Origin of the sequence: Salipiger bermudensis (assembly GCF_019801965.1) — a bacterium.
GTDB lineage: Bacteria > Pseudomonadota > Alphaproteobacteria > Rhodobacterales > Rhodobacteraceae > Salipiger > Salipiger bermudensis_A.
Genome location: NZ_JAHVIA010000011.1, coordinates 56028 through 110883, shown reverse-complemented (window position 1 = coordinate 110883; position 54856 = coordinate 56028). Strand labels below are relative to the sequence as shown.

The 54856-nt window shown below is 66.4% G+C and carries 58 protein-coding genes (2 of these 58 only partly in view); 29 read left to right on the top strand and 29 right to left on the bottom strand.

The window, feature by feature from the left end:
• The 6 genes in view from flhA to flgB are tightly spaced (at most 17 nt apart) and all read right to left on the bottom strand, a layout consistent with a single transcriptional unit that may run on beyond the window.
• A protein-coding gene (gene flhA, locus KUV62_RS21365; RefSeq protein WP_222605782.1) for a flagellar biosynthesis protein FlhA crosses the window boundary here: on the bottom strand, window positions 1-1305 show its 5' portion. Its footprint begins 789 nt before the window's first position; 1305 of the gene's 2094 nt are visible here — the first part of the coding sequence; its start codon is at window positions 1303-1305; the stop codon falls past the left edge of the window.
• Window positions 1305-2129, bottom strand: a complete 825-nt coding sequence (locus tag KUV62_RS21360) for a lytic transglycosylase domain-containing protein (RefSeq protein WP_222605781.1) — start codon at window positions 2127-2129, stop codon at window positions 1305-1307. The genes flhA and KUV62_RS21360 overlap by 1 nt, the downstream gene beginning before the upstream one ends.
• Window positions 2129-2398: a flagellar biosynthetic protein FliQ gene (locus tag KUV62_RS21355; protein WP_222605780.1), complete on the bottom strand. Its 270-nt coding sequence runs from the start codon at window positions 2396-2398 to the stop codon at window positions 2129-2131. Before KUV62_RS21355 ends, KUV62_RS21360 begins: the two co-directional genes overlap by 1 nt.
• Before the next feature lie 17 nt (window positions 2399-2415).
• A complete protein-coding gene (locus KUV62_RS21350; RefSeq protein WP_222605779.1) occupies window positions 2416-2745 on the bottom strand; it encodes a flagellar hook-basal body complex protein FliE in 330 nt (109 codons plus the stop codon).
• A 12-nt stretch (window positions 2746-2757) separates the two neighbouring features.
• Complete coding sequence (gene flgC / locus KUV62_RS21345) at window positions 2758-3168, bottom strand: flagellar basal body rod protein FlgC (protein WP_222605778.1); 411 nt, start codon at window positions 3166-3168, stop codon at window positions 2758-2760.
• Window positions 3169-3179: 11 nt separating this feature from the next.
• A complete protein-coding gene (gene flgB / locus KUV62_RS21340; RefSeq protein WP_261395817.1) occupies window positions 3180-3566 on the bottom strand; it encodes a flagellar basal body rod protein FlgB in 387 nt (128 codons plus the stop codon).
• An 81-nt stretch (window positions 3567-3647) separates the two neighbouring features.
• On the opposite strand from flgB, the gene fliI reads away from it, so the two are divergent.
• On the top strand, window positions 3648-4994 hold the full coding sequence (fliI, locus tag KUV62_RS21335; protein WP_222605776.1) for a flagellar protein export ATPase FliI: 1347 nt from the start codon (window positions 3648-3650) through the stop codon (window positions 4992-4994).
• A 56-nt stretch (window positions 4995-5050) separates the two neighbouring features.
• Here the strand turns inward: fliI and repC are convergent, their stop codons facing one another.
• From repC to motA, 6 genes are all read right to left on the bottom strand, one after another.
• On the bottom strand, window positions 5051-6208 hold the full coding sequence (gene repC, locus KUV62_RS21330; RefSeq protein WP_222605775.1) for a plasmid replication protein RepC: 1158 nt from the start codon (window positions 6206-6208) through the stop codon (window positions 5051-5053).
• A 201-nt stretch (window positions 6209-6409) separates the two neighbouring features.
• Window positions 6410-7357: a plasmid partitioning protein RepB gene (gene repB / locus KUV62_RS21325; RefSeq protein ID WP_222605774.1), complete on the bottom strand. Its 948-nt coding sequence runs from the start codon at window positions 7355-7357 to the stop codon at window positions 6410-6412.
• On the bottom strand, window positions 7357-8532 hold the full coding sequence (repA, locus tag KUV62_RS21320) for a plasmid partitioning protein RepA (RefSeq protein ID WP_222605773.1): 1176 nt from the start codon (window positions 8530-8532) through the stop codon (window positions 7357-7359). The genes repB and repA overlap by 1 nt, the downstream gene beginning before the upstream one ends.
• Window positions 8533-8687: 155 nt before the next feature.
• Entirely contained in the window at window positions 8688-9116 is a 429-nt protein-coding gene (locus tag KUV62_RS21315) for a flagellar FliJ family protein (RefSeq protein WP_222605772.1), read from the bottom strand.
• Window positions 9106-9375 carry a hypothetical protein gene (locus KUV62_RS21310; protein WP_222605771.1) on the bottom strand — a complete coding sequence of 90 codons (270 nt, stop codon included), beginning with the start codon at window positions 9373-9375 and terminating at the stop codon, window positions 9106-9108. Before KUV62_RS21310 ends, KUV62_RS21315 begins: the two co-directional genes overlap by 11 nt.
• Window positions 9372-10238 (bottom strand): flagellar motor stator protein MotA, encoded by an 867-nt coding sequence (motA, locus tag KUV62_RS21305; protein WP_222605770.1) that lies wholly within the window; start codon window positions 10236-10238, stop codon window positions 9372-9374. The genes KUV62_RS21310 and motA overlap by 4 nt, the downstream gene beginning before the upstream one ends.
• Window positions 10239-10358: 120 nt before the next feature.
• Between motA and KUV62_RS21300 the strand changes: the two genes are divergently transcribed.
• Window positions 10359-11414 carry a hypothetical protein gene (locus KUV62_RS21300; protein ID WP_222605769.1) on the top strand — a complete coding sequence of 352 codons (1056 nt, stop codon included), beginning with the start codon at window positions 10359-10361 and terminating at the stop codon, window positions 11412-11414.
• 9 nt (window positions 11415-11423) lie between these two features.
• Here the strand turns inward: KUV62_RS21300 and KUV62_RS21295 are convergent, their stop codons facing one another.
• Window positions 11424-11966, bottom strand: coding sequence for a helix-turn-helix domain-containing protein (locus KUV62_RS21295; RefSeq protein WP_222605768.1), 543 nt, complete (start codon window positions 11964-11966; stop codon window positions 11424-11426).
• 281 nt (window positions 11967-12247) lie between these two features.
• Between KUV62_RS21295 and KUV62_RS21290 the strand changes: the two genes are divergently transcribed.
• From KUV62_RS21290 to KUV62_RS22845, 7 genes are all read left to right on the top strand, one after another.
• Complete coding sequence (locus KUV62_RS21290; protein WP_222605767.1) at window positions 12248-12523, top strand: MucR family transcriptional regulator; 276 nt, start codon at window positions 12248-12250, stop codon at window positions 12521-12523.
• A 125-nt stretch (window positions 12524-12648) separates the two neighbouring features.
• Window positions 12649-13083, top strand: coding sequence for a MucR family transcriptional regulator (locus tag KUV62_RS21285; RefSeq protein ID WP_222605766.1), 435 nt, complete (start codon window positions 12649-12651; stop codon window positions 13081-13083).
• Window positions 13084-13093: 10 nt separating this feature from the next.
• Window positions 13094-14083: a flagellar motor protein MotB gene (locus KUV62_RS21280; protein WP_222605765.1), complete on the top strand. Its 990-nt coding sequence runs from the start codon at window positions 13094-13096 to the stop codon at window positions 14081-14083.
• 331 nt (window positions 14084-14414) lie between these two features.
• Window positions 14415-15182, top strand: a complete 768-nt coding sequence (locus tag KUV62_RS21275) for a hypothetical protein (RefSeq protein WP_222605764.1) — start codon at window positions 14415-14417, stop codon at window positions 15180-15182.
• An 85-nt stretch (window positions 15183-15267) separates the two neighbouring features.
• On the top strand, window positions 15268-16008 hold the full coding sequence (locus KUV62_RS21270) for a sigma-70 family RNA polymerase sigma factor (RefSeq protein ID WP_261395816.1): 741 nt from the start codon (window positions 15268-15270) through the stop codon (window positions 16006-16008).
• Complete coding sequence (locus tag KUV62_RS21265; protein WP_222605762.1) at window positions 16005-17360, top strand: flagellar hook-length control protein FliK; 1356 nt, start codon at window positions 16005-16007, stop codon at window positions 17358-17360. Before KUV62_RS21270 ends, KUV62_RS21265 begins: the two co-directional genes overlap by 4 nt.
• 17 nt (window positions 17361-17377) lie before the next feature.
• Window positions 17378-18049 carry a flagellar hook assembly protein FlgD gene (locus KUV62_RS22845; protein ID WP_222605761.1) on the top strand — a complete coding sequence of 224 codons (672 nt, stop codon included), beginning with the start codon at window positions 17378-17380 and terminating at the stop codon, window positions 18047-18049.
• A 41-nt stretch (window positions 18050-18090) separates the two neighbouring features.
• Here the strand turns inward: KUV62_RS22845 and KUV62_RS21255 are convergent, their stop codons facing one another.
• The 5 genes from KUV62_RS21255 to KUV62_RS21235 all read right to left on the bottom strand — a co-directional run bounded on the left by KUV62_RS21255 (window position 18091) and on the right by KUV62_RS21235 (window position 21821).
• A complete protein-coding gene (locus KUV62_RS21255; RefSeq protein ID WP_222605760.1) occupies window positions 18091-18759 on the bottom strand; it encodes a hypothetical protein in 669 nt (222 codons plus the stop codon).
• A gap of 86 nt (window positions 18760-18845) precedes the next feature.
• Complete coding sequence (flgH, locus tag KUV62_RS21250) at window positions 18846-19607, bottom strand: flagellar basal body L-ring protein FlgH (RefSeq protein WP_222605759.1); 762 nt, start codon at window positions 19605-19607, stop codon at window positions 18846-18848.
• Window positions 19604-20266 (bottom strand): flagellar basal body P-ring formation chaperone FlgA, encoded by a 663-nt coding sequence (flgA, locus tag KUV62_RS21245; protein WP_222605758.1) that lies wholly within the window; start codon window positions 20264-20266, stop codon window positions 19604-19606. The genes flgH and flgA overlap by 4 nt, the downstream gene beginning before the upstream one ends.
• Before the next feature lie 4 nt (window positions 20267-20270).
• On the bottom strand, window positions 20271-21056 hold the full coding sequence (gene flgG / locus KUV62_RS21240; protein ID WP_222605757.1) for a flagellar basal-body rod protein FlgG: 786 nt from the start codon (window positions 21054-21056) through the stop codon (window positions 20271-20273).
• A 15-nt stretch (window positions 21057-21071) separates the two neighbouring features.
• The gene (locus tag KUV62_RS21235) at window positions 21072-21821 is read right to left on the bottom strand and encodes a flagellar hook basal-body protein (protein ID WP_222605756.1); all 750 of its coding nucleotides are present in this window, start codon (window positions 21819-21821) and stop codon (window positions 21072-21074) included.
• Between the two features lie 141 nt (window positions 21822-21962).
• Between KUV62_RS21235 and KUV62_RS21230 the strand changes: the two genes are divergently transcribed.
• The 4 genes from KUV62_RS21230 (at window position 21963) to KUV62_RS21215 (ending at window position 27741) form a co-directional block, all read left to right on the top strand.
• Complete coding sequence (locus tag KUV62_RS21230) at window positions 21963-23780, top strand: hypothetical protein (protein WP_222605755.1); 1818 nt, start codon at window positions 21963-21965, stop codon at window positions 23778-23780.
• A 141-nt stretch (window positions 23781-23921) separates the two neighbouring features.
• On the top strand, window positions 23922-25223 hold the full coding sequence (locus KUV62_RS21225) for a flagellar hook protein FlgE (protein WP_222605754.1): 1302 nt from the start codon (window positions 23922-23924) through the stop codon (window positions 25221-25223).
• 29 nt (window positions 25224-25252) lie between these two features.
• A complete protein-coding gene (flgK, locus tag KUV62_RS21220) occupies window positions 25253-26665 on the top strand; it encodes a flagellar hook-associated protein FlgK (protein ID WP_222605753.1) in 1413 nt (470 codons plus the stop codon).
• Between the two features lie 14 nt (window positions 26666-26679).
• Entirely contained in the window at window positions 26680-27741 is a 1062-nt protein-coding gene (locus tag KUV62_RS21215) for a flagellin (RefSeq protein WP_222605752.1), read from the top strand.
• Here the strand turns inward: KUV62_RS21215 and KUV62_RS21210 are convergent.
• Window positions 27709-28482, bottom strand: coding sequence for a response regulator transcription factor (locus KUV62_RS21210; protein ID WP_315901606.1), 774 nt, complete (start codon window positions 28480-28482; stop codon window positions 27709-27711). The genes KUV62_RS21215 and KUV62_RS21210 overlap by 33 nt on opposite strands.
• A gap of 187 nt (window positions 28483-28669) precedes the next feature.
• On the opposite strand from KUV62_RS21210, the gene KUV62_RS21205 reads away from it, so the two are divergent.
• The 8 genes from KUV62_RS21205 (at window position 28670) to KUV62_RS21170 (ending at window position 34355) form a co-directional block, all read left to right on the top strand.
• Window positions 28670-29782: a flagellar basal body P-ring protein FlgI gene (locus tag KUV62_RS21205; protein WP_222605750.1), complete on the top strand. Its 1113-nt coding sequence runs from the start codon at window positions 28670-28672 to the stop codon at window positions 29780-29782.
• Window positions 29783-29793: 11 nt separating this feature from the next.
• Complete coding sequence (locus tag KUV62_RS21200; RefSeq protein ID WP_222605749.1) at window positions 29794-30105, top strand: hypothetical protein; 312 nt, start codon at window positions 29794-29796, stop codon at window positions 30103-30105.
• A gap of 5 nt (window positions 30106-30110) precedes the next feature.
• Window positions 30111-30533 (top strand): hypothetical protein, encoded by a 423-nt coding sequence (locus tag KUV62_RS21195; RefSeq protein WP_222605748.1) that lies wholly within the window; start codon window positions 30111-30113, stop codon window positions 30531-30533.
• A 115-nt stretch (window positions 30534-30648) separates the two neighbouring features.
• Window positions 30649-31539 (top strand): flagellin, encoded by an 891-nt coding sequence (locus tag KUV62_RS21190; protein WP_222605747.1) that lies wholly within the window; start codon window positions 30649-30651, stop codon window positions 31537-31539.
• 113 nt (window positions 31540-31652) lie between these two features.
• The gene (locus KUV62_RS21185; protein ID WP_222605746.1) at window positions 31653-32567 is read left to right on the top strand and encodes a flagellin; all 915 of its coding nucleotides are present in this window, start codon (window positions 31653-31655) and stop codon (window positions 32565-32567) included.
• Between the two features lie 147 nt (window positions 32568-32714).
• On the top strand, window positions 32715-33152 hold the full coding sequence (locus tag KUV62_RS21180) for a flagellar biosynthesis regulator FlaF (protein WP_222605745.1): 438 nt from the start codon (window positions 32715-32717) through the stop codon (window positions 33150-33152).
• On the top strand, window positions 33121-33534 hold the full coding sequence (locus tag KUV62_RS21175) for a flagellar biosynthesis repressor FlbT (protein WP_222605744.1): 414 nt from the start codon (window positions 33121-33123) through the stop codon (window positions 33532-33534). Before KUV62_RS21180 ends, KUV62_RS21175 begins: the two co-directional genes overlap by 32 nt.
• Window positions 33531-34355, top strand: a complete 825-nt coding sequence (locus KUV62_RS21170; RefSeq protein WP_222605743.1) for a DUF1217 domain-containing protein — start codon at window positions 33531-33533, stop codon at window positions 34353-34355. Before KUV62_RS21175 ends, KUV62_RS21170 begins: the two co-directional genes overlap by 4 nt.
• 21 nt (window positions 34356-34376) lie before the next feature.
• Here KUV62_RS21170 and KUV62_RS21165 read toward each other — a convergent pair whose 3' ends face one another.
• From KUV62_RS21165 to fliF, 5 genes are read right to left on the bottom strand one after another with little or no spacing between them, the layout of a single operon-like run.
• On the bottom strand, window positions 34377-35435 hold the full coding sequence (locus tag KUV62_RS21165; RefSeq protein ID WP_222605742.1) for a flagellar motor switch protein FliG: 1059 nt from the start codon (window positions 35433-35435) through the stop codon (window positions 34377-34379).
• Window positions 35436-35455: 20 nt separating this feature from the next.
• Window positions 35456-36304 carry a flagellar type III secretion system pore protein FliP gene (fliP, locus tag KUV62_RS21160; RefSeq protein WP_222605741.1) on the bottom strand — a complete coding sequence of 283 codons (849 nt, stop codon included), beginning with the start codon at window positions 36302-36304 and terminating at the stop codon, window positions 35456-35458.
• On the bottom strand, window positions 36301-36645 hold the full coding sequence (locus KUV62_RS21155; protein ID WP_222605740.1) for a FliM/FliN family flagellar motor switch protein: 345 nt from the start codon (window positions 36643-36645) through the stop codon (window positions 36301-36303). Before KUV62_RS21155 ends, fliP begins: the two co-directional genes overlap by 4 nt.
• Complete coding sequence (locus KUV62_RS21150) at window positions 36642-37316, bottom strand: hypothetical protein (RefSeq protein ID WP_222605739.1); 675 nt, start codon at window positions 37314-37316, stop codon at window positions 36642-36644. The genes KUV62_RS21155 and KUV62_RS21150 overlap by 4 nt, the downstream gene beginning before the upstream one ends.
• Window positions 37313-38995 (bottom strand): flagellar basal-body MS-ring/collar protein FliF, encoded by a 1683-nt coding sequence (gene fliF, locus KUV62_RS21145; protein WP_222605738.1) that lies wholly within the window; start codon window positions 38993-38995, stop codon window positions 37313-37315. Before fliF ends, KUV62_RS21150 begins: the two co-directional genes overlap by 4 nt.
• Before the next feature lie 148 nt (window positions 38996-39143).
• Here fliF and fliL point away from each other — a divergent pair, with 148 nt between their 5' ends.
• The 7 genes from fliL (at window position 39144) to KUV62_RS21110 (ending at window position 46751) form a co-directional block, all read left to right on the top strand.
• The gene (fliL, locus tag KUV62_RS21140; protein WP_222605737.1) at window positions 39144-39743 is read left to right on the top strand and encodes a flagellar basal body-associated protein FliL; all 600 of its coding nucleotides are present in this window, start codon (window positions 39144-39146) and stop codon (window positions 39741-39743) included.
• Window positions 39740-40681 carry a flagellar motor switch protein FliM gene (locus KUV62_RS21135; protein WP_222605736.1) on the top strand — a complete coding sequence of 314 codons (942 nt, stop codon included), beginning with the start codon at window positions 39740-39742 and terminating at the stop codon, window positions 40679-40681. Before fliL ends, KUV62_RS21135 begins: the two co-directional genes overlap by 4 nt.
• Window positions 40665-41036, top strand: coding sequence for a flagellar motor switch protein (locus KUV62_RS21130; RefSeq protein WP_222605735.1), 372 nt, complete (start codon window positions 40665-40667; stop codon window positions 41034-41036). The genes KUV62_RS21135 and KUV62_RS21130 overlap by 17 nt, the downstream gene beginning before the upstream one ends.
• Before the next feature lie 6 nt (window positions 41037-41042).
• Window positions 41043-41660: a MotE family protein gene (locus tag KUV62_RS21125; protein WP_222605734.1), complete on the top strand. Its 618-nt coding sequence runs from the start codon at window positions 41043-41045 to the stop codon at window positions 41658-41660.
• Window positions 41661-42137: 477 nt separating this feature from the next.
• Complete coding sequence (locus tag KUV62_RS22840; RefSeq protein ID WP_222605733.1) at window positions 42138-42623, top strand: MarR family winged helix-turn-helix transcriptional regulator; 486 nt, start codon at window positions 42138-42140, stop codon at window positions 42621-42623.
• Window positions 42620-43687, top strand: a complete 1068-nt coding sequence (locus tag KUV62_RS21115) for an efflux RND transporter periplasmic adaptor subunit (protein ID WP_222605732.1) — start codon at window positions 42620-42622, stop codon at window positions 43685-43687. Before KUV62_RS22840 ends, KUV62_RS21115 begins: the two co-directional genes overlap by 4 nt.
• A gap of 10 nt (window positions 43688-43697) precedes the next feature.
• On the top strand, window positions 43698-46751 hold the full coding sequence (locus KUV62_RS21110) for an efflux RND transporter permease subunit (RefSeq protein WP_222605731.1): 3054 nt from the start codon (window positions 43698-43700) through the stop codon (window positions 46749-46751).
• Window positions 46752-46814: 63 nt separating this feature from the next.
• On the opposite strand, the gene KUV62_RS21105 is transcribed toward KUV62_RS21110, so the two are convergent.
• Entirely contained in the window at window positions 46815-48425 is a 1611-nt protein-coding gene (locus KUV62_RS21105) for a hypothetical protein (RefSeq protein ID WP_222605730.1), read from the bottom strand.
• 92 nt (window positions 48426-48517) lie between these two features.
• Window positions 48518-49708: an MFS transporter gene (locus tag KUV62_RS21100; RefSeq protein WP_261395815.1), complete on the bottom strand. Its 1191-nt coding sequence runs from the start codon at window positions 49706-49708 to the stop codon at window positions 48518-48520.
• 195 nt (window positions 49709-49903) lie between these two features.
• On the opposite strand from KUV62_RS21100, the gene KUV62_RS21095 reads away from it, so the two are divergent.
• Entirely contained in the window at window positions 49904-50494 is a 591-nt protein-coding gene (locus KUV62_RS21095) for a TetR/AcrR family transcriptional regulator (protein WP_222605729.1), read from the top strand.
• Here KUV62_RS21095 and KUV62_RS21090 read toward each other — a convergent pair.
• The 3 genes in view from KUV62_RS21090 to fhuB are tightly spaced (at most 8 nt apart) and all read right to left on the bottom strand, a layout consistent with a single transcriptional unit that may run on beyond the window.
• Window positions 50491-52191, bottom strand: coding sequence for an ABC transporter ATP-binding protein (locus KUV62_RS21090; protein ID WP_222605728.1), 1701 nt, complete (start codon window positions 52189-52191; stop codon window positions 50491-50493). The genes KUV62_RS21095 and KUV62_RS21090 overlap by 4 nt on opposite strands.
• Before the next feature lie 8 nt (window positions 52192-52199).
• Window positions 52200-52973: an ABC transporter ATP-binding protein gene (locus KUV62_RS21085; protein WP_222605727.1), complete on the bottom strand. Its 774-nt coding sequence runs from the start codon at window positions 52971-52973 to the stop codon at window positions 52200-52202.
• On the bottom strand, window positions 52970-54856 hold the 3' portion of the coding sequence (gene fhuB / locus KUV62_RS21080; protein ID WP_222605726.1) for a Fe(3+)-hydroxamate ABC transporter permease FhuB. It continues 51 nt past the right edge of the window; only the last 1887 of its 1938 coding nucleotides appear in the window; its start codon lies off the right edge, out of view — the gene reads right to left on this strand; the stop codon is at window positions 52970-52972. The genes KUV62_RS21085 and fhuB overlap by 4 nt, the downstream gene beginning before the upstream one ends.

Below are 54856 nucleotides of genomic sequence, written 5' to 3'. Positions count from 1 at the left end.
CTCGCCGCGCGCGACCTCGACGCCCTGCACCATGATTGCGTAGGTCTGGCCCGGCAGCATCGGCTCGTCCTTGATCCGCACCGAGGGCAGGACGAAGCCGAACTCGCGGGCGAAGAGGTTGCGCAGGCTCTTGATCTTGCCGGCCAGCGCCGCGTCGCTGTTGGAGATCAGCGGCACCAGCGTCTGCCCCAGCTCGAGGCGCAGACCATCGAGCTTGAGCGTGTCCTTGATGTTGTCCTCGGGGGCGGCGGCCTCGGCACGCTGCTTGGCGGCCTCGGCGCGCTCGGCGCTGGCCTGCGCGGCGTCCGCCTGCCGCATCACCATCAGGCCGAGGAAGGTCATCAGCACCGCCAGCGCGGTGAAGATCAGGCTCGGGAAGCCGGGCAGAAGGCCGATGCCGAAGAGCAGCACGGAGGCCATGAACAGCGCCTTGGGGAATTTCGAGAGCTGCCCCAGCACCGCTTCGTTGGCCGCGCCCTCGGTGCCGCCCTTGGTCACGATGAGGCCCGCCGCAAGCGACACGATCAGCGCCGGAACCTGCGTCACCAGCCCGTCGCCGATGGTCAGAACGGTGTAGAAATCCGCCGCCTCCGAGAGCGACAGCCCGTGCTGCGCCACGCCGATCAGGATGCCGCCGATGACGTTGATCAGGGTGATGATGATCCCCGCCACCGCATCGCCGCGGACGAATTTCGAGGCACCGTCCATGGCGCCGAAGAAGCCGCTCTCGTCCTCGATCTCCTTGCGGCGGGTGCGGGCCTGTTCCTCGTCGATGATGCCGGCGCCGAGATCGGCGTCGATGGCCATCTGCTTGCCGGGCATCGAGTCGAGCGAGAAGCGGGCCGAGACCTCGGCGATCCGGGTCGAGCCCTTGGTGATGACCACGAAGTTGATCACCACGAGGATCGCGAAGACCACGATCCCGATGATGAAATTGCCCGACACGATGAAGCGCGAGAAGCCCTCGATCACCCCGCCCGCGGCGCTGGGGCCGGTATGGCCCTCGGAGAGAATGAGCCGCGTCGAGGCAACGTTGAGCGACAGGCGCAGCATGGTGACGACGAGAAGGAGTGTCGGAAAGCTGTTGAATTCCAGTGGCTTCGGAATCCACAGAGCCACCATGAGCACCAAAACGGAGACCGAGAGCGAGACCGCCAGCCCGAAATCGAGCACCGCGGCCGGCAGTGGCACGAAGAGCACCGCGAGGATCAGCGTCACCGCGATGGCGAAGCCGATGTCGCGGTTGCCCTGGCCCTTGCCGAGCCAGCCCGGGAGGGAAGTGGTTGAGGAATCGGACATCGACATCAGAACATCTTTCGGAAGGCTGGCAGCACGGGCGAGAGCGTCTCGCGCCCGAACAGGCTGCGGGCGCCACTGTCAGCGGCGCCGGAACGGAGGGTCATGTCGGAGGTCCAGAAATGGCCGGAGGGCAGCGGCGTGCTGGTGACCGAGGCAACGGCAGCGAGGCCGAGCCCCCCTGCCCCGCCTCCACCGCCCGAGGCCGCGAGCTGACGGAAGATTTCGAGCCGCTCGTTGGCGATCGAGACGTTCTGCTCGAGCCGCTCGAGATAGACGCCCTGATGCGCCTCGGTGGCGGAATGGTAATGCCCCGCCGCCTTGATCCAGTCGCCGGTCTTCTCATAGAGCTGTACCAGGAAGCGCGCCGCGTATTCGACATTGCGCGCCGGGTCGAACCCGTCTTCGAGCTGCAGGAAGGCATCGGGATGCCAGCGCAGGTTCACCTGCATGCAGCCCACATCGATCGACTCCACCCCAGCAGATTGCCGCGCCCGAACCCAGCTGGCGGCGGATTCGGGATTTGCGAAGAAGCGGCCGTCGCCATCGGCATTGGCGACCCAGGGCCAGATCGTCAGCTCGCCCTCGTGCATCATGCCGCTTTCCTGCAGGCCGATGCCCAGCAGCAGGTTGCCGGGGATCTGGTGACGCAGCTGCGCCCGCAGGATCTCGTGGATGCAGATGCCAGCCGGATCCCCGGTCGTGCGCGGGCCCGTGGCCTGCGGCGCCTGCGCGGCGCGCTCAGAAGGGCGGTAGAAATTGCTCCAGTCGGCCAGGGCCCCCTGCCCCACCACCAGCGCCAAAACCGTCAGGAGGATCTGCAGCGCCCGCATCACAGGCCGCCGCTCACGATGAGGTCGAAGGCCCGATCCGAGAGCCGCTTCACGATGCTGTACATCAGCGGCGTGAAGACCAGCAGGCCGATGAAGATCGCGACGATCTTGGGCACGAAGGTCAGGGTCATTTCCTGCACCTGGGTCAGGGCCTGGAAGAAGGCGATGATCAGGCCCACCACTAGCGCGATGGCCATGATCGGGCCGGAGCCGTAGAGCACGGCAAGGAAGGCGTCGGACAGGATCGTGTAGGTATCGCTTTCGGTCACGACCGCCTTCCCTCAGATCAGATCGGCATGCGGATGATTTCCTGGTAGGCCTCGACCAGCTTGTCGCGCACCGCCACCGCGGTCTTGACCGTGGAGTCGAGCTCGAGCGTGGCCTCGACCACCGCCTGGGTGTCGGCATTGCCGCGCAGGCCGGTCTGCGCCGTCACCTCGGCCTGGCGGATGGTCTGCACCGCGTCCGAGCCGGCCTGCGCCACCATGTCGGCAAAGCTCGGCTTGCTCTCATCGGGCGCGACGGCGGGAACGGACTCTGCCGTCATGTCCTGCGAGGCGCGATAGGCCCCGGAGGCGGCGTTGATCGAGAGGAAGGAGTTGGTTTCGGTCGCCATGGATCTTCAGTCTTATTTCAGCAGGTCGAGAAGCTGCGAGCGCATGCTGCGCCCGGTCTCGAACATGTTCAGGTTGGCCTGGTAGCTGCGCGAGGCTTCACGCATGTTGCTCATCTCGAGGATGGTGTTGACGTTCGACACCTTGACGAAGCCATCCTGATCTGCGGCCGGGTGCGACGGGTCGTAGGACAGCTGGAAATCGGCATCGTCGCGCCGGATGCCCTCGACCTCGACCATCGAGGCGCCGCTGTCGCGGTCGACCATTTCCTGGAACGAGATGATCTTGCGGCGATACGGATCCTCGCCATCGGTATTGCCCGTCGAGCTGGCGTTGGCGACGTTTTCCGACACCACCTTGAGGCGCTCGCCCTGCGCGCGCATGCCGCTCGCGGCCACGGAAAGAACTGTCTTGAGCGTGTCCATGCCCTGCCCTCTTATCTGACGCCGGTGACCGCGATGGTCAGCAGGTTGTGACCGCGGCGATAGAGTTCGGCGGCCAGCCTGTAGCTGCCGGCAACCTCGGCCGCGTCGATGGTCTGCTGTTCGAGCGCCACGGTGTTGCCGTCGATGCTGCCTTCCCAGGCCTCTTCATCCGCGGTGACCCGCACGCCGTTCGGCGTCTCGCCACTGCTGGTGATGTGGCGACTGTCGGTGACCTTGAGGCCTTGCATCGCGTCCGCGTTCTCGAGCATGGCATCGAACCCGCTCACCTTCTTCGCCTTGTAGTTCGGCGTATCGGCATTCGCGACGTTTTCAGAGATCACAGCCTGACGGGCTCCCAGCCATGTCATGCGCTGCGAGGCCAGCTGAAAAAAGGACATTCCACCAAGCTTCATGAACAGTTTCCTTTTGTCTTAATCAAAGATAGCATGAATAAATCTTGGTTAGCAATGGATAGAACCATGCATACAGCCTTTTCAGAGCTTTCTAGCCTTACCCGGACTATAGAACGGGCAAGTATAACCGGACAGGTGACCTCTGCACTGGGGCTGGTGCTGACCGTGTCAGGCCTCGAGCGCGCCGTGGGCATCGGCGCGCATTGCGTCGTGCAGGGTGCCAACGGTCCGGTTCTGGCCGAGGTGGTCGGCATCGATGAGAACGGGACGAAGCTTCTTCCCTTCGGAAGCTGGGACGGCGTGCGCACCGGCGATCCGGTGGCGGTCACCCAGTCCGGCGCGGATCTCCGCCCCGACGATGCCTGGATTGGCCGCGTGGTGAATGCGCTCGGGCAACCGCTCGACGGCAAGGGGCGCCTGCCCGAGGGTCAGACGCCGCGCCCGCTGCGCGCCTCCCCGCCCCCGGCCTTCACCCGCCGCCGTGTCGGCGAACGGTTGGCAACCCGGCTCAAGGTGATGGATGTCTTCGCGCCGCTCTGCCGGGGCCAGCGCATGGGCGTGTTCTCCGGCTCGGGTGTCGGCAAGTCGACGATGATGGCGATGCTGGCCCGCAATGCGCAGGCCGATGTCATTGTCGTGGGCCTCGTCGGCGAGCGCGGCCGCGAGGTGCAGGATTTCCTCCAGGAAGATCTCGGCGAAGAGGGCCTGGCCCGCGCCGTCGTCGTGGTCTCGACCGGCGACGAGCCGCCGTTGATGCGCCGCCAGGCCGCCTGGACCGCCACCACCGTGGCCGAGCATTTCCGCGACCAGGGCAAGCAGGTTCTGCTGCTGCTCGACAGCGTCACCCGCTTCGCGATGGCGCAGCGCGAGATCGGCCTTGCCGGTGGCGAGCCGCCCACCGCCAAGGGCTACCCGCCGACCACCTTCGCCGAGCTGCCGCGGATGATGGAACGCGCGGGACCGGGCAGCGGCGAGGCCGGTGACATCACCGCGCTCTACACAGTTCTGGTCGATGGCGATGACATGGACGATCCCATCGCCGACGCGGTGCGCGGCATCATGGACGGCCACATCGTGCTCGACCGGCGCATCGCCGAGACCGGCCGCTTCCCGGCGGTGAACCTGCTGCGCTCGATTTCGCGGATGCTGCCCGATTGCCACGGCCCCGAGGAATACGCGATCTACCGCGCCGCCCGCCGGGCGATGGCGCGCTACGCCGATATGGAAGAGCTGATCCGCATCGGTGCCTACCGTCCCGGCAGCGATGCCGAGGTCGATGCGGCGATCAAGCTGTTCCAGCCGCTCGAAGACCTGCTGCGCCAGAGCAAGCGCGAGGCGATGGAGCCCAACGAGACCTTCGCTCGCATCCATGCCTGTCTGACCGAGGCCGGCATCAAGGTCCCGACCGACTGAGTTCTGGCTGGGGGCCGTCAAGTTGACAGCTGTCAACACGGCCCCTGCCCGCCCGGTCACGCCGCCTTCCTCTGAAGGCTTGAGATCATCGCATCCGGCGTGAAACCACCCTCCCGCGCTTTCCGAGACAGGCTCCGCAGATAGGCCCCCGGTGAGCGGATCGTCCCGACTTTCTGAACGATCCCGGCGAGCGTTGTCGCCGCATCTTCCGGCCCCATTGCCCGGCAGGCTTCCTGCCACGTGGCTGCGTCGATCCCGGCCATCGGCGCGACCCGTGCCATGAGATGCACGAAGCTGGCCCAATCCGAGACGCCTTTCTCAGCATATGGCAGAACATCCGGGCAGGCGCTGAGAATGGGGCTGAGGGCCTTTTTCTCGAGCTGCGCGTTTGGCCGTTGGAAGCTGTGTTCTTTCAGTTCAATAAGAGTCTTATCTGAATCCTGTGTGTGCCGCTCATTTTGGCTGTCCGAGCCGATCATTTCTGGCGTGACAGGGACGGTCTCTTCCACCTCGGGTGTGAGCTTGTCCACAAGCGCCGAGACGAGCGGCTGCAAACGGTCGCGGATGGCAGCGAGATCATCGAGGCCGAGCTTGCGGCGCAGGTGGCGCTTGGCGAGGATCACCGCGTCTTCAATGGCATCGAGCCCGTTGTCGTAGCCGGCGCCATGGCCGAGCTGGGCGAGTTCGGTGGCGTCGCGGACCAGCAGGACAACTTCTTCGCGTAGAAGGGCGATTTCGTTGCGGCGGATATCGGCTGCGCGGGCGTGATGGGAGATCTCCCCGGCGCGCAGCAACAGAGGGCGCAGGTCGAACCCGTAGGCGCGGACGACGCTGCCGAAGGCATCCCGGCGCTGGTAGCGCTTGCCGTTCGGGCTGTCGTGGCGTGCGATGAGGCCGCTGGCAACCAGAGCCGCCAGGTGCCGACGCAGGGTGCTTTCCGGCATTCCGTGGGCGCGCTCGCAAAGCGTCGCGTTGGAGGCGTAGACGATCAGGGAAGTGCCGTCGATCAGCTCGCGCTCGCGATGCACGCCAAGCAACACCGCCAGAACCCGCAGGGTCCGGTCGGAGAGCTCGTAGGCCTCGCGCGCAGACGTGAGCATCGTCAGAAGCTCCCACTTATCGACGGAAGCCACCGGGGCAGGGCGCTCGAGACGGGCCACCGCCTCCAACTGGGCAGCCGTCACCGGCCGCCGCCCGAAGGACGTCGTTGTCAATCTCTGCATATCGTTTCACTGGGCAAAACTTTTCTGCCCGCCGGACTCACACGGCGTTGACAGCTGTCAACAAAAGGGGCTAGATTCGAGGTGCGAAAACGAGATCAGGCCTCTCGGGATGTTATGTCCTGGGGGGCTTTTTCTTTGGTCCTGCCGTGTCGTGCCTCCTTGTTGCTGCTCGATACCTTGGGGCTTTCGCCCTTATTCGCCGGTCTGGCTGCGCCAGTTGCGGTGAATTTCTTCGATGTTGTCGATGAGCCAGTCCTCGAAGCCTTGGGCTTCGGCGGCGTCAAAGGTCAGCACCGTTTTCCTGCCGGATTTCTTCGCCCGTCCGATGCGGCCGCTCTCGCTCCGCAGCTCGCGATCCGGCGCCGGGGCAGGGGCCTTCCTTGCGGGTTGTCGGGTGACGATGCGCAGGGCATCCTCGAAGCGGGCGTCAGAGCTGTCGCCGGTCAGGGCGCCTGCGACGCGTTCGGGGGAGAAGCCGCCGCCGGTCAGCTGGTCAGCCAGCTTGCGCCAGCGGTCGCGCCCGGCGGACGGGGCCGGGCCGATGGCCTCGATCAGCACCTGCGGCACCGCATCGGCAACGCTCAGCATCCGGCTGATCACGGTCTTGTCGATGTGCAGCGCGTCGCAGATGATCTTGCGCTCGAAGCCCTCGTCGCGCATCTGGCGCGCGAAATTGGCCTTCTCGATGAAGCTAAGATCGCGCCGGGCGGCGTTTTCCTGGCCCTGCGCGATGATCAGGTCACGATCTGAGAGCGCGCGGACCATCGCCTTGACCGGCAGACCGAGATCGCGGAGCGCGGCGACGCGGCGGCGGCCATAGACCACTTGGAAACGGTCATCGCTGCCCTCAACATGGCGCAAGAGCACCGGGACCTGCTGACCGTATTCCGCCAGCGAGGCCTTGAGGCGCTCATGCTCGGCCGGATCCTCGCCAAGACGGTCCTTCAGGCCGCCATCCTCGATCTGGCTGGCCGAAACCTCGATCATCGCCCGGCTCTTGAGCTGCGCGATCGACTGGCTGACCGCCCCGATGGCGCCTTTCTGGTAGCGGGTCTGGCGCGGCGCGGCGGGGTCGGACCCCTCCGGTGACGCTGCGGGCGCGTCGCCCATCAGGCTCTTGAGAAGGTCCTTGCGTGCCATCAGCGCCCCCAGCTTTTCTGCACGAGATCGAGGATCTCGCCATTCGCGGCATCGAGGCTCTCCATCGCCCGCTCGTAGGTCGAGCGGGTGAACTGGCTCTTTTCCACCTCGTAGAGTGTCTGCTTTGTGATGCCGGCGTCGGAAATCGCGGTCGATTTCAGCACCGGATGATTGAGGACATACTCCCCGAACATCGAGCGCATGAAGCTGACCATCTGGTTCTGCGGCCCGTCGCCCGGCTCGTAGCGGGTCACGACGTAGCGCATCCAGTCATAGCTCATGTCGCCGCCGGCTTCGCTGACCACGCCGAGGAGGTTCGAGGTCATCAGCAGGAACTGGCACATCGACATGACGTCGAGCATTTGCGGGTGCACAGTGACCAGTACCGCCGTCGCCGCCGAAAGTGCCGACATCGTCAGGAAGCCGAGCTGCGGCGGGCAATCCATGATGACGAGGTCATAATCATCCTGTACCTCGGCGAGCTTGTCGCCGACGCGGGTGAAGAACATCTCGCCGGAGCGCTCCGCCAGCGCGCGGGGCGTTTCGTGCTCGAATTCCATCAGGTCGAGATTGCCCGGGACGATGTCGAGATCGTGGAAATAGGTCTTCTGGATCACGTCGCGCATGGCGACCGGATCCTCGTAGCGGATCGCGTCGTAGAGCGTGCCGCCGTCGAGCATGTCGAACTCGGGCTGGTAGCCGTGCAGGGCAGAGAGCGAGGCCTGCGGGTCGAGATCGATGGCCAGCACGCGGTAACCGTCGAGCGCGGCCTTTTGCGCCAGGTGCGCGGCGGTCGTGGTCTTGCCCGAGCCGCCCTTGAAGTTGATCACAGTGATGACCTGGAGATGGTCGCCCTCGCGCCGCCCAGGCAGGTAGGTGCCCGGCGCTTTTGCGCCTTTCTCGAGAAACCTGCGCAGCTCGGCGATGTCGGATGGCGCATAGAAACGGCGGCCATTGCCGCGGATCTCGACCTCGGGGCCCTTGCCGTCGAGATGCAGCTTGCGCAGGTAGGCATCCTTGACGCCCAGGAGCGACGCAACCTCGCCCGAGGTGAACTTGCGCAGTTCCTTGCGCGCGTGCGGAGGAAAGAGCTGGGCGCGGTGCGCCTGCAGCCTTTCGGACAATCTGGCCGCGTGATCGCCTACAAGAAGGTCGATCCGGTCCTGTCGTGTCATCAATTCTGCCCTCGTGCCATAAGCGTTTGTTACGCTTATTTTAGTATTGTTGGCGTTTCTCCGTAATTGAATGCCTTCGTTTACGGATTCGGGCAAGAATTTTCTGCAATATCTAGTGTCTCAGAAACCCGTAGACACTAAGCGATATTAGAGCGTCAGCGCTTCCAGCGCAGCAGGGAGAGCTCGTCCTGATCCTTGGCTTCGCGCTTCTTCTGCGCATTGCGCTCTTCAGAAAGACGTTTAAGCCTCAGAATCTCATAGGTTTTCTGCTCGGCCAGCGCGGCCCGCAGGCGCTCTTCCGCGGCCGCCACGTCAGGCGCGAGCCTGGCGCTTTCATGCGAAATGCGGTCGACCTCGGCACGGATCGAGCGGATGAAGCGGCCCAGATAGGGCGCACCTTCGAGGCCTTCGATGCGCGATTCACCCGAAAGACGGTGCAATAGAGACTGTTTTTCCGAATCGAGCTGGTTCATCCGGTCGCGCAGCTGAGCGGTGCTGCGGGCCTCGCGCTCGGTATCGAGCCGCTTGAGCCGCTCCATCACCTCGAGCGCGCGCAACCGGCGCCGGCTCGCGTCAGTGGCCATTGGACGGCTCGGGCTCGGGGACGTCTTCGACCATCGGCTCGACTGCGGGGGGCTCACCGCCGAGGCGGATGCGCATCTGGCCGAGGATTTCGAGGGGGAAGCCGTATTCCGAGGGCGGCAGCGCGCCGAATCTTCCGCCGATCGCCGCCGAGGTGAAGCTGGTCTCTTCGTCCTCCTCGAGGGCGGCGGGCGCCGGCCCGGCGGCCTGGGCCACGCCGGCGGCGAGCAGCAGGACGGGCAGGGCGGCCCAGCGGATCATGCCGCGGGCAGCTCTTTCTGCGCGGCCTCGACCTCGTAGAAATCGGGCTGCATGCGGGTCGGGATGTTGCCCCGGCCGATCTCGACGCAGATGCTCGGCGGATGGTCCGAAACCATCGCGACGAAGATGTCGCGTATGATGAGGTAGAAGGCGCCGTCCTCGTCCTCGATCTGCTTGAGGCGGCCGGAGATCGGCTGCACCATGCAATAGGCGAGGAACACGCCGAGGAAGGTCCCGACGAGCGCACCGCCGATCATGCTGCCGAGGATCTCGGGCGGCTGGTCGATCGACGACATTGTCTTGATCACACCGAGAACCGCCGCGACGATGCCGATGGCAGGCAGGCCGTCGGCGACCTGCTGGATCGCGTGCACCGATGCCAGCGACTCGTGGTGGTGCTTCTTGATCTTGCGGTTGATGACATCCTCGGTCGCGTACTTGTCGTCGAACTGCATCGACAGCATGCGGAAGCTGTCGCGGATCAGGTCGATGGCGAAATGATCCGCGGCGATGCGTGGGTAGCGGTTGAAGATGTCGCTGTCGGCTGGGGACTCGATATGGCTGTCGAGGGCGAGGATGCCCTTGGCCTTATAGATGCGCGTCAGCTCGTACATCAGGTTGAGCAGATCGCCGTAATCCTTTGCCTTCCAGCGCGGCCCCTTGAGAACCTTGACGACGCCACCGGCGGATTTCTTGATCACGTCGACACTGTTGGCGATGACGAAGGCCCCGATTGCCGCGCCGCCGATCATCATGCCTTCGAAGGGCAGGGCGTGCAGGACAATGTCCATCTTGCCGCCGGAGAGCATAAACCCTCCAAAAACAAGGCCGAACACAAGGGCAAGTCCCAGTATCATCGTCATCGGGTGCGGTCTCTGCTCTGTGGTCACCATGCCGGCACACCGGCAATCTATGTCAATTCATAAGTAAATTTGACTTCCGTTCAAGTATAAACAAGGATAGATTGGCAATTAGAAGGACAGTTGGGGCAACAGACCATGATCGCCGAGAAGCTGGCTTATTTTTTCGATGCCTCCGACCTCGGCAGCGTGTTCGAGGAATGGCCCGAGGAAATCGGGCTGGTTTTGTGCCTGGATGACGCGGGAACCTGCGAGATGCTGCTGCATCACCGTGAGGAGGGCCGTGCCGTGCTGCGCAAGGCCGGCGCGCTGCTCGAGCGTGGCCCGGGCGAGTTTGCCGTGGTGCCGCCGGTCGAGGGCTACCCGACCCGTCGGGTGATGTTTTCTGACGAGCAGAAGCTCCTGGCGCTGGTCGAAGACGAGGATGACCTCGCGGAGATGGCTGCCGACTACCTGATCAACTACCACTTCGAGAAAGACCGCAAGGCGCGCGAGCGCCGCGAGAAGGAAGCGGCCCGAGCGTTGGCCGCGGCGATGCCGAAGCGCCCGGCGCGCAGCTCGGAGCCGTTCTACTGGCGGCCGCGCCTGCACCTTTCGGAAGTGCGTGAAAAGGCCCGCCCGAAGCCGAAGGCGCCCGAGATCCCGCAGGGCTACATGCCGGCGGAGGCGCTCTCTGAGGCAGAGTGCTTCTTTGCCGAGGGCGCGCTGCGCATCGGCCGTCGGGGCGTTCGGCTCGAGCTCGCACCCGAGCTCGTCGACATCAAGACCTGCACCCGCCTGGTGCAGGAGGTCGGCTTCCGCGATGACCTGTCGCGCTTTGTCCTGCCGCGCAAATCGGTGGCGGGATGGCAGCCGGGCGAGCCCTTGGTGATCGACATCCCCGAAGAGCGTTTCCCGGCGGCCCTGCGCGCCCGTTTCTCCGGTGTTGCGCGGGTGGCCGAGGTGACGGTCACGGCGCAGGGGGTGTTCGTCGCGCCGGGCGCTGTGATCCCCGAGCCGGTGGTCGAGGCGGCGCCCAAGGCCGATCTCAAGGCGCCGGTGCGCAAGCGCCGCCGCTTCCTGACGCCGGTGCGGGTCGCCGTCGTGCTGCTGACCGGCGTTGGATTGACCGCGGGCACGATGATCAATGCGGTCGAGACGCCGGCGCAGCTTGTCGCGTCGGATGACGGCGCGCGCTGAGCCTTCAAGCTAGAGCCGCGGCTCCCCATCCAGCACGTAACCCTGCGCGCGCACGGTGCGCAGCTTCACCGCCCCATCGAACTGGGCGTCGAGCTTCTGGCGGATGCGCGCGATATGTACGTCGATGCGCCGGTCCCCGTAGCGCCATTCATCTTCCCCCAATGCCTCGGCCAGGGCGCTTCGGCTGACGATCTCGTTCCTCCGGTCATTCAGGGCCAGGAAAATGCGCTCCTCGAGGGGTGTCAGCCCGAGCTGCGCCAGCCAAGCCGCGCGCTGGCCTTCCTTGGCGGCGTTCTGAAGCCGTGCGGCGAGGCGGGCGCGCAGCTCGGAGGGATCATGGTCGGCGCGCAGCGCGTCATCGGCGCCGGCGGCGAAGGCTTCGGCCGCGCCGCGCGGGCGGTTGCCGTGATCGACCGCGAGGATGACCGCGCCGGGCACCAGCCGGCGGGTGCTGGCGATCAGCGACAGCATCGCGTCATCGCGCGCGCCGTGGGCGGTGAGCCCGACCACCATCGCGGTGAGCGGTGTGCCGGGCGCGATGAGGTCGGCCATCTCCGCCGGCCGGGCCCGCCGCAACACGCGCCGCAGCCCGGCTGCGCGCAACAGCTCGGCCCAACCGTTTCGACGCGCGGTATCCCGCTCAACCACTACCGAGAAGGATGCTCTTTTTGTCATGATCGTGTATAGGTTGTTTGCACAAGGAAAGAAGACAAGGTTTCGCAAAGAAATTTCAAAGTTTTCATCGAGGATTAACCTTACCTGCGTATTTCTAAGATGTGACAAGACCGTCAAGACAGCGCGATTAACAAGTAACAACAAGAAGAGAGCCGGGGATGAGGATCAACCTGCGCCGAATTCTGCAACGACTTGTCGTTGCCTGCCACGGTAAAACCGTATCAGAGAGGTATGATGCCGACCGGCACGGGACATTGCTTTGTCTCGAAACCGGTCAGCGGCGCCAGCTGTTGAAGCGACATATCCGGGAGACACTGGGCATGACCCCCGAGGAGTATCGCGAGAAATGGGGCCTTCCGGACGATTATCCGATGGTCTCGAGCGCCTATGCCGCGCGAAGGGACGCGGCAAAATCCATGAAGCTTCAAGGATAGGCTTGGAAAACGACGAGGGAAGGGTAAGAATAGTATGAACGCCCCCCTCGTTTGACTTTGCGCAGAGAGGTGGATGCATCCACCCGCGGCGCTACAATAACAAGAACAACGGCAGGGACAGCAGGATGAGTGCAGAGGATCAGAAACGGGAGACGATCAGCCGGATCGTCGCGGCGTATGCATCCCGTCCGGATGTCAGCCCCGATGAGATCGTCGCTCTGTATCGGCGCCTCTCCGGCGAGCTGGGCGGCGTTGCGGCAGAGGAGGCGCCCGAGCCGGTGCCGGCAGAGGCCAAGACGCAGATGCGTCCGGCGCTCCCGATCGATCAGGCGGTGACAGAGGACAAGGTGTTCTGCCTGTGCTGCGGCCGCGGCTTCAAGATGCTCAAGCGCCACCTCGGTGCCGAGCATGGCATGACGGAAGCCGAGTATCGCACCGCCTTTGGCCTGGCCGAGGATTTCCCCCTCGTGGCGCCCAGCTACTCACGCAAGAAGGCGGCCCACGCCAAGGAGGCCGGGCTCGGGAAATATGACCGGACCCACCCGATCGAACAGGAATAAGACCTAGCGCATGGCAGGAAACAACGAGCAGCCCATCGTCATCAAACGTATCGAGGAGGATGACGCACACGGCCATCACGGCGGCGCCTGGAAGGTGGCCTATGCCGACTTCATGACCGCGATGATGGCGTTTTTCCTGCTGCTCTGGATCCTTGCAGCCTCCGACGAGGAGAAGCTGCGCGGCCTGGCGGATTATTTCACCCCGAGCCTGTCGCAGAGCGGGGGCCGGGGAGACGGCCTGCTCGATGGCACGGTGCTGGCCGCCGATGGCGTGATGAGCGGCACCGACGGGCCGGCGACGCCGGTCCAGCTGCCGAGCTTCGGGCAGGAGAACCCGCTCGCCGTGTTCGACAGCCGCCTGCGCGACACCAATCCCAACATCCAGGTCGAGTACGACACGCGGCCCGAGGGCCGCCAGGAAAGCGCGACCATCAACGAGGGTCGCGATCCGCTCGAGACCGCGCGCGCCGCCGCCGAGGCCGAGCGCGCCGAGCAGGAATGGGACGAGGCGCAGACCCGGCTCGAGCAGCAGATCATGCAGCAGGTGGTCAACAGTCCCGAGCTCGAAAGCTATTCCGACAACCTGCGCTTCGACCGGACGGAGAACGGCCTCGAGATCCAGATCGTCGACCGCAGCGGCGAATCGATGTTCGCCACCGGCAGTGCCCGGATCGAGGACCGGACTCGCGATCTGCTGCGCATCATCGCCGATGCCGTCGCCGAACTGCCCAACGAACTGACGATCTCCGGGCACACCGATTCGGTGCCCTATACCCGGGCCGCGAGCTATTCGAACTGGGAGCTTTCGGCCGACCGCGCCAATGCCACGCGCCGGGTGCTTCTGGCCAATGGAGTCAGCCCCGAGCGCATCACACGCATATCGGGTCTTGCGGATACCGAGCCGCTCGATGCCGCCGCGCCAGACGCCCCGGAAAACCGCCGGATCAGCGTCACGGTGCAGTATCCGCAGACGGGCAGCGCAGGGGCTGTGCAAGAGTGAGTCCGCGTTGCCGGACTGACTGTTGCAGATTTCACCACATCTAGTGGGCATTGGTCACTGATCCGCCGTATATCCACATATTTTTTCCTCAAGGTTAAGAAAACTCAGAGGGTGTGGAGGGGGATTTTCTGTCTGTCCGGGCTTTTCATCTTGAAAATTATCAGGCAATAACAGCCCTTTAGCGCATATGGTTCGGACACCTGATATAGAGTCTGAACCCTTCGAACCGCCTATATCTTGTCCGGCGCTTAACATTTGGTGGCTTTCCCGGTGCTGACCCCAGAAATACTGTGGAATCAGGCAAACACTGCACACAGGGGACAGGCCGAATATGCGCAGCGGAGAAGTGCTCAGTCTGATCTGGCAGGACGGCGTGACGCTTCCGATCCACGACAACTTCCGCGCGTTCGAGGCCCTGTTCAGCCGCATCCTGCCGGTGCGCTCCGCTGCTTTGCTGGCTGGCCCCTCCTGCACCCGCCCGCTGGCGATGTCCGACGAGCTCGAACTGGCGCCGGCCCTGCCGCTCGGCGATGTGCTGGTCGAGGAACTGCCGATCGATCTGCCCTACGGCACCATGGTGCTCTTCCTGCCGGAAGCGGAGGCCGATCTGTCGCTGCTGCTGGGCGGGGCGGTCGGTGAGAGCCTGCAGTTGATGATCAACCTGGCCGGCATACCGATGGAGCGCGAGACCGATGCGCTCTATCTCACGGCCCACGCCGCCATGCGCCGCGCCGCCGGGCTACGGGCGCAGGGGGCGAAGCTCGACACGGAATCCTTTGGCCTCGGCCTCGGGCGCAGTCTCGAACGGCACTGGGTCGACGAGCAGGGCGGCCGTCTGCCCGATCCCACGGTGTTCTCGCGGCCGGATTTCCTCTGGCAGCCCTCGCTGCAGGGCTACCTGTCGCGGCTCGATCCCGGGTTCACCGCCCCGGACCCTCGTATGATCAATGGCGATCTGCTGCGCGTCGCCGACAAGCCGCTGGTGCTGTCGGAATGGGTTGGCGGGACCGAGGCGGTGCTGCGCGCCGTCCTGGGAGCGCCGGAACGCGAGACTCCGAGCCTTCAGAGCCGGTTTGCCGCGCGCTTTAACCTTCGGTAAATCAATAAGTCCTTCCGAGATATTGGAAATTATGCTTACTTGTCCTTGCAGAAAAGGATGAATTTGCGTTTTTTCCATGATGTCCATGTCGTATCAGTCCGCGATGCGCGAACCGCTGCTGAGCTTCGAGCAGGAGCGAGCCGCGATCAGCGGCTGGCAGGATCGCGGCGACCGGGCCGCGCTCGAGGTTCTGCTGCGCTCGCATGCGCGGCAGGCGTGGTCGCATGCGGCGCGGTTCACCGACAACCCGGTGCATCTGGAGGATCTCGCCTCGGAAGGGCTGATGGGCTTGCTGCGTGCCGCTGACAGTTTCGACCGCGCGCAGGATGTGCGCTTCGCGACCTACGCGGCCTGGTGGGTGCGCAATGCGGTTTCGTCGGCGCTGTCGCGGATCAAGGCGGTGATCGACATCCCGGCGCGCACCTTCCTCGACGCGCAGACGGGCAATCTCTCCGAGAACGACCTCTTCGTAATGCAGCTGGCCACGCGGGGCACGGTGGCGCTCGATCCCCACCCGAGCGGCGACGCTGGGGATCTGGACCCGGTTCTCGTCTCCTCCGAGCCCGATCCCGAAGAACATGTCAGCCAGCAAAGCCAGCGGCGTCTGCTGATGCGGTTCATCGAGGATGCGCTGGCCCGCATGGAGCCCGAGGAGGTCGCGGTGATCCGACGCCGGCGGCTGTCGCCCGAGCCCGAACCGCTCGCCGAGATCGCGCGCGACCTGGGCATCACGCAGGACCGGCTGCGGCAGGTCGAGCGACGCGCGATGATGCGCCTGCGCCGCGTCTTGATCGATTGCGGCTTTTCAAGGAACGTGCTGCCATGATGAACCTGCTTTCGATCTTCGGTGCGCAGCCCGCGGCCGACCGATCCGCCGAAGCCGCCGGGAAGGGCGCCGAGGGGGAGGGCGCCTTCGCCTCGATCATGGCCTTCCTGCGCAGCGATACCGCCAGCGGCGCGGAGGCCGAGACCTCCGATCTCGCGGCGCTCTTCGCGGAGGCGGAAGAGGTTCTTGCCGACCCGGATCTGACCGACGCGGATCTCGAGGAGATCCTCGTGCCGATGCTCGAAGAGCTGGCAGCCGCGCTGGCCGCGGCACCGCATCAGATGGCGCAGCTCCGCGCCGCCTTTGCCGGAGCCGAGCCGGCGGGTGTCGCCTCCGACGAGGCGCCGCTGTTGCAGGGCGCGCAGCCGGAGATCGGGCTGGGCCCCGAGCATACGCCCGCGCTCGCCGATCCGCTCTCGACGGCCCGCGCCAAGGCGGCCGGCACCGCGCAGGGGGTGCCGCTGGCGGGGCTTCGCGCGGATTCCGCGCGGTCTGAGCAGGCTGCAAACTGGCGGGCGCTGGCCGAAGCTGTGCCGGAGCTGGGGGCGGCGCTTGAGGCCGAGGGCGGCGAGATGGCGGCCCGGATCGTCTCCGAGCCGGGGGTGCAGGCGCTCGCGGCCCGGGTGCTCGGGCTGGCCGAAGAGATTGCCCAGCCGGGCCGGCGGATGATGCTCAGCGAGGGGGCGATGCGGGCGTCGGAGGCCGCATCGCTGGACGGCTCTTCCTTCGAGGCCGCGGATGCGGCGGTGACCCTGACCCAGCGCGCAGCGCAGCCGCAGACCGTTCCTGTGGCCCAGGCGGCGAGCAGCGTGATGCCGGACGCGCCGCAACCGGCGCAGCAGATCCAGGTCGCGCTGGTGGCCCCCGCAGCCGGCACCGCCGAAGCGGCACCGCTGCTTCAGGCCGAGACCCCGCGTGCGGGGCCGATGCCGACTCCGAGTTCCGACCAGATCCTGAACCAGGTCCGCGCCAGCGTCAGCGACACCGGCAGCATCCGGGTCGAGCTGAAGCCCGAGGGCATGGGCACGCTCGAGATCGACCTGGTGCCGGACGAGACCGGAGCGCTCAAGGTCACCGTTCGGGCCGAGCAGGCCTCGGTCCTGACGGCGTTGCGGGCCGACCGCGACGGGCTCCTGACGATGCTGCGCGAGGCCGGCCACCAGATCGACGCGAAGTCGCTGAGCTTCTCGGATCTCGGCGCCCGCAATCCCGGGCAGGGCCAGTCGCAGGGGCAGGGGGCCCAGACGACCGCGGGCTTCGGCTTTGGCGGTGAGCCGGCGGCGCGCGAGGCGGAGCCGGAGATGAAACAGGTCGTCCTGCCGATGCGCGGCGGGATCGACATTCAGGTTTGAACTGAGAGGAGAGCGCCGTGGCGATCGACCCCTTCGGAACCGGCAGCGTGACCGGTGCCAGCACCACCGCCTCGAGCTCGATGAGCCAGCTCAGCGAGGACTACGAGAGCTTCATCACCCTGCTGACGGCACAGATCCAGAACCAGAACCCTCTGGAGCCGATGGACAGCACCACCTTCATCTCGCAGCTGGCCCAGCTCAGCCAGGTCGAGCAATCGGTCGCGGTGAATGATAATCTCGAGGGCATTTCCAACCAGCTCTCGAGCATGTCGGCGATCACCGGGCTGAACCTGATCGGGCGCAGCGTGGTGGCGCCGACCGAGCGGATCAGCCTGAACGAAGCTGGTGCGGCGGTCGCGGGCTACCGGCTCGCCGGGGAGGCCAGCGCTGTCTCGATGTCGATCGTCTCGGCCGATGGCACGGTGCTTCGGTCCTATTCGGGGCTCGAGGGCGGCAGCGACGCGCTGCATGGCGTGACCTGGGACGGCATGGATTACGAAGGATTGCCGCTGCCCGAGGGCACCTATTACATGGTGCTCTCGGCGACCGATGCCCAGGGAAATACCGTCCCGGGGCAGACCTATGCCGCGTCGCGGGTCAACAGCATGACCTATGAGGATGGTCTTGCCATGCTGCACATGGAAAACGGCGAGAGCACGCTCGCCGGTCTCATCGAGGAAATCCGCTGATCTGTTGAGGCGAGATCGGAGCGCCGGCGCGCCGGGCAGCCTTAGCTGCGCGGCACGTCGGCCTTGATCAGCGACAGGAACAGCACGTCGGAGACGCCGTCCCCGAAATCGGCCTTGAGATCCGAAACCAGCGTCTTGGTGAGCTTCTCGGTATCAATGCTCGGACCCTGCATGGCGGAGGTGCCGGCGGCCTTGTGCATCGAGGCGAGGATCACGTCGCGCAGGCGCGACGCGTTCTCGGCCACGTTGAAGACCTCGGCAGTCTCCCTGTCGCGCATCGCCACCCCGACTTCCGAAACCACGTAGGTCACGCTGTTCGGGCGATAGACCGGCACGCTGACGCGGCCGAGCCGTACGACGCTGGTATCTCCGAACGGATCCTTGCGGATCAGGCTGGCCGATTGATGCTCGGGTTTCGCGCCATGACCGGCATCGGCCTGGCTCGGGCTGTGGCCATGGCCGCCGCCTTCTTCCTCGGGAAGCTGCTCCGGGGCCGTGCTCGCGAGCTTGTCGAGAACCTTCTCGGCCTCGCTGCGGCCGGCGTGTTCCTCGCCATGGCTGTCGTCATGGCCAGCGCCCTGCACCGGTGCCTCATGCGCGGCCGTCTCGGTGCCGTGCTCCTTGTCGGAGGGCATGAACTGCCCACCCGCAAAGCCCGCGGCCCCGAAAAGTACCGGCAGGGCCGCAAAGGCAATATAGGCTTTCTTCATAACCGAATCCCGCATGTTCCTGGTCAGGCTCGGTTATGCGCGTCAATTCGGGCGACAGTTTTATGCAAACATGGCCCAAACCGGAATTAATAGGGCAAGATAATGTCCATCACGTCCTCGCCGTAGCCGCGCGTCTGCTGCCGGCTGATCGAGCCGCGCCCGCCATAGCCGATCCGGGCCTCGGCCATCTTGTCGTAGGGGATCGAGTTGTCGCGGTTGATGTCTTGCGGACGGATGATGCCCGAGACGCGCAGTTCACGCAGCTCCTCGTTGACCTTGACCTCCTGCCGGCCCAGCACCACGAGGTTGCCGTTGGGCAGCTGCTGCACAACGAGCGCGGCCATGCGCAGCGAGATCGCCTCGTTGCGCTCGATCGAGCCATCGCCGGAAGCGCCGGTGGTCGAGGTGATGTCGACGAGATTGCCCTCGGGGAGATCTTCGGGCCCGACGCCGGGCAGGATCTTGTCGATCTGGGTCCCGTAGCCGAAGAAATTCGGGAAGGCGAGCGTGCTGCTGCCGGTGCGGTTGCGATCGGACTCGTTGCTGAGGCTGGCCTCGTCGTCGATCTCGATGATGATCGTCAGGATATCGCCGACCTGGGTCGCCCGCTGGTCGCCAAAGAAGCCCGACGAGCCGCGCTCCCAGAGCGACGCCCCCTCGGCGCGGTAGGGAACGCGCACCGCCTCGGGGGGCGGCATCGGCACGCTGACATTGCGCGCGGCGGCGAGCTCGTCGGGATCGACGCCGACCGGGCTGAGCTGCGGATCACGATCGAAGGCAGGGGTGCTGCATCCGACGAGAAGGGTCAGGGCAGAGCCGGTGAGGAGCGCCATGCGCAGGGTTGTCATCGGATCACCTCCACGAGCCCTTCCTCACGCGCGACGGCGGTCAGGGCATTGTTGCTGACGAGATTGACGATGCGCACGTCCTGGCCGCGATGGGCGTCGGTCAGCGCGCGGCCCGGGGCGGTCACCACCAGCCGGCCGTCATCATAGAGAATGTTGACCTTGTCGCCACGCCCGATCACCAGCGGCTCCATCACCGATTGGCGCATCACCGGCCGGCCCTGCGCCAGCATCCTCCGCACCTGCATGCCCTCGAGCAGCTCGGCATCGGTCAGGGTGAAGGCGCCGACACGGGCGACCGGCAGGTCGACGATCTTGATATCGGCGGCGGAGACGATATCACCCGGCATCAGCCGGCGGGTCGGCACCGGCAGGCTGAGCCGCGCAACCGCCAGCCCCTGGAGCCGGTGGGTGATGCCGTCTTCGGTGACGGCATTGGCGAGGAAGCTGCCGGTGTCCTTGTCCATCCAGAAGGCCGAGATCAGCTCGGCCTCGTCGATCGGACCGGCGCTGAAGCGGATCTGGATGGTGGCGTCGATCGGCAGCGTGTCGCCCCAGCTTTCGCGCACCTGTTCCTCGATCAGCACCGCGGTGGTTTCTGCCATCGCGGGCAGGGCGGTCAGCGTCAGGGCGCAGAGCAGGGAGGCGAGGCGGCGCAGCATGGGCTTACTTGATCTGGTTGGCGGCCGACATCATCTGGTCGGCGGTCTCGATTGCCTTCGAGTTCATCTCGTAGGCCCGCTGCGCCTGGATCAGGTCGGTGATCTGGCGGATGATATCGACGTTGGAGGCCTCGAGATACCCCTGCCGCAGGATGCCGACGCCATCATCGCCGGGCAGGGCCGGGATCGCGTCGCCGGAGGCCACGGTGGCTTCCAGGAGGTTGTTGCCCAGCGGGCGCATGCCGGCATCGTTGACGAAGGTGGTCAGGGTCAGCTGGCCGACCTCGACAGGGATCGAGTCGCCGTCGACATAGGCGCTGACGATGCCGGTCTCGCTGATCTCCACGGCGGTGGTGTTGTCGGGCAGCACGACGCCCGGATCGACCTCGAAGCCCTGGTGGTTGACGATCTGGCCCTCGGCCGAGAGGCGGAACGAGCCGTCGCGGGTGTAGGCCTGGCCGCCGTCGGGCAGGTTGATGGTGAAGTAGCCGCGGCCATCGATGGCGAGGTCGAGCTGGCTTTCGGTCTGGGTCAGGCCGCCCTGGGTGTTGAGGCGCAGCGTGCCCACGGAGCGCACCCCGAGGCCGATATCGAGACCGATCGGGCGGGTTGTGCCCTCTTCGGCGGTCACCGCGCCCTCGCGCGACTGGTTCTCGTAGATGAGATCGGTGAACGACGCCCGCGCGCTCTTGAAGCCGGTGGTGTTGGCGTTGGCGATGTTGTTCGAGATCACGTCAACATTCGTCTGTTGCGCCATCATGCCGGTGGCGGCGATGCCCAGTGCCTTCATCTTCAAGTCCCTCGCTTAGCTGTTCCGTCCGATGCGGCTCAGCATCTCTTTTTTCAGTTCGTCATCCGATGAGATCAGGTTCAGCGCGTGCTGATAGGCCTGCTGGATGTTGATCAGCCGGGTGACCTCGGTCACCGGCTGGACATTGCTGCTCTCGACCGCGCCCTGGATGACGCTGCTGCCGGTGTCGTCCGGCACGAGCCCCTGCGCCTCTGCATTGGGCACGAACATGCCGCCGCCGCCCCGGCTCAGAGTCTGGCGGTCGGGCAGCTCGAAGATCCCGACCTGCCCCATCACGCCGCCCTCCGGCGAGGAGATGACGCCGTCATCCGAGATCGTGATCGAGTTGGCGAATTCCGGCGGGATGTTGAGCGCAGCCCCGCCGAGATCGAGGATCCGGGCGCCGCTGGCCGTGGTCACCTGACCCTGCGCATCGAGGACGAGCTGGCCATCGCGGCCATAGGCCATGCGGCCGTCGGTCATCTCGTAGGCAAACCAGCCCTGTCCGGTCAGGGCGAGATCGAGCGGATTGCCGGTCTGCACCACGACCCCGGCGCTGTCATCGACATAGGAACCACGGTCGAGCACGTAGTTGGTGCCTTCTCCGGTCAGCGCGGCATCGTCCTTCTCGAGGTAGCTCTCGAACAGCACGCGCTCGGCCTTGAAGCCGCTGGAACTGGCATTGGCAATATTGTTCGCCGTCACGTCGAGCTGGCGCTCGAGCGCGGTCAGCTTGGAGATCGCGACGTAGGTCGAATTATCCATGCAACAAGCCTGTCAATGTTTGCCCATTCATTCTTTTCTTGCGAAGAATGCGAGCTTTGCTAGGATAACGCAAGTATTAACATGGCGAGGCGTTTAAAGAAAGTGGCCTATCCTTGCGCTTTTCGAGCCCGACATGTGGCTTTGCTTGCGTTTCTGCTGAGCGCCGCCCCGGCATCGGCGGAGCGTGAAGCGGGGGTCGTGGCCTCGACGCTCGAGGATCGCTTCTCGCCGGCGCTGCTGAAACCGCTCGAGGTCATCAACCCGCCGCCGCTCTATCTCGAGCAGCGCGAGACGCTTCCCTTCCTCGACGAGCGCCGGGCGCTGATGAGCCGGATCCGCGAAGCGGAGGCGGGCAGCCCCGACGCGGCGCGCGCGCTGACCGATCTGGCGGAGTTCTATTTCGCCCACGGCATGGCCTCCGAGGGGCTCTCCGTGCTCGACGCGGTGCAAGGACCTGGCCTGCCTCTGGCGCATGAGCTGCGCGCCAGCGCCTTCGAGCTGGCGCTCGGGCTGACCGATCCGCTGCGGCGACCGCTGACCGACCGCGCCCAAGCCCTGCTCGAGCCCGGCCACGGGGAGTGGGCGGACCAGCCGCTCTTCCTCGCCCTCTCCCATATGCGCGACGGGCGCTGCGACGAGGCCGGAGCCCTGCTCGACGAGGCGGTGACCCGGCTGGCGCGGTTCTCGAAGCCGGTGCAGGAGCGGGTGCTGCCGGGGTTGCTCGAATGCGCCATAGAGACCCAACAGTGGCGCCTCGCGCGCGATCTCGCGGCTGCCTTCGACGCCTATCCCGAACTCAAGGGCGGCAGCGCCTATCGCTTCCTGCTCGGCCGGGTGGCCGAGGCCGGAGATGCCCCGCTCGCGGCGTTCGACAGCTATGTGCAGGCGCAGGGCGGCAATGATTTCTGGGCCCACCGCGCGCGCCGCGCGCTGGTCGATCTCGGGCTCGCGCACGAGGCGCTGGCGCCCGAGGAGGCGGTGACGCTGCTGGCGCAGGAGGCCGAGATCTGGCGCGGCGGCGAAGAGGGCGCGTCCACGCTGCGCGACCTTGCCTCCCTGCAACTCATCGCCAAGGATCCGGCCAGCGCGATCGAGACCTACGGTCGCATCATCGTCCGCCACCCCGAGAGCGCCGAGGCCAACGAGGCGCGCCAGAAGGCGCGGACGCTGATCGACGAGCTCTACCGGGCCGGTGCCGCGCGCGAGGTCTCGCTTGGCCGCTTCATGGCACATCACGAGCGCATCGCGCCGTTCTTCCGCTTCAACCTCGCCTTCGCTGATGCCTCCGAGCTGCTGGCAGATACCTTCCTGAAGGCCGGCGCGACGACCATCGCGGCGCGGGAATACGCGACGATCCACGATTATCTCGTCGCCGGCCAGGATCTCGGCATCACCGAGACCGGCCCGGGCCATCTCGAGCGGCTGAAGATCAAGGAAGCCGAGGCGCTGGCCGCCGGCGGCCAGTGGGAAACGCTGGGAGCGCTGCTGGCGCAGCCGCTGGAGATCGACGATGCCGGTCTGCGCCGCCGCTATGACCTGGTGTCGGCCGATTACCTTGAGGAGACCGGTCAGGCGAGCGAACTGCTGAGCGGCAGCACCGACGAGGCGCCCGAGCAGGTTCTTCGCCTGCGTGCGCAGGCGCGCTTCGACGAGGCCGACTGGTCGGCGGCGGTGGCTGCCTACGGGTTGTTGCATGAGCGTTTGGGGTCGGAGATGCCGCTGCCGGACAGCATCCGCTACCTGCTTGCCGCGCATCGCGATGGCGACCTGGCGCAGACCGCCGAGCTCGCCCGCGCCTTTCCGGCCCTCACCGAGCTGCCCGCCTGGGCCGATATCTCGCGCAGCCTGACCCAGGCCGCGCCGGAGCTGCTGCCGCTGCGCGAGGAAACCGCGCGGGCGCGGATCGAGAGCGCCGGAGACGTTCTCGAAACCTTGCCGGGCGCCGAACAGCTCAACTAAAGCACCATGTGGAATTTAATTTTCACAAGATTCGCCTAAAAATAGCCAAGTAAACAAATCTTTAAACATGGTGTAACCGGGATCTGTTATTTGGTTGGGGAACGGTGGCGTATCACCGACGATAAAAAAGGCGAGGCGGACATGAGCATTTCCAACGCGATGGCATCCGGGGTCAGCGGCCTGATGGCGAACTCCAAGGCTGTCGAAAAGATCTCCTACAACATCGCGAACGCGGATACCGTCGGCTACCGGCGCAGCTTCTCGCAGATGGTCACCTCCGGCTCGAACGCCGCTACCGGCAGCTTCGCGACGGGCGTGGCGACCGAGGTCACCCATTCGAACACCGCCGAAGGCACCTTCATGAACACCTCGGTGGACTCGAACCTGACGATCACCGGCAGTGGCTTCTTCGTCGTCAACTCGAATGCGGAGACCGCGGAGCCCTCGGGCAACATGTTTACCCGGGTCGGCAGCTTCGAGCCGGATCAGGACGGCAACCTCGTCAACGCCGCCGGCCTCTACCTGATGGGCTTCGCCTACGGCGATGACGGCGCGCTCGGCGCCGTGGACCGCGCCAGCTTCGACGGCCTCGTTCCGGTCAACGTCGCCAGCACCACCGCCACCGGTACCGCGACCGCCGCGGCGTCGATCTCCGGCAACCTGCCCTCGCAGGAAACCGGGCTCGCCACCCCGGGCGACGCCTTCGTCACCTCCGCCGGCTACTACAACGCCCTTGGCGAGTCGGAGCGCCTCACCATGTCGTTCCAGCCCACGGTGAACGATGACGAGTGGGTCGTCTCGATCTCGGACGACACCGCCAATTACGGTTCCGTCACCGTGACCTTCAACAACAGCGGCGCAAACGCCGGCGCTCCGGCCGCCTACACCGCCGTCACCTCCACCGCCGTGGCACCGGCCGCCTTCGCCTTCAATGCCGCCACCGGGGAAATGACCCTGACGATCGACAACGGCACCACGCCGCAGACCATCACCATGTCGCTCGGCGCCCCCGGCACCTTCGATGGCCTGACCCAGTTTTCCGGCGACTACACGCCGATGACGATCGAGGCCGACGGCAGTGCGAGCGGCACGATGAACCGCGTCGAGTTCGACCAGTATGGCGATGTTTGGGGTGTGTTCGACAATGGCACCCGCAAGGCGCTTTACTCGATCCCGCTGGCGACCTTCGCCAACCCGAACGGGCTCGAGACCAGCAACAACTCGACCTTCCACGTGTCGAACAGCTCGGGCGGCTTCTATCTCGGCGAGGCCGGATCCGGCGAGACCGGCACGATGACCTCGGGCGGTGTCGAATCCGCCAACGTGGACATCGCCGAAGAGCTCACCAGCCTGATCCAGCGCCAGCGCGCCTACTCCTCGAACGCCAAGATCATCACCACGGCCGACGAAATGCTGAACGAGACAGTGAACCTCAAGCGCTGATCGGCGCGGTCGCCGGATAGGATAGAACCATGGGCCTGATCTCCGCATTCAACGCGGCGCGCAGCGGGATGAGCACCAGCTCCCGCTGGGCGGAAACCGTATCCACCAACATCGCCAACGCCAACAACGCGAGCTACGCGCGGCGCGAGACCCAGATCACCACGACCGGGCAGGGCGCGGCGCAGGTGAGCGAGATCACCCGTGCCGTCGACAGCGCGCTCGACGCGCTGTACCGCACCGAGGCCGGTCGCACCTCCAAGCAGGATGCCATCGCCACCGGGCTCGAGACCTATACTTCGCTGCTCGGCGACACCGAGAGCACCGACACGGTGCTGACGCGGCTGACCGATTTCCAGAACTCGCTGTCGCTGCTGGCGGTCGCGCCGGCCGATACCGCGCTGCAGCGTGCCACCGTGGGCGATGCGCAGGAACTGGCGCAGGCGCTCAACCGGGCCGGCAACAATCTCAGCGCGGCGCGCGACAGCGCCGAGGAGACCATCGCTTCCGACGTGGCGGCGGTAAACAGCTCTCTCGCGAAGATCTCCGATCTCAGCGAGCGGCTGGCGAGCCCGACCCAGTCGGCCGAGGCGCAGCTCTCGCTGCGGGACGAGCTCGGTGCCGAGCTCGATGCGCTGTCCGAGAAGATGGATTTCACCACCCGCACCGACGCGCAGGGCCGGATCGAGCTGTTCACCAGCGGCGGCACGGCGCTGATCACCGGTGGCGAAGTCGAGCCGCTGAGCTTCGACCCCGATACCGGTATGCTGAGCGCCGGGGGCGTCGACATCACGCCGGGCGTGCCCGGCAAGCGCGGCATCTCCGAGGGATCGCTCTCGGGGCAGATCGCGCTCTTTAACACCGTGCTGCCCGAGATGGAGGCGCAGCTTGACGAGGTCGCGCGGGCCCTGATCGAAGGCATGGTCGATGCCGACGCGAGCCTCGCGCCCGGCGATGCGGGCCTGTTCACCGATGCCGGCGCTGCGCTGACCATTCCGTTTGCGCCGGGCCTTGCCAGCCGGATCGCGGTGAATGACGATGTGGTGCCCGAGAACGGCGGCGCGCTGTGGCGCATCCGCGACGGACTCGGTGCGGTGACCGCCGGTGCAGCCGGCGACAACACGCAGGTCACCGCCTTCGTCGACGCGCTGAACGGCGCGATGACCTTCGACGGCAATCTGGGTCTCGGCGAGGAGATGTCGCTCTCGAGCTATGTTTCGACCCTGATCGCGAGCCAGAACACCACCCGCGCCAATGCCGAGACATCCGCCGAAAGCCTCGCTGCCGGCGCCATCGCCGTGCAAAGCTCGCGTCTGTCGTTCATGGGGGTGAACGTGGATGACGAGCTGCAGCAACTGACCCTGATCCAACAATCCTACGGCGCAAATGCGCAGGCCCTGTCGACGGTCTCCGAGATGATCGACACCCTGCTTGCGGCCGTCTGACCCCGGAGCCCCCGATGATCGGTTTCACCCGCGCACCTTCGACGCTCTACAGCAATCTGCTGCGGCGCAACACCAACGCCCAGATCCAGACCCAGCTCGGGCAGGCCGAGCAGGAGCTCGCCACGGGCGTCAAGAAAGACATCTACAAGTCGCTGGGGCCGAGCGCCTCGCAGGCGCTGAACCTCAACGCCTCGCTGGAGCGCGACGAGGCGCAGATCGCCGCCAACAAGCTGCTTGGCGGCCGCATCGACACGATGAGCAGCTCGCTCGGCGCGATGGGGGAGGCGGTCCAGGCAACGCTCGAACTCGCCGTCGCCAATGCCGGCTCGAACCGTGGCACTGCCGATGGCATCCAGACCCAGGCGGAGGCCTCGCTGGCGTCTCTCATGGCACTGGTCAACACCAATTACGGCGGCATTCCCCTGTTTGCCGGCCCGAGCGATGGCACCACGGCAGTGCAGGATTATGACAGCGCCCGTGCCGATACCGGCCTGACGCCGGAGACGGTCATCGAGGGCGTGCTCGCCGGTGGCCTCGCCACTCCGGCGGATGTGACGGCACGGATCGCCGAGCTCGACGCGATCTTCAGCAACACGGCGGCGAACCCCAACGAGGATTACGACGCCCTGTTCTTCACCGGCACCACGACGGGAAACCGGATGTCTGTCGGCATCGGCGATGGCATCACCATCACCTACGGCGTGCAGGCCAATGACGCCGCGTTCCGGGATGTGTTCCAGGGGCTAGTGATGCTGGCCTCGACCGACGTGACCGAGATCGCCGATCCCGACGCCTACCGGACCTGGGTCGCGGCGGCCAGCGATCGCCTGAGCGCCGGTCTCGCCGGCCTGCTCGACAGCCAGATCCAGCTCGACACCGCTTCGGCGCAGATCGACGAGGCCAACACCCGCATGGAAGACCGCGCCGATCTCTACAAGGGCCGCGTGGCCGATATGGTCGAGGTCGACAGCTACGAGGCCGCGACCACAATCACCGCGCTCGAGACCCAGCTGCAGGCCAGCTACGCCGCCACGGCGCGGCTGTCACAGCTGAGCTTTCTGAACTTCATGCGCTGATCCCGAGGCGGCTGCGATGCGCAGCCGCGCCGGACGCTTTTCCGCAAGCTCGGCCTCGCTTTCCGGGGCCAGCTTGTAGCCGCGGCCGCGGATGGTGCGGATATGCGGATCGCCGGAGGGCGACATCTCTTCGATCTTCTTGCGGATCCGGCAGATATAGACGTCGATCACCTTGTCGAAGGGTTGGTCCTGCGCCATGCCGTAGACCGCATCGTAGATCACCGATTTCGACACCACGCGCGGTGCCGCCAGCGCGATCTGCTGGAAGATCGCCAGCTCGCGCTGCGACAGTTTCATCGGCTGCCCGCCGACGTCCGGATCGCGCCCGTCGAAATAGGCGGTGATGTCGCCGATGCGCAGGGTGCCGGCGGCGTGGCCGTGGAAGCGGCGGGTGATGGCGTTGACCCGGCTGCGCAGTTCGAGCCCGGTTACCGGCCCGACGATATCGTCATCGGCACCGGCATCGAGCGCGTCCATCGCAGCCTCGGGGTCGCGCGACATGCGCAGCACCAGGATCGGATTGCGGCAGCCCGAGCGGCGCAGGCGCGAGATGTGCTCGACAAGGCGCGGATGCTCGGCCAGCAGCACCGGCCGGTCGGCATAGCCATCATTGCCGAGAAGATCGAGCTCCCGGTCGAACAGGTCGTCATTGACGGCGACAGGCTCCCACTCGGCCTCGTCCAGCCTCGAGAGAAGGCCGTGAAAGGCGTTGGATCGCGGCTCGTAAAGATAGATATGCACCACGCACTCCCGATGGGGCCTTCAGATCTTGTTATCCATGACAGGATGCCACGATCATGCTTTGTTAAGCGCGGCGGGTCAAGCATAAGACAAGGATAGTCTGAGTATCCATGAATTAATCATTGCTGACGCACCCTTTTCCATGTTTAATCTTGAAGCAACGGAAACCCATCCAACCCGGAAGCTCATGCGGATTGCAGCCTGTCTCGGCGCCCTGATCGGCGCGCTCTGCCTCGCCCTCCCGGCGCTGGCCGATGTCCGGATCAAGGACATCGCCACCTTCGAGGGCGTGCGTGAGAACCAGCTTGTCGGATATGGCCTCGTCGTGGGCCTCAACGGCACCGGCGACAGCCTGCGCAACTCGCCCTTCACGGAGAAGAGCATCGAGGCGATGCTCGAGCGTCTCGGGGTCGGCAACCTTTCCGACGACAACATCAAGACCAGCAACACCGCCGCGGTGATGGTGACCGCCATGCTGCCGCCCTTCGCGCGGCTCGGCTCGACCATCGATGTGGTGGTCTCCTCGCTCGGCGATGCGACCTCGCTGCGCGGCGGCACGCTGATCGTCACCCCGCTGACCGGCGCCGATGGCGAGGTCTACGCGGTGGCGCAGGGGCCGATCGCCGTTGCCGGCTTCTCGGCCACGGGTGTCGCCGCCTCGGTGACGGAGGGGGTTCCCACGACGGCCCGGATCGAGAACGGCGCCACGGTCGAAAACGAGGTCGATTTCCAGCTGTCGTCGCTGAATTCCGTGCGGATCAACCTGCGAAACCCGGATTTCACCACCGCGGTGCGAATGTCCGACGCGATCAACGATCGCCTCGGCGGCAATTCGGCACGGGTGCTCGATTCCGGCACGGTCGAGCTGGCGATCCACGGGGCCGGCAAGGGCGACGTGCCCGGCGTGCTGTCTGACGTCGAGAACCTGCGGGTCGAGCCGGACAGCATCGCCAAGGTGGTGATCGACGCCAAGACCGGCACCATCGTGATCGGGGCGAACGTGCGCATCGACCGGGTTGCGGTGAGCCAGGGCGGCCTGACGGTGATGGTCCGGGAGGATCCGCTGGTCAGCCAGCCGAACCCGATCACAATCGGCGGCACGACAGTGGTGGTGCCACGCACCACCGTGGCGGTCGACGAGCAGGAGGCGCATTTCACCATCCTCGAAGGCGCCGATGTGAGCCTGCAACGGCTGGTCGATGCGCTCAATGCGATCGGGCTGAGCGCGACGCAGACGATCTCGATCCTGCAGGCGATCAAGGCCGCGGGCGCGCTGCACGCCGATCTCGAAATCATCTGAGGAGCCTCGCTATGGACGTGAGCACCAACATGGCCGCGCTGCAGGTCACCGGCGCGCAGGTGGCGCAGCCCGGTGCCGCAGCGCCGGACGCGCCGCTCAGCGCGATCAAGGAATTCGAGGCGATGTTCCTCACCCAGATGGTCGACGAGATGCTCAAGCAGGTCGAGATCGGCGATTTCGGCGGCGGGCAGGCGGAGGACACCTGGCGCTTCTTCCTGGCCGAGGCCTTCAGCCGCGAGATCGTCGAGCAGGGCGGGGCGGGGCTCTCCGCCAGCCTCGAGCGCGCGCTTTCGGCCTACAGCCAGACCCGCGAGATGGAGTGACCTGCATGGCCGAGACGACCCCCGAACTGACCCATGCCCGCGCCGCGCAGCTGATCGATCGGCTCGCCCGCCTGCTGCGTGACGAGATCGCCGCCATCGGTCAGGGCCAGCTGGCGCGCGTCGAAGAGCTGTATCCGCGGAAAGCCGAGCTTCTTGGCGAAATTGAGACAGCATTTGGATCCGGAAAAAAATATTTCGAAGGTGACGACGCCCAGAGCCAGAAACTGCGCCGCAAGCTCGACGACCTGCGCGATCTTATCCACACCGATCTCGCGCTTTTGAAGCGAATGACCGAAGCAACAGGGGCCGTTGCGCGCGAAATCGAAAGAATCCGGGATCGTCAAAGCCTTCGCGGCCTCTATGATCGTGACGGAACGCCCAAGGAGGGACCTGTGACTCCCTCGCAACGGTTCGACAAGTCGATCTGAATCTACAGAAGTTAAATTTTACACTGTTTCGATTTCGCGTGTTACGCCTGCCCTACGGCAGGACCGTTTTCGTCAGAAAGACGAGCGACAACGATAGAAATCGGAGCAGAAAATAATGTCTTCTATCAATACCAACGCCAGCGCGATGAACGCGCTGTCGACTCTGCGTCAGATCAACTCGAGCCTCGAGAACACGCAGAGCCGCATCTCCACCGGCCTCAAAGTCGAGTCCGGCAAGGACAACGCCTCCTACTTCCAGATCTCGACCACGATGAACTCGGAAAAGGGGATGTATGCGGGCATCAACGAGAGCATGACGCTCGCCAAGAGCTCGGTCTCGACCGCGCGTCTCGGTGCCGAAACCCTCGTGGACCTGACCCAGCAGTTCGTCGACCGCCTGGCATTCGCCCAGGAAGAAGGTGTCGACCAGGCCGCTGTCGGTAAGGAACTCGAAGCCCTCGTCCAGCAGATGCAGACCACGATCAGCCAGTCGTCGTTCAACGGCGAGAACCTGATCAGCAACGCCGGCGTGACCGGTCTGACGGTGCCCGGCACCAAGACCATCACCACCGGTATCAGCCGTTCGGGCGGCACGCTGACCACCACCAGCCAAGACTTCACCATGGTCGATCTCGAGACCCCGGTCGGTCTTGCAGCCGGTGCCTCTGGTTCGGACGCCTCGCTGGCCGACATCGCGGCATCCGTGTCGGGCGAGGCCTACGCGACCGACCTGCAGACCTCGCTGATCGCGGCCGACGCCTTCCTCACCACCATCACCGAACAGGCCACCAGCCTCGGTGTTGCGGAGAAGGCCATCGAGACCCAGCAGACCTTCCTTGGCGAGCTGACCGACCGCATCGAAGTCGGCGTTTCGGCCATGGTCGACGCTGACATGGAAGAAGAAGCTGCCCGTCTGCAGGCACTCCAGGTTCAGCAGCAGCTGGCAACCCAGTCGCTGTCGATCGCCAACTCGGCACCGCAGAACATCCTTTCGCTCTTCCGCTAATTTGGAAGCTTTGACCCGCCAGCCCGGCACGCCCGGGTTGGCGGGTCAGTCCGCATGATTAAGAGTTCCCGTCAGAATGACGGGCTTTAACGATAGAATTCGGAGCAGTATCAATGTCTTCAATTAATACCAATGCAAGCGCGATGAACGCGCTCTCGACCCTGCGTCAGATCAACTCGAACCTCGAGACGACGCAGAGCCGCATTTCCACCGGCCTCAAGGTCGAGTCCGGCAAGGACAACGCCTCCTACTTCCAGATCTCGACCACGATGAACTCGGAAAAGGGCATGTATGGCGGCATCAACGAGGCGATGACGCTGGCGAAGAGCTCGGTTTCGACCGCGCGTCTCGGCGCCGAGACCCTCGTGGACCTCACCCAGCAGTTCGTTGACCGTCTGGCCTTCGCCCAGGAAGAGGGTGTCGACCAGGTTGCCGTCGGCGAGGAACTCGAGGCACTGGTGGCACAGATGGAAACCACCATCAGCCAGTCCTCCTTCAACGGCGAGAACCTGATCAGCACCGCCGGTACCACCGCGATCAACGGCTCCGCACTTGCGGTGGACGTTGCAGGGACCAAGACCGTGACCACCGGCATCAGCCGGACCGGCGCGACCCTGGCCACGACGACCCAGGATTTCGCGATCCTCGATCTTGAGCTCTATGTCGATGACGGCACCACCACCGGTACCGGCAGCCTGACCGCCATCGCGGCAGACATGAAGACCGGCACCACGCTCAACACCCAGGCCCTGCTTGAAGGCGCGCTGACCGCGGCCGACACCATCCTGGGCAAGCTGACCGGCCAGGCCACCAGCCTCGGCGTGTCGGAAAAGGCCATCGAAACCCAGCAGACCTTCCTCGGCGAGCTGACCGACCGCATCGAGGTCGGCGTTTCGGCGATGGTCGATGCGAACATGGAAGAAGAAGCCGCCCGTCTGCAGGCGCTTCAGGTGCAACAGCAGCTGGCGACGCAGTCGCTGTCGATCGCCAATTCGGCGCCGCAGAACATCTTGTCGCTGTTCCGCTAATCCATCCCGGGGGCCACGGCTCCCGGATGACGTGACAATCGGTGGGCGCCCACGGGCGCCCGCCATCCCCCGCCGGAGCATCGGAGCAACCGGGCCCGGACGACGACACACCCCGCACAGAGCCGGGGGAGCAAAGGCAGTAATGGAATGAGCATCTCGGCATACAAGAGCACCATCCGCGAAAGCGCTTCTCCCAAGCAGATCGAAGCACGTGTGTTTGCCCGCATCACGGGCAGCATGGACCAGCACCGGCCGAACTGGCTTGCGGCGCGTGACAAGTTTTCCCGCATGGCGGTGCTGTCGCATGGGCTGCGCGACGCGGTCTCGCAGAACCGCGAGCTGTGGCGCCGTCTGCGCAGCGACCTCGCGGATGACAGCAATGCGCTGCCGCCGGCCCTGCGCGCCAACCTGATCTCGATTTCCCTCTGGGTCGACCGGACCTGCGAAGAGGTGATCGGTGGCGGCGAAGGCCTGCCGGCACTGATCGACGTGAACCAGAACATCCTCGGCGGTCTCACCGGAACCCGCCCCGCACCGGCAGCAGTGGAGCATCATGGCACTCAATCTCACGCTCAAGCCGTTTGAACGGTTCGTCGTCAACGGCTGCATGATGCGCAATGGCGGCCGCAAGTCGACGATCACCGTTGAAACCCGCGCCGACATCGTGCGCGAAACCGACCTGCTGAAACCGGATGCGGCCTCGACGCCCGTCCGGATTGTGTATTTTCTGATCCAGAATGCACTGATCATGCCCGAGCGGCGTGACAAGCTGGTCACCGACATCCAGATCCGTCTGGCCGAGCTGGCCACGGTGTTCGGCAGCGAGCTGCGCCCGCACGTGTTCGAGGCGGCCAACAATGTCAGCCGCGGCGAGTATTTCACCGCGCTGCGCGATCTCAGGCCGCTGATGAAGCGCGAGGAAGAGGTGTTTGGCGCGCTCGTGGCGAAAGAGGAAGAAAACGCATGATCTCGATCTCGGGGATGTCGACTTCGGTGGCGCTGCGACTGGTCAACGCCACCGAGGAGAAGGATCAGGCGCTGCTGCGAGATCAGCCGCAGCACGCGCGGGAGATCGAGTATTTCCTGGAGAATATCGGTTCGGTCGAGAGCGTCGAGGATCTGACCGACGATTACCGCCTCTACAGCTTCGTCATGAAGGCCTACGATCTCGAGGACCAGATCTTCGGCAAGGCGATGATGGAGAAGATCCTCAAGAGCGACATCGACGACCGCACGTCGCTGGTGAACCGGCTGACCGACTCGCGGTTCACGGATTTCCACCGCGCGATGGGCTTCAGCGCCGATGGCGAGAGCAATCTCAACACCATCGACGCCAGCTGGAAGACCGCGATGGTCGACAAATACGTCGACACGCAATGGGTCAATGGCAAGGCCGACGAGAACGAGACGCTCGGCACCGTGCTCGAGTTCCGCCGCAAGGCTTCGAGCATCTCCTCGGCCTATGACATCCTTCGCGATACCGACCTGTCGGAATTCTTCCGCACTGCCTTCGGCCTGCCCGAGGCGATGGCCGGCATCGATATCGACCGGCAGGCCGACGTGATCAACGAACGCCTCGACCTCGAGACGCTGTCGGATCCGGAGGTGGTCGAGGATCTGGTGAAGCGATACGTCGCCCTGAGCGACGCGATCTCGAATCCGGCGCTGGAGAATGACGGCGCGGTGACGCTGCTGAGCGGCGCGCTCAACGCCTCGGCCGGCAATTACATCCCCGCCGTCATCGACATCCAGGCGATCCAGGGCTTCAGCGGCTACAAGCTCCGCTGAGGCCCCCGGGCAACCCTCAGCTCAGAAGATATCCTCGTCATCCTCGCCGAACGGCAGGCGCACCTGGTCGTCGTCGGCGAGCTGACGGGCGTAGTCGAGCATCAAGGCCTGTGCCGCGTTGACGTCGCGGCGGCGCACCGGCCCCATGCTCTCCATCTCCTCGGTCAGCATGTCGCGCGAGCGCGCCGGCAGCGCGTTTAGGAAGGCCTCGCGGGCATTGTCGGTCGCGCCGCGCAGCGCCGTGGGCAGGGTGTTGCCCGGCACGCCGCGCATGATCTTGGCGAGATCCATCGCCTCCATCTTGGCGAGATCCTCGAAGGTGAACATCTTGGCGCGGATGGCATTGAACGTGTCGGGGATCTTCTCCTCGAGCTCGGGCGCCATGTTGTCGAAGGCGTTGCGGTCGAGCTTGTTGAACAGGTCGGCCATGCGCTGGTGCTGCTCGGCGGTGGTCGGCTGCGCGCCGGCATTCATGATGTCGGCCTGCAGCGATTCTTCGATCTGCTGCATCATGTGATGCGGCACCGCCTCCATGCGGATCATCCGCTCGACGACGTTGTGCATCTTCTCCGGCCCGAGGATCGGCAGCACCTTGGCGGCCACGTCGGTGTTCACGTTGGACAGGATCGCCGCGATGGTCTGCTCGTGCTCGCCCTTGAGGTAGTTGGCGATGACGTTTTCCGACAGGGTGTTGAACCGCGCCCAGAGGTCGCGCTCCTTGAGCGGGCCGCGAATGTCCTTGAGGATGCCGTCGACCTTGTCGCCGGGCATCAGCGAGCGCAGCAGGTTCTCCGCCGCCGCGAAGGAGCCGACGACGCCGCCGCCATTGGTGATGTCCTGCACGAAATCGGTCAGCACCTGCTCGACGGTCTCGGACGAGATCGAACCCAGCCCCGACATCGCCCGGGTCATCTGCTGGATCTCGTCGTCGTCGAGCTGCTGCAGCAATGCCGAGCCGCGCTTCTCGCCCAGCGACAGGAACAGCACCGCCGCCTTCTGCGGCCCGGTCAGCTTCTTCGGGCGACGCGCCGGTTTTGCCGAGCCCGAGGTTGTCGTGCGCTTGATGTCAGCAACGGCCATAGCCTGCACCCTTCCTTACGCTACCCGCCGCCAGCCAGCGGGAGATAGCTTTCCATGAGAGACCCGGCCAGCATGTACCAGCCGTCGATGAGGACGAAAAAGATCACCTTGAACGGCAGCGATATCAGCACCGGCGGCAGCATCATCATGCCGGCGCTCATCAGCACCGAGGCGACGATCAGGTCGATGACGAGAAACGGCAGGTAGATCAGGAAGCCGATCGAGAAGGCGCGGCGCAGCTCCGAGATCATGAAGGCCGGCACCAGCTCGCGCCAGCCCACATCCTCGGCGCTCTGTGGCGCGGGCGCGCTCTCGTCGGGAGGCAGGCTGCCTTCGCTGCGCGCGGCGATATCGCGGAATAGCGCCAGATCCTTCTCGCGCGTGTTGGCGAACATGAACAGCTTGAACGGCTCGCCGATCCGCATCAGCGCCTGTTCCTCGGTGATCGCGTTGGTCATCAGCGGCTGGACGCCACCTTCCCAGGCATCCTCGAAGACCGGCTGCATGACGAAGAAGGTCATGAACAGCGCCATCGAGGTCAGCACCATGTTGGGCGGCGACTGGTTCAAGCCGAGCGCCGAGCGCAGCATCGAGAACACGATCACGAAACGGGTGAAGCTGGTCATGATGACCAGAAGCCCCGGCGCCAGCGACAGCACCGTCATCGCAGCGATCAGCTGGATGATGCGGCCCGAGAGCGTGGCGCGCTCGTCCGAGCCCGAGGGGGCCGAGCTCAGCGCGTCGCCGATGGCGCCCAAGAGGTCCGAGCCCGCCGATTGTGCCTGCACTTGCGTGGCGGCCAGCCCGCACAGCCCCGCTGCCAGCAGGCAGAGAAGGACCGCTCTGGAGAGGCCGCCGCACCGGATCATTTCTCGGACACGTAATCCTTGACGATCTCGATCAGCGAGACGCCAAGCCGGTCATCCTCGAGCTTCACCAGATCGCCGCGCGCCACGAGTCGGTCGTTGATCACGACCTCGACCGGCTGGCCGATGCTCTTGTCGAGCTCGATGATCGAGCCGCGGCTGAGCTTGAGAAGCTGTGCGATCGGCATCCGGGTCTGGCCCAGAACGATCTGGACATTCAGCCCCACATTGAGCATCGCGTCGATGGTATTGGCGCCGCCCTTGCTGGCTTCCTCGGCGGCAGCCTCCTCGGCCACGGCCTGCACCACGGTGTCCTGTACGTCGTCTCCGAGCTCTTCGCTCATGTCCTGCTCTCCTGCCTGTCCTGTTCGAGGCGTTGCTCGATCTCTTCCCGCGTCTGTCCCAGCGAGGACAGGATGCGGGTGCAGATTTCCTTGAAGCTGTAGGCCATCACGCCGTGATCCCACTCGGCACGCACGTCACCGGGCCCGAGATCGGGATCCGGCTTGATGTCGATGCGCCCGCCAAGCCCGGCAAGCCGCGCCGCGTGCTGCACCTCGGCGCCCGAGGTCTCGACCGCCTCCGGGGCAAACCAGATCCGCAGCACCGCCGAGCCAAGCGCCATGCGCACGGCGCCTTTCGCCTCGCGCTCGGCCTGCCCCTTGGCGAGCGCGGCGGAGACGTCGGGGGCGAGCTGCCGGAACACCTCGAGCACGAAGCCCACCATCTGGGCCTCGAGCGTCGCATGGTGCCGGTCGGCATCGTCGATCAGCGCGCGCAGGGCCGGGGTCACCGCCTCGAGCGCCGACAGCTGGCGCTGGCTGGCCGAGGCCTGCGTCGCCTGCAGCGTGTCGGTCTGGCCTTGCGCGATGCCGGCCTCGAAGCCTTCGCGCCGGGCATTGGCGACGGCCTCTTCGAATTGCGCGCGGGTGAACACCGCGCCGATCACCGGCTCCTCGCCGCGGCGCGCGGCATCGAACTCGGCGTCGAAATTGCGGTCGAAGACAAAGCTCATGCGTTCGGTCCTTCAGCCAGCCACGAGCGGACCACGGTGATGGCGCCCTCGGGCTCGCGCTCGATCAGCTCGCTCACGGTGTTGATCAGCCCACGCGGCACGCCACCCTGGACCGCGGCCAGCTCGACCATCTCGTCGGCGCCGGGGGGCAGCGGATCGAGCACCGTGCCGGTCTGGTAGACCGGTTGCTCGTTCCCGGCGGCGGCGTTCGATGCGGAGGCGGTGTTGCCGCTGCTGGTGGCAGGCAGGTTGCCGGTGGGCGGCAGGCCGGGCAGTTCGGCACCGCTGCCATCGGCCAGGGCCGGCTGGTCGAACACCCGGTTCAGAGCCGGACGAACGCCGAGCGCCAGCACCGCCGCAACCAACGCCAGCGCGAAAACGCCGCGCAGGATGGTGCCGGTGTTCTCGCTCAGGGTCTGGGCGAAGCTGCGCGACACCGGCTCGCCGACATCCATCGAGTAATCCATGAAGCGCAGGCTCACCACCTCGACGCTGTCGCCGCGCCCCTCGTCGAAGCCGATGGCGCTCTGCACCAGTGCCTCGAGGCGCTGCAGCTCTTCCTGGCTGCGCTCCTCGTATTCCACCGCGCCGCCGTCCTGGACGTTGTAGATGCCGTTGACCAGAACCGCGACCGAGACCTTCTCGATGTCGCCGGGCTCGCGCACCGTCTCCGAGGAGGTGCCCCCGATCTCGTAATTGACGATCTCGTTGGTGCTGTTGGCAGTGTTGCGGTTGCCGCCGGGAACGTCGGCCGCCAGCGCCGCGGGAATGTCATCGGCAACGCCGACCTCGCCACGCGCGGCCGACTGGTCCTCGCGGGTTTCCTCGCGGGTCTCGGTCGAGCGCACCACGCGCTGCTCGGGGTCGTAGGTCTGTTCGCGCACCACCTGCCGCTCGGTGGTGAGATCGACGCTGACCTGCACCCGGGCGTTGCCGGCGCCGACGCGGGCGCTGAGGATCTGGGCGATGCGCTGGCCGAGCCGGTCCTCGATCTGGGCACGGGCGGATTGCAGCGAGGCTTCGCTGCCGGCCTCGCCATCTTCGGCAAGGATGGTCTCGCCGGTGGCCGAGAGCACGGTGACCTGCGCGGGCGCCAGATCCGGCACCGCCGAGGCGACCAGCGAGCGGATGGCGCGGGCCTGCCGCATGCCGATCTGGCGCGAGCCGCGCACGATGACGGAGGCCGAGGGGCGAGGGCGTTCGCGCGAGAACGGCTCGCGCTCGGGCAGGACGAGGTGGACGCGGGCAGCCTCGACGCCGTCGATGGTCTGGATCGAGCGGGCCAGCTCGCCTTCCATCGCGCGGGCGCGGTTGACCCGCTGCATGAAGGTGTTCATGCCGAGCCCGCTGGCCTCGTCGAAGATTTCCCAGCCCGGGGTGCCGTCATTGGGAAGCCCGGCACCAGCCAGCAGCATGCGGGCGCGGGCCATATCCTCGCCCGGAACGCTGACCGCGGTGCCCGCCATGTCGGTGCGCGAGCGAATTCCGGCCTGCTCCAGCGATTCGACCATGCGCCCCGCCTCTGCGGGAGAGAGGTCACGGTAGAGCGACACATAATCCGGCGTCGTCACCGCGGAAAGCCCGAAGAACATGGCGAAAACCATCGCCACGCCGGCCCCGCCAAGGACCGTCAGACGCTTCCAGCCCAACGATTTCAGATTGTCTAAGATGCCCTGCACGCGAAGTTCTGCCTATTCCCCTGTCTTTCCCAAGGATAACCATAATTATTCTTGACCGGCAAGAACTAGCTCACCTTTTATACTTGCTTAGAGCAGCCTTTCTGCGCATTGTGGTGCAAGATTAGAACAACTTCGAAGAACAGGGGCGATGGCCGACTCAACCGGGACCTCCCAGGACGCGGAAACGCCGAAAAAGAAGAAGCTGCTGCGCATCGTGGCGCTGCTTTTGCTGTGCGTTGTGGCCCTTGCGGGCGGCTTCGTCGCGGCGGTCGGTCCGCAGCGCGCAATGCAGATGGTCGGGCTGGGCGGTGGCACGGAAGACGAGATGGCTGCCGCCGAGGATGATCATGCCGAAGACGTTGCCGCCGATGCGGGCGGGGATGGTCACGGCGCGTCCCCTGCGACCCCGGCGGGGCTTCCGGGCGAGCACATCGTGGTGACGCCGTTCCAGGAGATCATCGTCAACATCACGGCGACCACCGCCACCGGCCGCCAGACGACGCGCTTCCTCAAGCTCAACCTTGCCCTGGCCTATGACACACGCGTCTCGGGCGCCGAGAACATCGAGAGCCGCAAGCTCTTCCTGCGCGACAGCTTCCAGGAATACCTGCGGCAGCTGAACGAAAACGACCTGCAGGGCTCGATCGGGCTGGTGCGGCTCAAATCCGAGCTGCTGCGCCGCGCCCGTGCCATCTCGGATAGCGACGCGCCGCAGGAATTCCTCATCGCGGACCTGATCGTACAATGAGCACGGCACGGACCCTCACCCCCGACACCCGCGCCGTCGAGGAGCTGATCGTCGAACGGGCGCGGCTGTCCTACGCCCGCCTGCCGATGCTCGAAGTGGTGTTCGACCGCTTCTCGCTGTCGCTGGCCCAGACCCTGAAGAGCTATCTCGGCGCCATGGCCGAGGTCAGTCTCGGCGGCATCGACTATCTCAGCTGCCAGGATGCGCTCAAGGATCAGACCGACCCCTCGCTGATCTCGGTCACCACCGCGGAGGAGTGGAACGGCACTATCGCCGCGATCATGACGCCGGAGCTGCTGTTCGGCATCATCGAGATCACCTTCGGCGGCCGCACCGTCGCCACCGGCGAGAAGAAGACGCGCAACTTCACCAGTATCGAGAAGCGCATCGGCGAGAACTTCGCGGCAACCGTGCTGCGCGACCTGTCGAACGCCTTCGCCAAGGTCACGCCCGTGACGTTCGATATCAGCCATCTCGAGACCAACCCCAAGGCGCTGCTGCTGGCGCCGCCGGCCAGCGCCTGCGTGCGGGCACGGCTGACCATCGATATCGAGGGCCGTGAGGGGGAGATGGTCTTCGTCCTGCCGAACACCGCGTTCGAGAAGGTCAGCCACATCCTGTCGCAGCAGTTTACCGGCGGCCAGCTCGGCGGCGACAGCGGCTGGCGCCTCAAGATGACCGACATGCTGGGCCACACCAACGTGCCGATGTCGGCGGTGATGGGACAGGCGGTGCTGCCGATGCGCGACGTGCTGGCCTGGGCCCCGGGCCAAGTGCTCGACCTCGGCATCCAGACCGACGACCCGGTGACGCTCTGCTGTGCCGGCAAGGAAATCGCGCGCGCCGAGGTCGGCCATCGCAAGAATGGCCGGATTGCGCTGAAACTCTCGGAAAAGCTCTACGAAGAAAAGGACTCCCCCGATGACCTTCGTGATTGATATCGCTATTCTTGTGTTGCTTGTGGGTACCCTGACTTATGCTTGGGTCGTCGATCGGCGCGTGCGCAGCCTGATGCGGGTCCTGCGCGAGATGGAGCCGATGATCGGCAACTTCTCCGAAGCGGTCGACCGCAGCGAAAGCACGGTCTCGGTGCTGCGCTCGCTGGGCCAGCAGGCCGAGCCCAAGGCGCGCCCCCAGCGCGAGCGTGAGCGTGAGCCTGAAATGACCCGCGCCGAGCCCTCCTTCCGCACCACCCGCGAGCGCCCCGCGCGCCCGACCGGTGCGACCAAGGCCTCGGGCAAGTCCGAGCTGGTACGCGGCTTCTTCGAAACCGTCCGGCAGCGCGAGGCCTGATCCCGTATGCGTCCGATCACCTTCGTTCTCGCCGGCCTCGCCCTCGCGGTGGTGGCCAAGATCGGTGTCACGCTGATGGATGAGCCCGGCTTCTCCTCGGCCGGAACTGAGGACAACACGCCCTTCGTCAGCGCGGCTTCCGCCGCCGCCAGCGATGCCGACATGCCGACCAGGACGCCCGAGCCGCAGGTCTGCGAGGCGCCGGAAGAGCTGCTGGCCTCGATCCAACAGGAGCGCGAGCTGCTCGAGGCGCAGAAGGAGCAGCACGCCAAGCGCGAGGCCGAGCTGGACCTGACAGCGGAAACGCTCGAGATCGAGCAGCAGCGGCTCGCCGACCTCAAGTCCGAGCTCGAGGCGCTGCTCGACAAGGTGAAGGCGGCGCATACGGCGGATGTCGACCGGCTCGTCGCGCTCTATCGCAATATGAAGCCCAAGGATGCGGCGGCGATCATGAACGATCTCGACATCGAAGTCTCGGTCATGGTGCTCGGCACCATGAACGAGCGCGATGCGGCACCGATCCTGGCGGCGCTCACGCCGGTCCGGGCGCGGGCGATCTCGCAGATCATCCTCGAGCGCTCCAAGCTGCCCGGCGACCAGCGACTGAACGACATCAAGCTCTGACACCGGCCACCGGCTGTCCTTTCTCCGCATCACGCCATGGGGCCGCCGGCCATGCCGGCTGGCCCCTTCGGCGCAGGGCGGTTAGCCTTGCAATGAACGACCGCGCCGGCAGGGCGGGGCGATGGTAAGGAGACCGAGCATGAAACCCGCAACCCTCATCCTGATGATCGTTGCCACCCTCGGCCTCGCGGCCTGCGGGGTGCCCTTCGTGCCGCTGATCTGAGCGCCGCGGATCCGCTTAGTCCCTGCGCCGCTCGGCGGACTCGTTCCCCTTCGATTGTTTCGTCGCGCAAGACACAGAGCATGACATTGCGCCGCCCGGCGCAATCTCGACGCGCAACGGTTCTGCCGGCGCGCGGCGGCCCTGCCTGCCTTCTCGAAAGCGCTCCTTCCTGAAACAGCTTCATTCAGATAATATTTCGAGACTTGAAATGTTTCGATTGTCGAAGTAAATCGCCTCCCGAAAGGGGACCGCCCGTGCCGACTCTCGCAGACCGCCTTCTCGACCCGTCCGGAGGCCAGCTCCCGCAGGAGCTGCGCATCCTGTTTGGCCATTTCGTGCTCTCGCATGCGCTCGACGAGCAGATGGACCACTGCCAGGTGGCCAGCGCGCTGACCAAGCCCGAGCGCAAGCTGATGCTGCATCTCGGGGTGCCGCGCCGGATGGGGCAGCTCGCCGAAGACCTGAACACCCAGCCCTCGACGGTGACGGCGGTGGCCGACCAGCTCGAGGCCAAGGCGATGGTGCTGCGCGAACGCGACCCGGACGATCGCCGCGCCTGGCAGCTGCGCCTGACCGAGACCGGGCAGGCGGCCCGAAGCGACCTGATCGAGCGCGTCGTGGCGCAATTCCGCGAGCTCTCCGGCCTGACCCCCGACGAAATGACCCAGCTCGCCACGCTGATGGACCGCGTGGCCGAACGTATCCTGCAGAACGGACTGCCGAAGGGATTCACCCTATGACCATTTTCTCCCGGTTCCCCCTCGCCGCCGCCGCGGTGGCGATAAGCCTCGCCGCGTCGCAGGCGTCGCTCGCCCAGACCGAGCCGCAACCCTCGCTGCGCCCGGTGAAGCTCGCCGTGGTCGAGGCCGGTGCGCAGGAGCTCACCCGCCAGTTCTTCGGCAAGGTGGTGGCGCGGCGCACCGTCGACCTCGCCTTTCAGGTCGGCGGCCAGATCGAGCGCTTCCCTGTGGTCGAGGGCAGCTCCATCGAGGAAGGCGCGCTGATCGCGCAGCTCGACCTGCGGCCCTTCGAGCTCTCTCTCGATCAGGCGCAGCTGCAGAAGGAGCAGGCCGATCGCAATCTCGACCGCCTCGACAGGCTGCGCGGCGGCACGGTGAGCGAGACGACGCTCGACGATGCCCAGACCCAGGCCGGCCTGACCCGGATCGCCGTCGACAACGCCCAGATCGCGCTCGACGATGCCACGCTCTATGCCCCGTTCGACGCGCTGGTCGCCTCGCGCAGCGTCGAGAACTATACCACGATCTCCGCCGGCACCCCGGTGGTGCGGTTGCACGACATGTCGGAAATCCGGGTCGAGATCGACGTGCCAGAGGTGCTGATCCAGAAGGCCGACGTGGCCGACGACGTCAGCGTGCTGGCACGCTTCCCGTCCTCGCCCGAGACCTACGAGATGACCGTGCGTGAGCTCAACGCCGAGACCTCGGCAATCGGCCAGACCTACCGCGCCACCTTCGGCATGGCCCCGCCCGAGGGGCTCGACGTGTTGCCCGGCTCCTCGGTGACGGTGATCGCGAAGCTGAGCCGCGGCGTGCCGCGCATCGAGATCCCCGCAGCGGCGGTGCAGATCGCCTCGGACGGCTCGACCTTCGTGTTCCGCTTCGATCCCAAGGGCGCGGCCGAGGGCACGCTCACCCGGTTGCCCGTCACCGTCGAGCCGACCGATGACGGCGGCGTCGCGGTGATCGACGGGCTGCAGTCGGGCGACGAGATCGTCGTCGCCGGGGTCAGCGACCTCACCGACGGCATGAAGGCGCGCCGCTTCGTCGGCTTCGGCGAGTGAGGGCCGCGCCATGACCACCATCGCACGCCACTCCATCGAGCGGCCGATCTACACGTGGATCCTGATCCTGATCCTGTTCTTCGGCGGCATCTGGGGCTTCTTCTCCATCGGTCGGCTCGAAGACCCGGCCTTCACCATCAAGAACGCCGTCATCGTCACCCAGTATCCCGGTGCCTCCGCCGAGCAGGTGGCGACCGAGGTCTCGGAGCCGCTGGAATCCGAGATCCAGAAGATGGGCGAGCTGAAGACCATCACCTCGGTCAACCGCCCCGGCGTCTCGACCATCGAGGTCGAGATCAAGTCGACCTATGACGGCACCGAGCTGCCGCAAATCTGGACCGACCTGCGCAACCGCGTGGGCGATGCCCGGCTGCCCTCCGGGGCCGGCATTCCCTACGTCAACGACAGCTTCGGTGATGTCTACGGCCTGTTCTACGCCATCACCGCCGAGGGCTTTTCCGACGCAGAGAAGCACCGGCTGGCAATCTTCCTGCGCCGCGAGCTGCTCGCGGTCGAGGGGGTGGCGGATGTCGATACCGCCGGCCTGCCCGACGAGGCGATCTTCGTCGAGCCCGACATCGCCCGCGCGGTCAACCAGAACATCCCGCCCTCGGCGCTGGCCTCGGCGATCTCGGAAGCCGACAGCGTCTCGCAGGCAGGAACGCTCGAGCGCGACGGCTCGCGCACGGTGATCCAGCGCCCGCAGGGCGAGGACACGGTCTCGGCCATCGCCGGCCTGACCGTGGGCGTGCAGGGCGAGATCATCAACCTCATCGACCTCGCCGAAGTCTATCGCGGACGGCAGGACAACCCCGACCTGATCATCCGGCAGAACGGGCAGGAAGCCTTCACCCTCGGCGTCGCGGGCCTCTCGTCGGAGAACATCGTCGAGGTCGGAGAGCGGGTCGATGCCAAGCTCGCAGAGCTCGACAAGGACATCCCCTTCGGTGTCGAGATCACCCCGATCTACCAGCAGCACGTGGTGGTCGACGAAGCGTCGAACGCCTTCCTGCTCAACCTCGCCACCTCGGTCGCCATCGTGGTCATCGTGCTGGCGCTGGCGATGGGCTGGCGCGCCGCCGTCGTGGTGGGCGCGACGCTGCTGCTGACGGTGATCGGGACGGTGTTCTTCATGGCGCTGTTCTCGATCGAGATGGAGCGCATCTCGCTCGGGGCGCTGATCATCGCCATGGGCATGCTGGTCGACAACGCCATCGTGGTGGCCGAGGGCATGCAGGTCTCGATGCTGCACGGCAAGCGCGGCCCGGCGGCCGCCGACGAGGCGACGCAGAAAACCCAGGTGCCGCTGCTCGGTGCCACCGTCATCGGCATCATGGCCTTTGCCGGCATCGGCACCAGCCCCGACGCCACCGGCGAATTCCTGTTCTCGCTTTTCGCGGTCATCGGCATGTCGCTGATGCTGTCCTGGATCCTCGCCATCACCGTGACGCCTTATCTCGGCAATAAGCTCTTCGTGACCAAGGACGAGGGCGATCACGATGCCTATGGCGGGTTCTTCTTCCGCCTCTTTGGCCGCACGCTCGACCTTGCGCTGCGCCTGCGCTGGCTGGTCGTCGTCGGGCTGATCGCGCTGACGGCGGTGTGCTTCAACGCCTTCGCAAAGCTGCCGCAACAGTTCTTCCCCGACAGCAACACGCCGCTGTTCTTCGTTCATTACAAGCTGCCGCAGGGCGCCTCGATCGCCAAGACCTCGGAGGATCTGCGGGTGCTCGAAGACTGGCTGGCCGAGCGCGACGAGGTCGTCGCCACCACCACCTTCGTGGGGCAGGGCGCGACGCGGTTCATGCTGACCTACCAGGCCGAGAAGGCCAATCCGTCCTACGGCCACATCATCGTGCGTACCGCGACGCTGGATGAGATCCCGCAGCTGAAATCGGATCTCGACGCCTTCGGCGCCGAGGCGCTGCCGCAGGGCGAGATGCGCACCAAGCGGCTTGTCTTCGGCCCCGGCGGCGGCGATCCGGTGGCGGCGCGGTTCTCCGGGCCCGACCCGGAGGTGCTGCGCAACCTCGCCATCGAAGCGCAGGCGGTCATGAAGGAAGCCAGCGACAAGATCACCACCACCCGCACCGACTGGCGCGAGCAGGAGCTGGTGCTGCGCCCGCTCTATGCCACCGACCGGGCGCAGGCGGCTGGGATCAGCCGCGACGACATCTCCCGCACCCTGCTCACCGCCACCGACGGCGCCCAGGCGGGCACTTATCGCGAGGGCGAGCGCCTGATCCCGATCCTTGTGCGCGAGGATCCCGACAGCGATCTGACGCTGATGGATCAGGTGATCTATTCCAGCGCGGCGGAGTCCTTCGTGCCGATCGAGCAGGTCGTCGACGGCTTCGAGTTCATCCCCGAAAACACGCTGGTGCACCGCCGCGACCGGGTGCTGACCATCACCGTGGGCGCCGATATCGTCGACGGCGTGACCGCCGCCACCGCCTTCGGAGAGGTGCGCGGCGCGGTCGAGGCGATGGAGCTGCCGCTGGGCTACAAGCTCGAATGGGGCGGCGATTACGAAAGCTCGAGCGAGGCGCAGGCGGCGCTCGGCACGCAGCTTCCGGTCAGCTTCCTGATCATGGTGCTGATCTCGATCCTGCTGTTCAACGCGCTGCGACAGCCGCTGATCATCTGGCTGCTTGTCCCGATGTCGGTCAACGGCGTGGTGCTGGGGCTCGGCCTCACCGGCCTGCCATTCAGCTTCACCGCGCTGCTGGGCCTGCTGTCGCTGTCGGGGATGCTGATCAAGAACGGCATCGTGCTGGTCGAGGAGATCGACCTGCTGCGCGAGGAGGGCCAGGCGCTGCGCCCGGCAATCATCCGCGCCTCGACCTCGCGCCTGCGCCCGGTGGTGCTGGCAGCGGCGACGACGATCCTCGGCATGGCCCCGCTCCTGGGAGATGCGTTCTTCGTCTCGATGGCGGTGACGATCATGGGCGGTCTGGCCTTCGCCACGGTGCTGACGCTTGTGGCCGCCCCGGTGCTCTACTACATCTTCTTCGCCCGCGAAGAGCGCCGCGCAGTCGAGGCGGCGGTACAGCCCGCGTCGTGATCCGCTCTGCGCCGGGAGGGCTCCTCTTCCGGCGCAGGCGCTCAGGCGCCCTCGGACTGCCGCTCAGGCGGGGTCGGGCAGGGTGATGTCGAGCCGGGCCACCGGAACCTGCAGCACATCGAAGCCGATGATTGTGAGCTGTCCGGCGCCTTGCAACGCCTCGTTCAGCACCGCTGCGCCCTCTGGCAGCGGCAGGCGGGCCGGGTCTCCCGCCGGCAACGCTCCGTACTCCTCGAGCAGTCGGGCCCGCGAGGTCCAGTTTCCGAGCGCCGGGGCGTCCGAGCGCAACCAGCTCAGCACCCGCGGCACCAGCTCAGCGGCATCCATGACAGGGGTGGGCTGCGGATAGATCACCCAGCCGGGCTCGGAGAGCAGCCCGTCACCTTCGGGTGGTGTGGTGTAGACACGCAGGGAATTGACCTCGCGCGCCTCGGCGATTTCCGCCAGATCCCCCGGCGCAAGCCGCTCTGTCCTGAGCCGCCCGAGATCCTGCGCGGTCTCCTCCGCGGCGCCCCAGAGCCGCGCCTGCCGCTCCGCCGAGAAGGCGCCCAGATTGCCGAGGATCATCGTTGCGGTGCCGTCGAGCGAGGCGGTTCCGATCTCGGGATAGAGACTGAACCCGCCGCTCTCGGGAACATGGAACCGCGCGAATTTCACCTCCACATGCGCGGACAGGATCTGCCGCGCCCGAGCGCGCTGCTCCGGGCTGGCCCCGGCCCAGAGATGACGCAGCAGCATGCGGATGCCCTTGGTGGTGGAGATGTTCCAGTCGTGCCAAGCATCGAGCCCCGCGCCCTCGGGCAGCGGCCGGTCGATGAGCTCGAGCGTCGTTGCCACCATGCGGTCGCGGTAGCGCAGCGGCTGCTCCGGAACCCTGTCCTGCCCGTTGCGGTCGAGGAAGATCTTGATCACCGAAGCCGTGTTGTTGAGATCGACCCGCGCCAGGCTGCCGTCGCGGCGCGACCGCGGCCCCCAGTAGCCGGTCTCGGGATCCTGCGTGTCGTGGAACCAGTCGCGCAGCGCCTCGAGATAGGCCGGCGAGAAATCGTAAAGCTGGTTCTCGCGGATCGCGCTTTCGCCGTTCAGCACGCTGGCGAGGCTGCGGGCGAAGACATACGTGGTCTCCGGGAAGCGGTTGCCGAGCCAACCGATGATCGAGACCTCGTCGAGGAAGGACCGCAGCGCCTCGGGCTCGGCGATCTCGTCGAGATAGCGCAGCGGATGATCGAGCGTTAGCGGCCCGCCGCTCTCGCGCGCCAGCGCCGCGAGATGTCCGACGACGTTCTCGGTGGGCTCGTTGTAGCTGGAGAACGGGAAGGTCGGATCGATGAAGGCGCCGGTCTGCGGATCCTGCAGCGCGCGGAAGAAGCGCGCCTCCTCCTCTGGGCTGGCCGCTTCGGGGATCTTCGTCAGCCCCTCGCGGCTTTCGAGCTGGTCGCGCAGGCGCGTCAGCGTGGTGAGCGCCGTCAGGTAGCGGCCATTGTCGAGGTGGTGGACGATGCCCAGCAGCTTGAATTCGAAGCCGGCCATGTAATAGCCGTCGGCGATCAGGTCACTGTTGAGCCGGAAGACCTCCTTGCCCTGCTGGCGGAACCACAGACCGGCCCCGCCAAGAGCGAGCAGGGCCACCAGAACGCTGGCTGCCAAAACGCGCCAGAGGATCTTGTGCGACACCCGCATCGCTCACACCATCCCCAGAACCTGATGGTGTTCAGTTTACACCTTTCTCCCCCGGTCCGACAAGACGGGGGAGGCGAAGCGCCGCGTCAGACCGGCAGCGGCCGCGCCACGGGATCGCGCGGAGCGCGTAGGCCGACATAGGCCACCAGCGCCAGCAGAGTGAGCAATGCGCCCGTGGCGAGGAAGGTCGAGGCATAGCCCAGAGAGGCGATCAGCGGCGTCGAGGCGAAGGGCGACAGGAACTGGCCGAGGAAGATGCTGGTGGTGATCGCACCCGCCGCCAGCCCGCGGCGATGCGCCGGGGCGATGCCCACGGCGAGGCCGAGGAAGGTCGGCATCAGCAAGCCGCCACCGGCGCCGATGAAGGCGGCCCCGATCAGCGTCAGCGCAAAGCTCGGGGCAATGCCGAAGAGGTAGAAGCCGGTGGCGAAGCCCATGAAGCCGAGCGCCGGGGTGCCCGAGCGTCCCAGCCGCATCCGGATCTTGCCGAAGAACAGCGAGACGATGCCCCCCGCAAGCGTCATCGCGCCCATCAGCATGCCCGCCGCCTGCGGCTCGGGATGACCGATCGAGGCGAGGAAATACGGCGATTGCGTCGGCACAAGATAGAAGCAGAGGAAGCACAGGCCGGCGAGCAGGATCACCAGCACCAGCGTCGACACCCAGTTGGCCTCGCCCTCGGAGGCCGCGGGCTCGACCTGCGAGGCGCTGCGGTCGGATTTCTCCAGCGTCAGCATCATGATCGGCAGGTAGACCAGCGCGATACCGTAGATCGCGAAGGGCGCCAGCGGCGTGAACGACGCCAGCCAGCCGGCGAGAACCAGCAGGATGAGCCCGCCGAAATTCGTCGCCGCGATCTGCAGGCCCATGAAGTTGCCGCGCTTCTCGCCTTTGAAATAGTCGCCGATCAGCGCCGTCTGGGCGGTCATGATCATCGCCACCGCGACACCGAGGAACAGCCGGCTGAACAGCACCAGCTTGAGCGTCGGCAGGTAGAGCCCGGCGGTGCCGGCGATGGCGAAGAGCGCCACGCCCGCGAGCAGCTGCAGGCGACGGCCGAAGCGGTCGGCCAGCGCGCCGGCAAAGGGCGCTAGAATCGCCACCATCAGCGACGGCGCGGTGACCAGCAGGCGCGCCAGCAGCGCGGCGTTTTCCTCGTCGGCGAAGCGCGCCTCGATGCCGGGCAGCGAGGGGCTGATCAGGCTGTTGGAGAGGATCGTCAGCGAGGCCGCGAGCAGCAGCGCCACAGCCCGGGAATCCTTGAGCAAGCTCAACATGATATGGTCTTTCACTAGGACCGCCAAAGATCACGGCAGCTGGCCCCGGCCCAAGGCCGCGACAGCTCCGTGCAGGCATGTCGACAAAAGGAAACCCGCGAACGCCAGAAATCGATGGGGAGAGGCGCGCGGGCGATTGATTACATTTTTCTAATTTTGTAATTGGCGAAGACCGATGCGTCAAGGAGGAGCGGCGTGCCCAGAACAGGTCTCAGCCCGGAAGATGCGCGGCGTCGTGCCGTGGAGATCGCCCTTGCCCGGATCCGCGAACATGGCTTCGTCAAGCTGCGGCTTGCGGAGGTCGCGCGCGACATGGGCGTCAGCCACGCGGCGCTCTACGCGCACTTCCGCGACAAGGCGGCGCTGCTCGATGCGGTGACCGAGAGCTGGCTCTGCGAGGCGCGGGCGCGTACCGCGTCGATCTGCGCCGGCAGCGCGCCCGCGGCGGAGCGGATCGAGCAGTGGTTCGTTGCACGCTACCGGATCAAGAGCGCCCGGGCGCAATCCGACCCCGAAATCTTCTACGGCTTCAACGAGGCCACGGCGGGCGAGCGCCCGGTGATCCGCGATCACATGCGCCATCTCAGAGAGGAACTGACCGCGCTGGTCGCGGAAGCCGGGCTCGGCGGGCGGGACGAGGCCGAGATGCTGGAGGAGGCGATGAGCGCATTCCTGCATCCCGAGCTGATCGGCCCCGGGCCCCGCCCCGAGCGCGAGGCGGCGCTGCGCCGCCTCGTGCGGGTCGTTTTGGCGGGGCTTGCGGCTGAGCCGGGCCCGCGCCGCTAGTCGAGCAGCCGGAAATACGCCTCCTGCCGGGCCACCAGGTCATCGTGGCTGCCGATCTCGACGATGCGCCCGCCGTCCATCACCACGATGCGGTCGGCGTGGCGGATGGTCTCCAGCCGGTGCGCGATGATCAGCGTGGTGCGCCCGACCGCCAGCCGCGCCAGCGCTGCCTGCACCTCGCGCTCGGTCGAGCGGTCGAGCGCCGAGGTGGCCTCGTCGAGCAGCAGGATCGGCGGGTTGCGCAGGAAGACCCGCGCGATGGCGACCCGCTGGCGCTGCCCGCCCGAAAGCATCACGCCGCGCTCGCCCACCATCGTGTCGAGCCCGTCCGGCAGGCTCTCGACCAGCGGCCCGAGCTGGGCGTCGCGCACAGCCGCGATAATCTCGTCCTCGCTGGCGCCAAGCCGGCCATAGGCGATGTTGTCGCGCAGGCTGCCGGCGAAGAGGAAGACGTCCTGCGAGACCAACCCCACCTGCCGGCGCAGGCTTTCGAGCGTCATCGAGCGCAGCGGCAGCCCGTCGATGCGGATCTCGCCGGCAGTGGGCTCGTAGAAGCGCGGCACCAGTGCCATCATCGTGGTCTTGCCCGCCCCCGAGGGGCCGACCAGCGCCACGGTCTCGCCGGGCTGCACCGTCAGCGACACGCCGTGCAGCACGCCGCGCGCGCCGTCATAGGTGAACTCGACATTGTCGAAAGCGATCTCGCCGCGCAGGGCCGGGGCCTCGCGCGCCTCCGGTGCGTCGGCGATCTCGGGATGCTCGGCCAGAAGCTCGAGATAGCGGCGGAAGCCCGCGATGCCGCGGGGGTAGAGCTCGATCACCGCCGCGATCTTCTCCAGCGGACGGAAGAACACCCCCACCAGCAGCAGGAAGGCGACGTAATCGCCGGTGCTCATCTGGCCCTCGAAGACAAACCCCGCGCCGGCCACCATCACCACCACCTGCACCAGCCGCATGCCGGAATATTGCAGCGCGCTCAGCGCCGCCATGATGCGGTAGGCGTCGAGCTTGGTGGCTCGGTATCGGGCGTTGTCCTCGGCGAAAAGGGCGCGCTCATGCGCCTCGTTGGTGAAGGCCTGCACCACGCGGATGCCGCCGATGCTCTCCTCGAGCCGCACGTTGAAGGCACCGACGCGGCCGTAGATCGCCTGCCATGTCCGGGTCATCCGGCCGCCATAGACCGCCAGCAGCCAGCCCATGGCCGGAACGATCACCAGCGTCATCAGCGCCAGCGGCGGGTGCAGCCAGAGCATCAGGCCAAAGGCGCCTGCGAAGGTCATTATGGCGATGAAGAGATCCTCGGGACCGTGATGGGCGACCTCGCCGATCTCCTCGAGGTCGCGGGTCACCCGGGCCACCAGCTTGCCGGTCTCGGCGCGGTCGAACCAGCCCCAGCCGAGCCGGGTCAGGTGGCCGAAGGCGCGGGCGCGCATCTCGGTCTCTATGTTGATGCCCAGCATGTGGCCCCAATAGGTCACCACCAGCATCAGCCCGGCATTGATCACGTAGACGCAGACCAGCGCCACGGAGGCCAGCACGATCAGCCCCCAGTCGCCGCCCGGCAGCAGGTGGTCGATGAAGCCCGCGATGGCCAGCGGAAAGGCCAGCTCGAGCAGGCCCGAGAGCACGGCGGAGCCGAAATCGAGCCAGAAGAGCCGCATGTGCGGGCGGTAGTAGTCGAAGAATTGTCGAAGCATATCGGGCCTTACACGGGGAGGGCGACGGGGGAGCCGTCGGCGCGAGTCATGACCTCCATGCGCGCGCCATAGATGTCATGAAGTCGGGCCGGGGTCATCAGCGCGGCAGGTGTGCCTTCGAAAACCAGCCGCCCGGACTTGAGCGCGACGATATGGTCGCAGTAGCGCGCCGCCATGTTGAGATCGTGCAGCACCACGACAACCGAGCGCCCCCGCGCGCGGCTCAGGCGCTGCACCAGTGTCAGCACCTCGACCTGATGCGCGATGTCGAGCGCCGAGATCGGCTCGTCAAGCAGCAGCGTCCCGGCCTCCTGCGCGATCAGCATCGCGAGCCAGGCCCGCTGCGCCTCGCCGCCCGAGAGCGTGTCGACGCGGCGCTCGGCGAGCGGCGCGAGCCCGCAGGCCGCGATGGCGGACTGGGTGGCGGCGCGGTCATCAGGGCCGGGGCGGCCGAGCGCACCGTGCCAAGGGTAGCGCCCGAGCGCGGCAAGCTCGCACACGGTCAGCCCTTCGGCAGCGGGCGGGTGCTGTGGCAGGTAGGCAAGATGGCGGGCCAGCGCTTTGCTCGGCCAGTCGCGCAGCGGTCTGCTGCCGAAGGCGATGGTGCCCTGCGTCGGCTGGCTCTGGCGCGAGAGCAGCTTCAGCAGGGTCGACTTGCCGGAGCCGTTATGTCCGATCAGCCCGATAACCTTGCCGCGCGGCAGGCTGAGGTCGAGCCCGTGCAGCAGGGTGCGGCCGGGCACGGTCAGGGTGACGTCGGAGAGGGTGTAGAGCGCGGTCATGTCGGGCGCCTCAGCATCAGCCAGATCAGCCAGGGCGTACCAAGGAGTGACGCGAAGAGACCGAGCGGCAGGTCATAGGGAAAGCTCGCCATACGGGCACCGAAATCGGCGGCGAGCATGAGGGCGGCGCCAAGCGCGGCGCTGCCGAGCATGTGCGGAACCGCCTGCGCGAGCCCGATGCGCCGCGCGAGGTGCGGCGCCATCAGCCCGACGAAGCTCAGCGGACCGACGAGCACGGTGGCCGCGCCGGTGGCCAGCGCCGCCAGCGCGACGACGGCGAGCGTCGCGCCGCGCAGCGGCAGGCCGAGCGCCCGGGCGACCTCGGGGCCGAGCGGCAATATTGTGAGCCAGCGTGCCATCATCACCACCGCCGCGCAGGCGAGGCCGAGCAGGGCGCAGAGCAGCGCCGCGCCGGAGCCTGTGAGTGCCGAGGCCGAGCCCGAAAGCCAGGCGAGCACGGCGAAGCTCTTCATCGTGCCGGCGGCCATAAGGATCGACAGCAGCGCCGCGGCCAGCGACGAGACAGCGACCCCCGCCAGAAGCAGGCGCTCGGGACGTGCGTCGCGCCCCAGCACGACGCCGGTGAGCACCGCCATGGCCAGCGCGCCGCCAAGCGCGGCACCGCCGCTCAGCGCCAGCGCCGTCGGCGTCGCGGCGAGAAACAGCACCCCGGCATAGCCGATCGCAGCACCACCCGAGACGCCAAGCACCTCCGGCGAGGCCAGCGGGTTGGCCGTCAGCCGTTGCAGCGCGGCGCCCGCCAGCGCCAGCAGGCCGCCGGCGGCGGCAGCCCCTGCGAGCCGGGGCAGGCGGTTGGGCAGGAACAGGGCGAGGCTCTCTCGGTCAAGGAGGCTCCAGCCATCGGGCGTGCGGCCGAGCATCAGCAGCACGGCCAGAAGCAGCACCACGCCAAGCGCCATGAGCGCCACCCGCCGCAGCGGGTGCGCGGCGCGCGGGAGCTGTGCGTCGGGGGCGGGGGGCGGCGTGGCGCGCAGGCGCGGCAGCAGCCAGAGCAGCAGCGGCCCGCCGATCAGGCCGGTGACCGCACCGGTGGGGAACATCTCGGCGCCATGACCGGCGGCGGTCAGCACCAGCCCGTCGACCAGCGACAGGAGCGCCGCGCCGGTGAACGGTGCCAGCGCGAGGATCTGCCCAGGGCGGCGCGCCCCCAGCGCGCGCGCTAGAGCCGGCGCGGCGAGGCCGACGAAGGCCACCAGCCCGACGGCGGCCGAGACGCTTGCCGCCAATACGCAGGCCAGAGTCACTGCCAGCGCCCGCACCCGGCCCACCGAGAGCCCCAGCGAGCGCGCGCTCTCGGCCTCGAGCCCGAGCACTGACAGCGGCCGCGCCATCAGCGCCGCGAGGCCTGCGCCGAGCGCCAGCACAAGCGCCAGCGCCAGCACCGGCCCCCAGCCCGTCTGCACCAGCGAGCCGCCAGTCCAGATCACAAGCGAGAACAGGTATTGCCCCTGCGCCAATGTCAGCGCGCCTGCGAGCGACGAGGCGAAGAGCGAGACCAACATGCCCGCGATCACCATGGTCACCGGGTGGAAGCCGCGCAGCGCGCCCATCCCCATGACCAGCGCCGCAGCCGCGAAGGCGCCCGCCAGCGCCACCGGGGCGCGGCCCCAGCCGAGCAGGCTTGGGCAGAGCACCGTCACCGCCACCAGCGCCAGCTGCGCGCCGGAGGAGATCCCGAGCGTCGAAGGATCGGCGATCGGATTGCGCAGCACCACCTGCAATAGCGCCCCCGAAAGCCCGAGACAGCCCCCCGCGACCAGCGCCATGGCCCCGCGCGGCATGTGGCCATAGAGCATGAGAAGCTCGTCGAGGATCAGGGCGTCGGGCGTCAACTCGCCCGGCAGGCCCGAGGGCGCGGCCAG

Excerpts from the sequence above, each read along its gene's own strand:
- KUV62_RS21360 (WP_222605781.1), bottom strand. The coding sequence starts at position 2,129 with ATGCGGGCGCTGCAGATCCTCCTGACGGTTTTGGCGCTGGTGGTGGGG.
- KUV62_RS21350 (WP_222605779.1), bottom strand. The coding sequence starts at position 2,745 with ATGGCGACCGAAACCAACTCCTTCCTCTCGATCAACGCCGCCTCCGGG.
- flgC (WP_222605778.1), bottom strand. The coding sequence starts at position 3,168 with ATGGACACGCTCAAGACAGTTCTTTCCGTGGCCGCGAGCGGCATGCGC.
- flgB (WP_261395817.1), bottom strand. The coding sequence starts at position 3,566 with ATGTCCTTTTTTCAGCTGGCCTCGCAGCGCATGACATGGCTGGGAGCC.
- fliI (WP_222605776.1), top strand. The coding sequence starts at position 3,648 with ATGCATACAGCCTTTTCAGAGCTTTCTAGCCTTACCCGGACTATAGAA.
- repB (WP_222605774.1), bottom strand. The coding sequence starts at position 7,357 with ATGGCACGCAAGGACCTTCTCAAGAGCCTGATGGGCGACGCGCCCGCA.
- repA (WP_222605773.1), bottom strand. The coding sequence starts at position 8,532 with ATGACACGACAGGACCGGATCGACCTTCTTGTAGGCGATCACGCGGCC.
- KUV62_RS21315 (WP_222605772.1), bottom strand. The coding sequence starts at position 9,116 with ATGGCCACTGACGCGAGCCGGCGCCGGTTGCGCGCGCTCGAGGTGATG.
- KUV62_RS21310 (WP_222605771.1), bottom strand. The coding sequence starts at position 9,375 with ATGATCCGCTGGGCCGCCCTGCCCGTCCTGCTGCTCGCCGCCGGCGTG.
- motA (WP_222605770.1), bottom strand. The coding sequence starts at position 10,238 with ATGACGATGATACTGGGACTTGCCCTTGTGTTCGGCCTTGTTTTTGGA.
- KUV62_RS21295 (WP_222605768.1), bottom strand. The coding sequence starts at position 11,966 with ATGGCCGACCTCATCGCGCCCGGCACACCGCTCACCGCGATGGTGGTC.
- KUV62_RS21290 (WP_222605767.1), top strand. The coding sequence starts at position 12,248 with ATGAGGATCAACCTGCGCCGAATTCTGCAACGACTTGTCGTTGCCTGC.
- KUV62_RS21285 (WP_222605766.1), top strand. The coding sequence starts at position 12,649 with ATGAGTGCAGAGGATCAGAAACGGGAGACGATCAGCCGGATCGTCGCG.
- KUV62_RS21280 (WP_222605765.1), top strand. The coding sequence starts at position 13,094 with ATGGCAGGAAACAACGAGCAGCCCATCGTCATCAAACGTATCGAGGAG.
- KUV62_RS21275 (WP_222605764.1), top strand. The coding sequence starts at position 14,415 with ATGCGCAGCGGAGAAGTGCTCAGTCTGATCTGGCAGGACGGCGTGACG.
- KUV62_RS21270 (WP_261395816.1), top strand. The coding sequence starts at position 15,268 with ATGTCGTATCAGTCCGCGATGCGCGAACCGCTGCTGAGCTTCGAGCAG.
- KUV62_RS21265 (WP_222605762.1), top strand. The coding sequence starts at position 16,005 with ATGATGAACCTGCTTTCGATCTTCGGTGCGCAGCCCGCGGCCGACCGA.
- KUV62_RS21255 (WP_222605760.1), bottom strand. The coding sequence starts at position 18,759 with ATGAAGAAAGCCTATATTGCCTTTGCGGCCCTGCCGGTACTTTTCGGG.
- flgH (WP_222605759.1), bottom strand. The coding sequence starts at position 19,607 with ATGACAACCCTGCGCATGGCGCTCCTCACCGGCTCTGCCCTGACCCTT.
- flgA (WP_222605758.1), bottom strand. The coding sequence starts at position 20,266 with ATGCTGCGCCGCCTCGCCTCCCTGCTCTGCGCCCTGACGCTGACCGCC.
- flgG (WP_222605757.1), bottom strand. The coding sequence starts at position 21,056 with ATGAAGGCACTGGGCATCGCCGCCACCGGCATGATGGCGCAACAGACG.
- KUV62_RS21235 (WP_222605756.1), bottom strand. The coding sequence starts at position 21,821 with ATGGATAATTCGACCTACGTCGCGATCTCCAAGCTGACCGCGCTCGAG.
- KUV62_RS21225 (WP_222605754.1), top strand. The coding sequence starts at position 23,922 with ATGAGCATTTCCAACGCGATGGCATCCGGGGTCAGCGGCCTGATGGCG.
- flgK (WP_222605753.1), top strand. The coding sequence starts at position 25,253 with ATGGGCCTGATCTCCGCATTCAACGCGGCGCGCAGCGGGATGAGCACC.
- KUV62_RS21215 (WP_222605752.1), top strand. The coding sequence starts at position 26,680 with ATGATCGGTTTCACCCGCGCACCTTCGACGCTCTACAGCAATCTGCTG.
- KUV62_RS21205 (WP_222605750.1), top strand. The coding sequence starts at position 28,670 with ATGCGGATTGCAGCCTGTCTCGGCGCCCTGATCGGCGCGCTCTGCCTC.
- KUV62_RS21200 (WP_222605749.1), top strand. The coding sequence starts at position 29,794 with ATGGACGTGAGCACCAACATGGCCGCGCTGCAGGTCACCGGCGCGCAG.
- KUV62_RS21195 (WP_222605748.1), top strand. The coding sequence starts at position 30,111 with ATGGCCGAGACGACCCCCGAACTGACCCATGCCCGCGCCGCGCAGCTG.
- KUV62_RS21190 (WP_222605747.1), top strand. The coding sequence starts at position 30,649 with ATGTCTTCTATCAATACCAACGCCAGCGCGATGAACGCGCTGTCGACT.
- KUV62_RS21185 (WP_222605746.1), top strand. The coding sequence starts at position 31,653 with ATGTCTTCAATTAATACCAATGCAAGCGCGATGAACGCGCTCTCGACC.
- KUV62_RS21180 (WP_222605745.1), top strand. The coding sequence starts at position 32,715 with ATGAGCATCTCGGCATACAAGAGCACCATCCGCGAAAGCGCTTCTCCC.
- KUV62_RS21175 (WP_222605744.1), top strand. The coding sequence starts at position 33,121 with ATGGCACTCAATCTCACGCTCAAGCCGTTTGAACGGTTCGTCGTCAAC.
- KUV62_RS21170 (WP_222605743.1), top strand. The coding sequence starts at position 33,531 with ATGATCTCGATCTCGGGGATGTCGACTTCGGTGGCGCTGCGACTGGTC.
- KUV62_RS21165 (WP_222605742.1), bottom strand. The coding sequence starts at position 35,435 with ATGGCCGTTGCTGACATCAAGCGCACGACAACCTCGGGCTCGGCAAAA.
- fliP (WP_222605741.1), bottom strand. The coding sequence starts at position 36,304 with ATGATCCGGTGCGGCGGCCTCTCCAGAGCGGTCCTTCTCTGCCTGCTG.
- KUV62_RS21155 (WP_222605740.1), bottom strand. The coding sequence starts at position 36,645 with ATGAGCGAAGAGCTCGGAGACGACGTACAGGACACCGTGGTGCAGGCC.
- KUV62_RS21150 (WP_222605739.1), bottom strand. The coding sequence starts at position 37,316 with ATGAGCTTTGTCTTCGACCGCAATTTCGACGCCGAGTTCGATGCCGCG.
- fliL (WP_222605737.1), top strand. The coding sequence starts at position 39,144 with ATGGCCGACTCAACCGGGACCTCCCAGGACGCGGAAACGCCGAAAAAG.
- KUV62_RS21135 (WP_222605736.1), top strand. The coding sequence starts at position 39,740 with ATGAGCACGGCACGGACCCTCACCCCCGACACCCGCGCCGTCGAGGAG.
- KUV62_RS21130 (WP_222605735.1), top strand. The coding sequence starts at position 40,665 with ATGACCTTCGTGATTGATATCGCTATTCTTGTGTTGCTTGTGGGTACC.
- KUV62_RS21125 (WP_222605734.1), top strand. The coding sequence starts at position 41,043 with ATGCGTCCGATCACCTTCGTTCTCGCCGGCCTCGCCCTCGCGGTGGTG.
- KUV62_RS21115 (WP_222605732.1), top strand. The coding sequence starts at position 42,620 with ATGACCATTTTCTCCCGGTTCCCCCTCGCCGCCGCCGCGGTGGCGATA.
- KUV62_RS21110 (WP_222605731.1), top strand. The coding sequence starts at position 43,698 with ATGACCACCATCGCACGCCACTCCATCGAGCGGCCGATCTACACGTGG.
- KUV62_RS21100 (WP_261395815.1), bottom strand. The coding sequence starts at position 49,708 with ATGTTGAGCTTGCTCAAGGATTCCCGGGCTGTGGCGCTGCTGCTCGCG.
- KUV62_RS21090 (WP_222605728.1), bottom strand. The coding sequence starts at position 52,191 with ATGCTTCGACAATTCTTCGACTACTACCGCCCGCACATGCGGCTCTTC.
- KUV62_RS21085 (WP_222605727.1), bottom strand. The coding sequence starts at position 52,973 with ATGACCGCGCTCTACACCCTCTCCGACGTCACCCTGACCGTGCCCGGC.